The following is a 53,510-nucleotide window of genomic DNA, read 5'->3' as shown; positions in this document are numbered from 1 at the left end:
GCCGCCGGCGCCCCCTGGCCGTATCGTGTTCAAGCAGTCCGCGCCCCGGCGGATTTTCCAAAAATATAGAGCGGCTTTGAGTATCTCATGATCCCCGCCCGCGGCGAGTGCCTCTTCCTGCCCCTGGGCGGAACCGGCGAAATCGGCATGAACCTGACGCTGTACGGCCATGACGGCGCCTGGATCGCGGTGGACATGGGCATCACCTTCGGCGGCGACGATTTCCCGGACCATGCCGTGATGATGCCCGACCCGGCGTTCATCGCGGCCCGCCGCGAACGTCTCGCAGGCATCGTCCTGACCCACGGCCATGAAGACCACGTGGGTGCCCTGCCCTACCTCTGGAAACGGCTGCGCTGTCCGGTCTATGCGACTCCCTTCACTGCGGCGTTGGCGCGAACCAAGCTCGCGCGCGCCGGAATCGACGACGCGCCGCTCGTCGAAGTCTCCCCCGGAGAACGGTTCCGGATCGGACCGTTCGCGGTCGAATACATCGTCATGACGCATTCCATCCCGGAACCCAATACGCTGCTGATCGGCACACCCGTCGGCGCCGTCCTGCATACCGGCGACTGGAAACTGGACGACCGCCCCGTGGTGGGACGCGGCTACGACCACTCCCGGCTTTCCGCCCTTCGGCGCGAACCGTTGTTGGCAATGGTCTGCGATTCCACCAACGCCATGGTCCCCGGCCGCACCGGCTTCGAGGGCGACTTGTACGAACCGCTGCTGGCGTTGGGAGCGGAGGCGGCGGGACGCATCGTCGTGACGGCCTTCGCCAGCAACATCGCGCGCCTCGTCACCCTGGCGCGGGTCGCCCGGACCTTGGGCCGGCGCTTCGGCGTGGCAGGCCCGGCGATGGAACACATGGTGGCCGTCGCCCGCGCTACCGGCCACTGGCCGGACGATCTGCCCGAACTCGTGGAAGCCCGCCACATCGGGCATCTGCCCCGCAGCGAGGTCTTCGCTGCCTGCACCGGCAGCCAGGGCGAACCCCGGTCGGCATTGGCACGGCTCGCCCAGGACCTGCATCGCGACCTGTCGCTGGACGCCGGCGATACCGTCGTCTTCTCGTCACGGGTGATACCCGGCAACGAGCACGCGGTTGCACGGATTCATCAGCGCCTGCGTGAAACCGGTGTCCACCTGGTGACCGACGCCGACGCGAGGGTGCATGTATCCGGCCATCCCGCCCAAGAAGACCTGCGCCAGCTCTATGAGTGGGTCCAGCCGCCGGCCGTGATTCCGGTGCACGGGACGCCGAGGCATCTCGCCGCCAATGCGGAACTGGCCGCCGCCTGCCACGTTCCGCATGCCTGCGTCGTCCAGAACGGCGACATCTGCCGCTTGAGCCGGGCGGGCATACAGAAACTCGACGGGATCGAAACCGGGCGGCTCTTCGTCCAGCCCGACGGCCGGCTGGCTCCGGTGCCCAAGGACATCCTGCGGGAGATGCGCACAAAGGTGCACTGATCAGCCAGGTGCCGGACACAGGGGGCGGAGGCGCCGGCGATGAGGCTGGAAGGCTTTGCATGACCGCGGACCTGGTTGCGTTGGATCAGGAACGTCACGGACGCCGTCCCTGTCGTCAAGGACTGCGGCGTGTACCTCCCTGCCGCCGTATGCCAGGCGCCCTATGTTCCCGGGCTCGACCAGCGTTCCGACCGGAAGACTCTGGCGATCGCCGCGGCGCGGGCCTCCTGCAACTCCTCCGCGCCCGGGGAGCCGTGGGTCTGCTCGACACCGGCGCAGGCACTCAAAGCGGTGCGCAGCAGAGCAGCCTTGGGATATTCTCCGGCGGCATGTCCTCGGTAGGCGCGGTAGTCGCAGGCGCAGAGCATCAGCAGTTGGCCGAAGCGATCCGGACGGTCGAACGCCCCGACCCGCTCCAGCATTGCGGCGATGGGCCCCGCACGCACTTCCGTGACCCGGTGCACCCGCTCGCATTCGCTCAGTGCCAACAACGCGAGTTCACGGCACGCTTCAGGCACGCCGAAACGTTGGCACAGCGCATCGATGCGCGGGCGTCCCCGCTCGACGTGGCGGTAGTGAACCGGCAGGTGCTCGGGCGGTGAGTCCGACTTGCCGACGTGCATCACCAGCGCGGCGAACCGGACCGGCAGCGGCGCGTTGCAGCGGGCCGCTTCGTCCAGGACGCGCAGCAGGTGTTGGCCGATATCGACCTGGGGCGGATCGTCCGCTATCTGCGGGACGCCGAACAGGGCCGCCACCTCCGGCAACACCCGCCCCAACGCGCCACAGCCGGAAAGCGCGACCAACATGTTCGAAGGTCTTTGCCCCATCAGGCCACGGGCCAGCTCACGCCATGCTGCGGCTGAAAGTTCATCGTCAATCCGGCCGGCCGGCATCCGCTCGAACATGAGATCCAGCGTGGCGTCGTCCGGCGGCCCGTCCGAGCCCGCCGACAATGCCGCCAGCCGCAGGACGCCGAGTAGCGGATCGGTTTCCACGAGATCCGCGGGCAGGAAAGTATTTTCGGAAGCCATAGCGGGTGGGTGTGTATCGCCAATGGCGTCAGCGTGAAGCCAAGACCGGCGGGCGTCAACCGAAAAAGGCTCCGGTTCGGTAAACTCACTGCAACTTCGTGGACAATTCCACCACCGCCGGCTCAGAGGGGGACTCAAAGTGGATACAGATCTTGCAAATCCGGCTCGAACCGTCCCTTACGCGAAGACGGCCCTCGCAGTGCTTCTGGCCGTCCTGGACGGACTGACGCCGGTCTTCTCCGGCGTTCCGGCACGAAACGATCCCCCGGCGGGGCTTCCTCGAGTGCCGCCGGCTTTGTCACTCCCGGAGGTCGTCAAAGGCGCGGTTGGTCCCTTCCCCGCCCATTCCGACGGCTACGGCAATCCCGGCGCCAGCGGCCTGGGGTATATCGCATTGATCACTCTGCACACCGGCCAGACACGAAGAGAACTGGCCATAACCGGACAAACCGGGGAAGGTCTGGACGGAACCTTGGCTTTCGATCGCGCGGAAGCGAACGGGGCTTACCTGGGACAAATCAACCTCATCGTGGCCTCGTCCTTCGTCGGCGTCAATGGAGCCATCTGGGGATATGACGTTGCCAAGGCAGCGGAGATCGGCGAACGCAAACTGTTCGAGATTGGGGAGTCCAAGACGGGCGGCACCCCTGTCTACCCCGCCGATCCGCTTCTGGACGCGGCAGCGCGTCTCCTGGGCACCCGCGATGCCCCGCGTTTTCCTTTGCTCCCCGGTGCTCAGGTCATCGCCGCCCACAAGGAGATCACGGCACCGGGCCCGGCAACGGTCTGGTGCGGCGTCGCCATAGCCATCGCCGCGCATCGCGCTACCGACGCAAGCGCGATCATGGAGCTGTGCGGCAAACATCGAGGCCGATCCGGCCGAAACCCGCCAGGGGAACACTACTTTCGCCTGATACGCCGGAATCTCGCAAAGAGCGTGCTGCGCGTCGGAGCGAATCAGGGCGTGAGGTACCGGGAAATTTTCGTGGTGGTGAAACATGAGTTCGTCCCCCCGGGCTCCATCGGTCACGCCATGGCCACAGCTCCTTACATCGTTCTCGCGAACAACGCGGTTCCGCCTGGAGGCCCCGAAAAACTCCTGGAAATGGGCATTTACGATTGGGAGCGGACGGTTCAAGAGCGCCCGTGAACGGAGCGTCCAGAGGCCGGTTTTCACCGGCCGGCCGCCACCCTTGAAGCTCGGAAACCCGCTGGCGGCTCACCGGCGGCTTCCTTGCCGTACATTCACGACGTCAACCCTCATGTTCGAAGGGCATAGGCACCACGAGGACAGCGTCGGTCACCGCGGCGATCCCGGTCCCGGCGACGTGCAGAGGATGCCCCATGAACGCGGTGATGCCGAAGTTTCGGTCCGTACCGTCCGCTCTGGACACCACCGGCTTCGACAAGCCGGAATTTCCGATCGAGCCGGACCTTCTCCTGATCGCCATACGGGCGACATCATCCCGTAAATCTTTCCCTACACACTGAAGCCCGCCACGTTCGGACCAGACCAAAAACGGGCTACGGCGTGACACCCCCCCTGGTTCACGCCGGCGTGGCAATCTTGCCGGGATGGGCGGGAATTTCCAGAGTCCCGCAGTGGCTTCGTGCGACTGCGGGCTTCTTTTGGCGGTTCTGGATTCCTACTGCTGTGGCTGCGCTTGCTGCTGTTGCATCTGCTTTGCGCGTAACGCTCCGCCCAGCAACATCGCGGCTCCCCGTCGCTTCTCCGTCTGCTGGATATTTTCCTGGACGTCATCGTATGCCCGTGCCCGCTGACCATGGACCTGCGACCCCGTCAGCTGACGCTGATAAGTCTTTTCCGCCGAATATTGTTGACGGCTTTGCTGGTTCGCATTCCGGTTCTGTTGCGCAGACTCCTGCATGCCTTGGAGGTTCTGCTGTCGGGATTGCTGCATCTGCTCCGCGCTCTGCTGGCGTTCCTGTTGCGCCGCCCGTGAGGACTGCTGCACTGCACCCCCAAACCCCCGAGCGTGAACCACAATGCCAAACAGCACGCCGGCCAAACCCAAAATCGCGCCCGAATATCTGTGATTCATGATTCCTCCTGCGTCTGTGGATGGCATAGGAAATGGGCTTTTCACCATTGGCGACCGGCCCGCATGGATTCTATCAACAGGTGGCGCGGCCGGGAGCAGCTCCGGGTTCGTCGACCGCCAGACCCCGGAACGTCCGACGTTCTGGACCCGGGGACCTTCGCCCGTTCAAGAACTCGTTTTCCGTTTCGAGCAGGACAGAAGCTCGACGGCAACGCCGGGCCGACACCGGTCACCCGGAGATCACGACATTGGCCAACATGGAAATGGAAGGAGGATGTCGGCCAAAAAGCCCGGAACGCATCCGTCATGGACGGGCGGCCTCGGCACTTCAGCCCGGTGAAGTCATGGCGTCCCCAGGGGGATTCGAACCCCCGTCGCCGCCGTGAGAGGGCGGTGTCCTGGGCCTCTAGACGATGGGGACAGATCGAAAACCGGCAGTCCCGGAAGCTTCCGGATACCGCTCAACCGTCTTGGAAGAGGGGCACATGATACTACATGACTGCGCACATCTCCAGATGCCCTCACTTGACGGCCACTATGCCGACGAAGTTGTACCACTTGAAGAACACGTCGACGTAGCGGAAGCCGGCCGATTCGAGCATCTCGAGGTTCTCCGCCAGCTTGTACGGTACCAGGACGTTTTCCAGGGCTTCGCGCTTCTGGGCAATCTCCAGTTCGGTGTAGCCGTTGCGCTTCTTGAATTCGTAGTAGTACTTGATGAAGGAGCGATTGAAGAGGGAGCTCTCGCCGAGCACTTTCTCCACCAGAACCAGCGCGCCATTTTCCTCCAGCCCGTCGTGGATGGCCCTGACCAGCCTGTCGCGGTAGAGCGGGCGGACGAACTGCAAGGTCAGTATCATCAAGGCCAGCGAGGCGTTCTCCATGACGACCCCCTGATTCAGGTCGGCACGGGTCAGCTCGACGGCGTTGGCGAAGGCGTGCCCTGCCATCTTGGCGCGGCATTTCGCCAGCATTTCCTGGGAGTTGTCGACCCCCACCAGTGTCAGTCCACGCGGCCCGATAGCCTGGTCCAGGCCGATCAAGGTGGTGCCCGTGGAGCAGCCGAAATCGTAGATGCGGGTGTGCGGCATGGCGAAGTCGCCGGCCATTTCGGCGATCATGCGCTGCAGTTCGGCATAGAAGGGCACCGAGCGCTCCAACATGTCATCGAACACGGTCGCAACGCTCTCACCGAATCCGAAGTCGTCGAGGAATGACTGTGACTGTCTGTAAATTTCGTCTCTGGACATCGAGTTATGAATTTCGACGATGGATACGAGCGCCGCAAGGGGCGCTCGATTGAGCCGGTCTTGGAGCTGGGTTATGATTTCCGTACAACTTCCTATAACCAAACAACCAACAAATCCTCTGGAAATCTTCGCCTTCATCAAACGGCTGATCGGTGCGTTGCGTCCCGCCGCTGCGGCAGCGCCGGATCCCGTTTCCGCCGGTCCGCGGATTTATTCCCGCTCCGAACATTCGATCTCGCGCGCGCTGATCAGCGACAATGCGCTGAAGGTGCTCTATCGACTGCGTAAAGCGGGTTATCAGGCCTACCTGGTCGGCGGCTGCGTGCGGGACCTGCTGCTGGGGCGGGAACCGAAAGATTTCGACGTGGTCACCGATGCCCACCCCGAGGAAATCAAAGCCGTTTTCCGGAACTGCAGGTTGATCGGCCGCCGCTTCCGCCTCGCCCATGTACACTTCGGCGAGGAGATCATCGAGGTCGCCACCTTCCGCGCATTGACCCGCGAGCCGCACGACGAGCATGTTACCGAAGGCGGACGCATTCTGCGCGACAACGTCTACGGCACCATCGAGGAAGACGCCTTCCGGCGCGATTTCACGGTCAATGCGCTGTATTACAACATCAGCGACTTCTCGGTCATCGATTACGTGGGAGGAATGGACGACCACCGCAACGCGTCGCTGCGACTCATCGGTGATCCCGAACAGCGTTACCGGGAAGACCCGGTGCGGATGCTGCGGGCGATCCGGTTTGCGGTGAAGCTCGGCTTCACCTTGCATCCGAGCTGCGCCGAACCGATTCACCGCCTGGCCGACCTGCTGCGGGACATTCCGGCGGCCCGCCTCTACGACGAGATCGTCAAGTTGTTCCTGGCAGGTTACGCGGTACAGACCTTCGAACAGCTTCGCCATTTCCGGCTGTTCGGTTCGCTTTTCCCTGAAACGGAAAACTGCCTGGCCCGCGAAAATGGCGGGTTCCCGTTGATTTTCCTGGCCAAGGCGCTGGAACGCACCGACCAGCGCGTGCAGGAAGACAAAGCCGTCGCACCCTATTTCCTGTTCTCCGCCTTGCTGTGGGAGCCGGTCCGCAGCCGGGCCGAAGCCCGGATCGCCGAGGGCGAGAACCCCATCGTGGCTTATCAGGAGGCCGCATCGAAGGTCATCTCCCGCCAGATCCGACACACCGCCTTCCCGAAGACGATCGGGCTCCCGATGCGGGAAATCTGGCTGCTGCAGTCCCGTTTCGACAAGACGCAAGGGGGGCGTCCCTTCCGCCTCCTGAGCCATCCGCGTTTCCGTGCCGCCTATGATTTCCTCGTCCTGCGGGCGGAGACCGGCGAAGCCGAACCGGAGCTGGCGGAATGGTGGACTCGGTTCCAGTCTGCCGATGAAGCCGAGCAGAAGGCCATGACCCGCACCGGCCGCAGGTCCGGCGGAAAATCCAGGCCCCGGAAACGGCGCGGACGCCCTCCGGTAGCGGCGGCCTGATCCTTTCCCGGAATGAGCGGCGAAAGCAAGGCCTACATCGGTCTCGGCGGCAATCTCGGCAATGCGGCCGAAACCGTGCGGACAGCCCGGCGGGCCATCGGTGCCGTCCCCGGCGTGCGGGAACTCGCCTTTTCCAGCCTTTACCGCAGTGCTCCGATGGGGCCGAGCGGCCAGCCGGATTACGTCAATGCCGTCATGGCCGTCGCCACCTCCCTGGCACCGCAGGCGCTGCTCCACGCCCTGCAACGGATCGAGCGGATCCACGGCCGGGTACGGACCGGCGAACGCTGGGGGCCCCGGACACTCGACCTCGACCTGCTGCTCTACGACGATCTCGTACTCGACACGGAGACCCTGAGGCTGCCGCATCCTGGCATCGCCGAACGGGAATTTGTGCTGTATCCGCTGGCGGAAATCGCGCCCGACCTCGACATTCCCGACCGGGGCCCCTTGCGAGAACTGGTCCGGAACTGCCCCTTGCGGGGCCTTTCGGTCATCGCCCATGACTGATCCGGTGACTCTGCCCGACCTGCTCGCCATGAAGCGGCGCGGCGAAAAAATCGCCTGCCTCACTGCCTACGACGCATCGTCCGCAGCCTTGCAGGACGAAGCCGGCATCGAGGTCATCCTGGTGGGCGATTCGCTCGGCAACGTCATCCAGGGCCAGCCCACCACCTTGAGTGTCACGCTCGACCACATGGTGTACCACACCGCCTGCGTGCAGCGAGCCGCGCGCCGTGCACTGGTACTGGCCGACCTCCCTTTCCTGAGCTATTGCACTCCGGAACAGGCGGTCCGCAGCGCCGCCCGGCTGATCCGCGACGGCGGGGCGCAGGTGGTCAAGTTGGAAGGCGGGCGGGAACGGCTCGACGTGGTCCGGTTCCTGACGGAACAGAATGTCCCGGTATGCGGCCATCTGGGCCTGCAGCCGCAAGCCATCCACCGGCTGGGCCGTTACGCGCTGCAGGGTCGCGACGCCGAATCGGCATGCCGCATGGTCGAAGATGCCCGCCAGTTGGCCGAGGCCGGCGCAATGCTCCTGGTGCTCGAATGCATCCCCTGGGAGCTGGCGCAGGAAATCACCGGCGCGGTCGACATCCCCACCATTGGCATCGGCGCCGGGCGGCATTGCGACGGCCAGGTCTTGGTCTGGCAGGACATGCTGGGCATGAGCGCACGACTCCCGCGTTTCTGCAAAGACTTCCTCGCCGGCAATGCAGGGGTTCGTGAGGCCGTCTCGGCCTACGTGCGCGAGGTCAAGGCCGGCATCTTCCCGGGCGACAGGCACAGTTTCGGCCGCGACGGTCCATGAAAATCGTCTCCACCAAAACGGAGCTGGAAGCGGTCCTGGCGCCCTGGCGGGCGGCAGACGACAGCATCGCGTTCGTACCTACGATGGGCAACCTGCACGCCGGCCATCTGCATCTGGTCGACACGGCGAAGACCAAGGCCCGGCGGGTCGTGGTCAGCATCTTCGTCAACCCGACCCAGTTCGGACCCGACGAAGATCTGGCCGCCTATCCCCGCACGCCCGAACAGGACATCGAACGACTGCGCGCCCATCAGGCCGACCTGCTGTATCTGCCCGACGCCGCCGACGTCTACCCCGATGACGGCCAGCCGGCCACCTTTGTCGAAGTACCCGGCCTGTCGGAACAGCTCTGCGGAAAATTCCGGCCCGGCCATTTCCGCGGCGTCGCTACCGTGGTCTGCAAGCTGTTGAACCGGGTCCGGCCGGACCTCGCCTTGTTCGGCGAAAAGGACTTTCAGCAACTGACCGTCATCCGCAAGATGGTGCGCGACCTCGACATGGCCGTGACGATCATGGGTGTCCCGACGGTCCGCGAGCCCAGCGGCCTCGCCATGAGCTCCCGCAACGCCTATCTCAGCCCGGAGCAGAAGGAACGCGCCTCCCTCATCTTCCGCACCCTGAACCAGGCCGCCGAAGCCGTGCGCGCGGGAGAACGGGACTATGCCCGCATCGAGCAAGAAGCCAGCGCGACACTCGAAGCCGGTGGTTTTTCGGTCGATTATGTCAGCATCCGGCGACAGCAGGACCTCGCCGCGCCTTCGGCAGACGACAGCGCACTCGTGATCCTGGCCGCGGCGCATCTGGGCAGGGCACGATTGATCGACAACGTCCTGATTTCCCTCGACACAACCCGTTGACGAAATGGATTGTTTCCGATTCGCCACAGTCGCCGGATTGCTACGCTCCGGCCCATCCGGCATAATCCCACGCCCTGATCAGACCTGACAGGTACGCTCAATGCAAACCACGATGTTGAAAGCCAAGTTGCACCGAGCGCGTGTGACCCATTCGGAGCTCGAATACGAAGGCTCCTGCGCCATCGACGGCTCACTGCTCGACTGTGCCGGCATTCGCGAATACGAGCAAATCCAGATCTACAACGTCAACAACGGGGAACGCTTTACCACCTATGCCATCCGCGCCGCCGACGGATCCGGCACCATCTCAGTCAACGGCGCAGCCGCCCGCCTCGCCGCCGTGGGCGATATCGTCATCATCTGCGCCTACGTCGGTTTGAACCAGGCCGAACTGGCCGCCTACCGGCCGAACCTCGTCTACGTCGACGAAAACAACCAAATCACCCGGACCAGCCACGCCATCCCGGTTCAGGCGGCCTGAAGACCTAAAGCCGCGCTCGGCGGATCGCCTCCGCGACATCCGCCGCCTGCCGATTCTCCTTCACGTCGTGAACCCGGAACACCCGCACGCCGGCTGATACACCCAGCGCAGTCGTCGCCACCGTCGCCGGCACCAGCGCCGCCGGCTCGGTTTCGCCGCAGACCGCCCCCATGAAGCGCTTCCGGCTGGTGCCCAGCAGCACCGGATACCCCGTTGCGACGAAGCGGTCCAGGTGGGCCATCAGCTTCAGATTGTCGTCCCGCCGCTTGCCGAAGCCGATGCCCGGATCGAGCAGGATGGAGTCGTGCGGAACGCCGGCGCGCCCGGCTGCCTCCGCCCGCTCCAGCAGGAACGCCAGCACTTCGGCAACCACGTCTTCGTAATGCGGTCGCTCCTGCATGGTCAAAGGCGTACCCTGCATGTGCATCAGCACGACCGGCGCGCGCTCGGCCGCCGCCAGCGGCAGCATCGCGGAATCATCCCGCCCCGCGGACACGTCGTTGATCAGATCGGCACCGGCCCTCAGGGCCGCGCGGGCCACTTCCCCCTGTGTCGTATCGACGCTGATCGCCACCCGTCCGGGGAGCAGCCCCCGCAGGCGTTCGATGACCGGCACCACACGAGCCAGTTGGACCGCGGCCTCGACCGGCTCCGCTCCCGGCCGGGTCGACTCTCCCCCCACGTCGATCACGTCGGCGCCCTCTCCCGCCATGAACACGCCGCGGCGGACGGCCTGCTCGACATCGTCATACAGGCCGCCGTCGGAGAAACTGTCGGGGGTGACGTTGAGGATGCCCATGATCAGCGGGCGATCCTGGGCGAGCAAGGCGAGCAATCGGTTCATGGAACGGTCCGGGCGATTTCGGGCCTGCCATTCTATTCGATCGCGTCGGCTCCCGTCCCAGGGAATCCAAGGCCGCCAGCGGCAGAAGGCCGAGGTCTCAAGCGTCCGCCGTCCGCTTGTCGCGCTCGATCAGCGCGTAGGCCGAATGGTTGTGGATGGACTCGAAATTTTCCACCTCGACCGCATATGCCGCGATGCGCGGTTCGGTGTCCAGGCGGGCGGCCACGCCGCGTACCAGATCCTCCACGAAGCGGGGATGGTCATAGGCGTATTCGGTGACGTACTTTTCGTCGGGACGTTTCAGGAGGCCGTAAATCGGTGAGGAGGCCTCTGCCTCCACCCACTCGATCAGCTCTTCGATCCACACGAAATCACGCATGCGCACGGCGGTCTTGACATGAGAGCGCTGGTTGTGAGCGCCGCGTTCGGAAATCGCCTTGGAACAAGGGCACAGGCTGGTGACCGGCACGGTCACACCAAGCCATGTCGTCGTTGCGGCGACGGAAACTTCGCCGATCAAGGCGACCTCGTAATCCATGAGACTCCGGACACCTGTCACCGGCGCGCGTTTTTCCAGAAAATAGGGAAAACGCATTTCGATGCGACCCGCCTCGGCGTTCAGGCGCTGCATCATTTCCGCCAGCATCGCCTCGAAGGAGACGATGTCGATCTCGCAGTCGTGGCCATTGATGATCTCCACGAAGCGCGACATATGGGTTCCCTTGAAATGGTGCGGCAGACTCACTGCCATGTCGAAACGGGCGACGGTGTGCTGTTCGCCCAGACTTCGATCCCGGACCCTCACCGGATGGCGAATGCCCTTGATCCCGACCCTGTCGATGTCTATCCGGCGCAGGTCCGCTCGGCCTTGCACGTCGTCGATGGCCAGACCTTCTTCCTCCATGCCTCGTCCCCGATCGCTTCGAAATCCCGGAGGGCCCACGCCGTACGCCACCGGCTCTCATGCCGCCCGAATCGAGCGGAAACGCTCGGCATCTTCGCGTTCGAAAGCCACGCCGCCCACGGTGAAATGGTCCAGCGACAGGCTGTAGAAGCGATCGAAATAGGCCTTGACGTCGCGCTCGATGCGCCTGTCGTAGCAAGGCTCGATGGTCAGCGCCGAACCCGCCGGGCGATCGACTACGGCGCCCTCGCGAACCACGAGTCTTCCGCCTTTCCATACCCATGCCGCATCGGCGAACATCGCCCGCCTGTCCGCCTGGGGCCGGTAGACCGCGACATCGGCAATGGCTCCGGGACACAGGTGGCCACGGTCTTCCAAACCCAGAAGACGCGCCGCCGCCGCCCGCGTCATGACCGCAATGTCATGGAGGGAAAACTCCCGGCGCAGGTGGGGCAAAAGCGTCAAGGCCAGCGCCTCCTGATCGAGCCGGGCCATGACCGATGCACGATAGTCGGCGTCCATCAGCAAGCGGATCAGTTCCGGATAGGCGGTGAAAGGCGCGCCGTTGGGATGATCGGTGGTGAAAAACAGGCGCCAGGGGTCTTCCGCCAGCAGGAAAATCTCGAGACCGACGGCCCACTGCAGGGTGTTGACGAAACTCCGCTCCCGGTAACGGTAAGGCACCACCCCACCGGCGCCGTCACACTCGGCCTCCCACACCGCCCATTTGCCGGGGCTGGCGTCGCCGTGGCGGTCGTACTGCGCGATCACGTCGCCGGAAACGGTCACCGTCTGCCCGAACAGCACCTGACCCACATCCATGGTGATGTTGGGGTGGCGGTGGAAGGCCTCCATCAGACGCGCCGCGCCCGACGAAAAACCCTTGGCGCCCTCCTTGCCGTAACCGTAGAACTGGACGTGCGCCAGATGCATGGGCAGGCCCTGCGCAGCCTCCATGGTGGCGACGGCGGTTTCCACGTTGCCCGGCACACCCAGATTGTTGCAGTGGACGTGCACGGGATGCGGGATGCCCAGCTCGCACACGGCCCGCTGCAGCGTTTGCAGGATCTGGCGGGAGCTGACACCGTAGTACGGCACCACATCGTCCAGATCGAACTGGCGCACGTTCCATTTGAAGGCCGCGGCCCCGCCGGCGTTGATCACCTTGAGTCCCAGGCAGCGGGTAGCGCGCAGCGTCCATGCCACGTAGTCGTTGACCTGCGCCTGGCCGGCCTTGCCGCGCAGCAATCCCAGCAGAAAATCGTCGCTGCCCAGGATGGCCAGGCCCGCCGTATCGACGATGGGGATGTCGGCCATCTGCAGATGGGCGTCCAGGGCGTTGGCCGGCAGCACCGCCGGCTCGACCACGGTGGTATACCCCATCCGGGCGTAACGGTGGCCGATGTCGGCGCTCGACCATTCGGCCGTACGGCCAAGTCCGGCGGGAGCCAACGGGGACCGCAAAGCAGGCCCCGAAGGGGCGAATCCCATGGATGGCGTGAGCCCCGGAGGATTTAGCCACCGCGCCATCGAGTTCCGATGCTGCTCCGGCAGAAGCACCCTCGCCGTGTTCACGTTGCCGCCGGCGATATGGCTGTGGATGTCGATCGCTCCGGCCATGAGGATATGGCCCGAAAGGTCGTGCACCTCGTCGATGGCGGCATCGGGCCCTGGATCGGCGGCGACGCGCCCATCCCGGAAATACAGATCACGGATCTCCCCCGCCCAACCCTGCACCGGGTCGTAGACGGACGCGCCTGCAAGTTTGGTCAGCACGCTGCAACCCTCCCGCTATAGGACCAGGTCCAGGGTCAACAGCAGACGGCGCGGCTGTTCGGACGTTGGCCTGGGAGAGCGGTGCACGACGCCGGGATAGTCCCTCCCCGCCCAGGTGGCGCCCTTCATCAGGGCGACGGCATGGGCAGGCATGGCGCGCACGCCGCCGAGAATCAGCCCGGAATCCTCGTCGGCCAGACCTTTCGAACCGGCCAGCCCCAGCTTGCTGCGGTCGACCTCGTCGTCCGCCAGCCACTCGGTCCCCAACCCGCCGTAGGTACACACCAGCCGGCAGGGTACGAAATCGACATGGAAGCGCGGGCACATGGCCTGGTTCAGCGTGCGCAGACGCAGCCCAACCGAGCCGGTTTCGAACAGGTCGCAGAAGGCGGCGGTCAGCCGGGCGACGTCCCGCCACCATGGATCATGGCCCTCCAGCTCCCGGTATTCGGGCAGCAGCGAGGAAAAATCGAAATGCTCGACGGACAGCGTCTGCGACGATTCGATTGCGTCCCCGCGCTTCAGCAGTTCACCCACGAAGCGCCGGATCGCGGGCTCGGGCTCGCGCCGGATCAGGCAGAGATTGACGTCATCCTGATAGATGCATGCCAGATCGGCGAACTCGTCGGAGATGACGGCGGTCCGGACCGCTGGAGTCTCACGCGGGGGGGCGGCGTTCATGGCATACCGGTGTGCAGGCATGTGTTCTTGGAAGGGTCAATAGGTGATCCGTAGCCCCAACTCCACCCCGCGCCCCGCCTCCGGCGCGAAATAGCGCAGATAGGAGGTGGAGTTTCGGAGGTTGTCGTTGAGCAGGTTGTTGCCTTGAGCGAAGACCAGCACTTCGGCGTCCTTGAATGCCTTGACCTCGTATTGCACACCTAGGTTGAGCAGCACGTAGCCGTTGGTCATGGCGTCGTTCTGGCCGGCATAGATCTGCTTCTCGCCGCGAGTCAGCCGCAGATTGCCGCTCCAGTGCTCGTCGTAGGCATAGTCGAGCTGGAAGCCGTAGCGCAGCGGCGGCATGCGCGGCACGTTGCCGCCGTTGACGAACTGGCCGCGGGTGAAGTCGCTGAACAGGGTCAGATCGATCACGCCGTAATGGTTCTCCATCAGCGGAAATCTGACGTTGCCTTCGTAGCCCAGGAAATACGCGCCGGCCTGAGTGGTCTGCACCACCGGGAAACAGGCGCCCGGACTGGTGCACACTTTCTCGAACTGTTCGGTATCTTCGTTGAACACCTCATCCGTGATCTGCTGGTAGATGTAGTCGTTCACGAAATTCTGGAACACGTTGAGCTCGGCGCTGACTCCCCGCCCTTTGTAGCGGTAGCCCCAGTCGAAGTTGTAGGAAGTTTCCTCGGTGAGATTGGGATTGCCCAGCTCGTAGCTGTGGGTGGCGTCGTGTATCCCGTGCGTAAACAGCTCCTGCACCTGGGGCGCCCGCTGCGACCGGGTGACGGCAAAACTGACGGAATTTTCGTCGTCGAACTTCCATTGGGCCGAGCCGGAGGCACTGATCGGCGCGTAACTGCGGTTGGGACCGCCCTGCGGATCGACGGAGTCCGATTCCCCGCGCAGCCCTAGTTCGTAGAAACCCGCACCCAGCTCGAAGGATTCGACGGCGAACACGCCGTAGCTGCCGAGTTGGGACTTGGGCACCAGCGCGTCGGGCGAACCGATCTCGATCGCCTCGAAATCCGCCGAGCTCATCTGCACCCCAACGACGCCCTTCAAGATGCCGATCGGCTGGTGGACCACTTCGAGACGGCCTTCGTTGGTCGTCTTGTTGAACCGAGCGGCCGCCACGCTGTCATCCAGCTCGGTGTGGGTGTAATTGACGTGGCCGAAGCGCATGCGCACGGCCTCGACGAAATCCACCGGCGCATTCAGCTCGCTCTTGAAGTCGTAGCGCGACTCCTTCAGGTTGATGCGGGTATTGCCTCCGCCGGGAGATCCGTCGGGTGGAATGCCGTAGTTGTTGCCGAGATAGTTGATCGACACCCCGGCGAAGCCCGGCTCGCCCACCAGGGAAAACCCGGCGGAACCGCCCTTGGCCCGATTTTCGGTGTTGGGGATGACGCCGTAGGAATTCTGGATCGGGCTGCCTTGCAAAGCCAGATCGGTCTGGCGCGCCTGAGTCTCGGCGATCGCCGGACCGCCAATGTGCAGATTGTTACCATCGCGGTAAAACCCGTCCAGATGATAGGACACCAGATCCTGGCCGCCCTCCACCTTGAGATTGGTCGTGGTTTGGCCCGAGACCGAGTTGAACCGCTGTTCCCCGGTCACCGTCATCGGCTTGTCCGGCACCAGCGAGGGAATGCGGTTGTCGAGGACGTTGACGATGCCGCCGATGGCCCCGCTGCCGTACAGCAGGGTCGCCGGCCCGCGCAGTACTTCCACGCGGTCGGCCAGCACCGGCTCCACCGCATTGGCATGGTCCGGGCTGATCTGGGAGACGTCGCCGGTGCCTATGCTGTTGGTCATTACCTGGACACGCGGCCCCGTCTGCCCCCGGATCACCGGTATGCCTACGCCGGGACCGAAGGATTCGCTGGTCACGCCGGCTTCCTGCTTGAGGGTTTCACCGATCGTGCCCCCGATTTTCCGGCGCAATTCGCTGCCCGTCAGCACGGTCACCGGCCGCGCCATTTCGGAGACCTTTTCTTCCAACGGACTGCTGATGACGACCGGTTCGAGCTGCACGGGAGCCGGCTCCGCACCGGAGGCGGGCCGATCCTTCCCGCCAGGGTCCTGCTTGCCCTCCGGCTCGGAAACCTCGGCGGCATGGAGCGGCACGGCCAACACGATGAAGCACGAAGACAGGGAAAATCGTTTGAGCATGACGCCTCTTGAATCCGTACCGATGTTATATCGTCACTTGTCTCGCGCCGGCCGCTCCGCAATCTTCCGACAAGCACTCGCGGCCAACCCCAAGAGCCATTCCGGCGGCGGGCGAAATTATATATGTTATAAAGTAACAACTACAAGCCAGCCCGGGGACACGGGCCAGGACGGAGCGGCTGACCGCGACTGCGGTCAGCAAGGAATCGAGGAAGAACTCAAACGGAACCTTCTCGCGCGGCACAAGCCGTGCAGATGCCGTGTATTTCCAGCGCCTTGTAGCGAACGCGAAAGCCGGCCGACGCGATCTCTGCGGCCACCGCGGCCATGACGGATGAGGCGGCACGCTCTTCGACCGTGTGGCAGCGGTCGCAGATCAGCAGCAGGAGTTCGTGCTGGCGCCCTACGTCACTGCAGCCGATGAAGGCATTGAGGCTTTCGACACGGTGGATGAAGCCCTGCTCCAGCAGGAAATCCAGCGCCCGGTATACGGTTGCGGGCTTGGCCGACGGATCGAACGGCTTGAGCAGTTCGAGCAGGTCGTAAGCCTTGACCGCCTCGTGATTTTCCCAGATCAGCGCGAGCACCTGGCGCCGCAACGGGGTGAAGCGAACGCCGCGCTCGCTGCAGAGTTTTTCGGCACGGCTCAGGGCGCGATCTATGCACCCCTGATGGTCGTGGCCGCCGGACGGCGCGAGCGCAACCGCCTCGGCGCCCGGGGTCCCTCCAAGACTCACTGCGGACGACCGGGACGCTCCGACTGGCGCAGCGGTGCCGGCTGCTGGCCTGCGCCCTGGCGTGAACGCGGGGAGCCGAGGCTGGTATCCACCAGCTTGGCGATCATGTCGTCCCAGGAAGCGTACTGCCTGAACTCCGGGTCCCCCATGGCGATCCTGGCATTGATCTCGGTCCGTGCCAGTTCGATGACCTCCTCCGGCGTCATGCCGTCCACCGCCTTGGCGAAGGCGTCCGGCCCCTCCTGGGACTTGATCTTGTCCAGCAGACCGAAAGCCGTATCGAAAATTACCCGATCGTTGGTCGACAGATAACGCTTGACCTTCATCGCCGACTTGTATGCGGCGGCCTTGGACACCCCGTTGATTTCCGTGGTTCTCGACATGAATGCCGGGAGGAAATAGATGACCGCGAGCACCGCCATCACGACGGCGAGAACGCGCATGGCCTTGCTCGACAATCCGCTGTCTTTCTGTTCTAAAGACTGGCTCATATGATTTCTCCATGGATCGTTCCCCATGGGGGAACAGGATGCCCGACGCTGGCACGAATCCCGTCATCCCAGCAAGCTTACCGACGCATTATATAATTTCGGACCCGCCCGAATCACACGTCAAACGCCCAATGCCCAGGAATTTCCCCATCCTTGCGCTCGCGATGGCATTGCTCACTGGCTGCAGCCACGACATCGGGCTGATGCGGCAGGACGAAACCCTGACGGGATATGAATCGGCGATCCGCTGGGGCCAGTGGGAAAAGGCCGCGAGCTACCAGATCCCCAGGCCCCGTCCCGGGCAGAGACTCGACCGCCTGAAGGGCTACAAGGTCACGGGTTACCAGGTGCGCTACAGGCACAGCGAGGAGCCCTCCGCCCTACTGTTCCAGACGGTCGAAATCCGCTACCTGCGCCCGGACGAACTCACCGAGCGCAGCATGGTCGAGGAGGAGACGTGGCGCTATGACGAGGACAAAGAGCGTTGGATGCTGGAAACCGATCTGCCTCACCTCCGGTGAGGAAGACCTGAGCGAACGAAGGGGAACGGGCCAACGGGATCGATCCCGCTCCCTGCTAAGAAGCCCCACCCTCACCCGCAACCGGCAGAGAAGGCGCAGCCAGGCGGTAAAGCACGGGGATCAAGAGTAGCGTCATCATCGTCGCGCTGAACAAACCCCAGACGATCACCGTGGCCACCGGCCTCTGCACGTCCGAACCGAGCCCGGTGGCGAGCGAGGCCGGGACCAGGCCCAGGATGGCCACCAGCGCCGTGATCAGGATGGGGCGGAAGCGGCGGGTGGCCGCGTCGATGATGGCCTGCTCCAGCGGCACACCTGCCAACCGGTGGCTGGTGATGGTGCGCAGCAGTAGCACACCGTCCATGATGGAGACACCGAACACCGCGGCAAACCCCACCCCCGCCGACACATTGACGTTCATCCCGCGCACATACAACGCCAGGACCCCACCGACGAAGGCAAAGGGTATCGCCGTCAGCAAAATCAGCGCCACCCGTTGCGTCCGGAACGTGACCAGGAGCAGAAGATAGATGACGCCGATCGTGACGGGGACCAGGAGTGCAAAATGCTGCTTCGCCCGCTGGAGGTTGTCGTACATGCCCAGCCAGGCCACATGGTAACCGGCAGGCATACGGATTTCCTGCTCGAACCGCGCTTGGGCATCGGCGACGAATCCGCCCTGGTCGCGTCCGACGATATCACTGCGGACCGTCAGACGGCGGCGTCCGTCGGCCCGGGCGATCATGGTCTGTCCGTCGACGATCCCGATGCGTGCCACTTGTGCGAGCGGGATGGGAATATTGGAAGCGTTATAGACCGGCAGCCGTCCCAATGCCTGGGGTGAGAGCAGATGCTCCGGGGAAAACCGGGTAACGATGTCGAAACGCCGCTCGCCCTCATACAGGGTACCGATCGGTGAACCGCCGATGGCGGTATCGATCAGCCGGGTCACATCCTCGATCCGGACGTTGTAGCGGGCACACAAGGAGCGGTCCGGCTCGATCAGCAGCTGTGGCTGGGGACCCTCCTGCTCGATGTTCACGTCGGTGGCGCCAGGCACCCGTTTGAGCAGCGCTTCGGCCTTTCGGGCCAGATCCAGCAGGACCTCCGAGTCGGGACCGGAGAATTCGATCGCCAGGTTGGCCGAGGTGCCGTTGGTGTCCTCGGTAACGCTGTCGATGATCGGCTGGGTGAAGTTGAAGCGGGTGGTCGGAAACTCCTCCCGGAAACGGGCCCCGAGCGCAGCCAACAGTTCATGCTTGTTTCCGAACCGCGTCCAGGTCTCGCGCGGCTTCGGGCCCAGCATCATTTCGATCCGGCTGGGCGGGTAAGGGTCGGTGCCGCTGTCATTACGGCCGGTCTGCGCCACGGCGAACTGAATATCGGGAAATTCCAGGGCGATCTCCCGCAGACGGCGGCCGAAACGGGCGGTCTGCTGCAAGGAGGTGCCTTCCGGAAAGTTGGCGCGCACCCAGATGACCCCTTCGTCCATGTACGGCAGAAACTCCATCCCCAGCCGCGGCACCACCGTCACCAGGATCGATGCCAAGAGCCCTCCCGCAGTCGCCACGACAGACTTGCGGTGCTGGATGAGTGCGGTCAACAACGACCGGTACCGTCCGGTCAACCAGTGCAGCACCGGATTGTGCCACTCACGAAAGCCTCGCTTGAAAAAAAAGGTCGCCAGAACCGGCACGACGAACAGTGCGGAAAGCAGAGCCCCGCCCAATGCGAACACGATGGTCAAGGCCATCGGACGGAACAGCAAGCCTTCGATGTGAGTCAGCGTCAGCAGCGGCAGGAATGCCCCCAGGATCATCAGGAGCGAGAAGAATACCGGCCGCTCGACCTCCAGGGCCGCCTCCAGAACCGTCGGCATCACGCTTCCCAGTGCCCCGCCCCGTTCCCGCTCATCCAGCCGCCGGGCGATGTTCTCCGCCATGACCACGGCGCCGTCGACGATGATGCCGAAGTCGATGGCGCCGATCGAAAGCAGCCCGATCGGGATGCCCGCGAGGTACATCAATACCAGGGCGAACAGCAGGGCGAAGGGAATGGTCAACGCCACCAGCGCCGCCAGCGACGGCCGGCCGAGAAAAGCCAGCAGGATCAGGATGACGAGGCCGATACCCGTCATCACGCTGTGGCCGACGGTATGCAGCGTGCTTTCGACGAGAGTGCTGCGATCGTAGTAAGGCTCGATCCGGACGCCGGGAGGCAGCCCTTCGGTGTTGAGTTCGGTGATCGCCGCCTGCACCGCAGCCAACACGTCGGACGGATTCTCTCCCTTGCGCAGCAGCACGATGCCTTCGACTGCCTCGTCCTTGAAGTCCTTGCTGAATATGCCGGCCGGCACTTTGGAATCGAGCTGCACGTCGGCGACGTCACGGATGTAGATCGGAGTGCCGCCCAGGGATTTGACGAAGATCGTACCGATTTCTTCCGCGTTCTGGAGCGATCCGCGGCCACGGATCACGAACGACATGCTGCCCCGCGAGAGCACGCTGCCACCGGCGCTGGCGTTGTTGGTCTGAATGGCATCTGCCACGTCGTTGACCGACAGACCGTAGCGCTGAAGCTGCGCCGGATGCAGCAGCACCGCGAATTGTTTTTCATAGCCTCCAAAATTGGAGACCTCCGCGACGCCGGGCACCCGGAGCAGGCGGGGGATGACCACCCAGTCGTTGAGCGTGCGCAGTTCCATCAAGTCCTGGCGTCCATCCGACACCAGCTCGTAGCGCAGCACTTCGCCATAAGCCGTGGCAAGCGGCCCCAGTTCGGCCAGGGCGCCCGCCGGTAATTCGAGGCCAGTCAACTTCTCCTGCACCCGCTGGCGCGCCCAATAGCTTTCCGTCCCCTCCTCGAATATGAGCTGGACTAGCGACAACCCGAAGATCGTACGCGAGCGGATGGTTTCCACCTTGGGCACGTTGCGCATGGCGATCTCGACCGGCAGTGTCACCTGGCGCTCGACTTCCTCGGGTGCGCGGCCGGGATAGGTCGTGATCACCTGGACCATCTGTGCCGAAATGTCCGGATAGGCGTCGATCTTCATCCGCGTGAACAGCCATCCGCCGAGCAGCATCAGGACACCGGCCAGGATCAAGACCAACCAGCGGAACTGCAGGGCGGCTCGAATGGATTTGGCGATCATCAGGGATCGTCTCCATCATCCGCCGGCGCCGTCCTGGCCTTGAGCAGTGCCTGCACCACCAAGGGCTTGAGCAGAATCGCACCATACCCGATGATGCGTTCCCCGCCCGCCAGTCCCGCGAGGATTTCGACCCGCTCCCCGGTCCGTTCCCCGACCTGAACGGGTGTGACGCGCCACGCTCCCCTGCCGGCCTCCGTCAATACGAAGTCGGTATCTCCGATATGCAAGACGCCATCCGAGGGCACCAGTACCGCGTCGCGCAGATCGGTACCCAGACCGATTTCGGCATACATGCCGGGCTTGAGCTGACCTTTGCTGTCGTCGAGCTCGAAAAACACCCGCAAGGTCCGGCGCTCCGGCGACAATGCCGGCGCCAGACTTCTCACCGTTCCCCGGAAGGACTGGCCGGGCAAGCCGAAAAAATGCGCTTCGCAGGCCTGACCCGGCTTCACCAGACTGATCCGGACTTCAGGGACATCCGCCATCACCATCGCCGAATCGGTGTCGGCGTGTTGCAGCAACGCCGGGTCCACACCCGCTTGGAGCAACTGGCGCTCCAGATCGGCATGGCTGTGGGTCGCCTGGGTGAGCGCACTCTCGGCCTCGAAGACCGCTTTTTGACCTTCCAGTTGAATCTGCAGCAAGGCCGCTTCCGCCTGGGTCAGATCCCGCACCGCTTCGGTGCCGGTGGCGACCAGTTTGCGCAAGCGCTCCACCACCCGCTCCTGCGACTGTAATTGCGCCGCCGTCAGTTCGCGGGTCTTCTTCAGGCGTTTGGCTTCGAAATCCATTTGGGTGCCCGCTTTTTCCCAGTCGGCGTAAATGCCCGACAACTCCACGCTGCTGAATTGCCAGCGGTCCTCCAGCGCTTCCTTACCGGGACGAAGCCGCGCCATCACCGCGCCGGTCACCGTCAACAAGGGGGTGCCGATACGTTCCTTGCGCACCGTGGGGAGGTCGAATTTCCGTTCCAGCAGGCTGCCGGGCTCGACGGACACGAGCCAAGGGCCGACGACGGTCGCCGTTCCCGAATTCGGGGGCCGCTCCACCGTGAACTCCGGCGCCGACGCGGGCCAGAAACGCCAGATCCCCATCACCAATGTCACCGCACCGGCCGCCAGGACAGCCAGGCGAAGCGCGACCGGAAGGGCACGAAACCGGGAAATCATCGAAGCACCTGCTTTCCGATAGCGGCATTGAGGGCATAGAGTGAATGCCAGTAGCTGGACCGGCTGGCGATATGCAGCCGGAAGGTTTCGCGGTAGGCGCGCTGGGCATCCAGCACGTCGATCAGCGGCTTGCCGCCCAGTTCATAGGCGGCGCGAATCTTGTCACGCACGTTGCGGGCGGCATCGAGCTGTCCGGGATCGTCGATCATCAGGGCATCCCGCGCCGCCTCGAAGTTCTTGACCGCTTCGAGGATTTCGGCCCGCAGGCTCACCAGCTGAGCGGTGAGATTATGTTCGGCCTGGCTCTTCAAGGACTTGGCTTTGGCAATGTTGCCCTGGTTGCGGTCGAAAACCGGCAGGTGCATCTGCAGGATGACGTTCCACGAATCGGCATTCGCCTGGTTCATCTCATGTTGGAACTGATTGGTGTAACCGAAGGCGGGTTTGACCTCCGGATAGGCGCGGCGCTCCTCCAGTTCCACGTTCGCGGCCGCCATCGCGATCTGGCGCTGCAGCGCGATCAGATCGGGCCGGTTTTCCTCCGCCAGGGCGAAAGCGGCATCGGCCGCCAACGGCGCCGCCGGCGCAGCGACATCCAGCTCCCCCTTCACTTTCAGCGGGACGTCGTCTGAATAGCCGAGGAAGGTCCGCAGCCGCGCGATGGCTGTCGCCAAAGCGGTTTCTCGGCTACGAACCTCGCGGCGGCTTCCGAAAATGAACACCTTGACGCGGTCCAGCTCGATGGTGCCAGCCCCCCCGAGCTCCACACGGTTCGCCGTGACCTGTTCCAACTGCGACAGATTGTCGAGGTCCACCCGCGCCAGGTCGAGCAGGGCCTGGGCCTCCAGCACATCGTAAAAGGCGGCGATGGTACCGGCGATGCGCCGGCGGAGCAGATCGGAGAACTGGGCCGTGGTCACGTCCACGCCTTTCTGGGCGGTGACGATCGCCGCGGCGCGTTTGCCGAAAAGGAACCAGTCGATCGGAAAACTTACCAGCGCGTCGGTCTGGGTCGGCCCACCCTGCCGGGTTTCGCGCCAGGGCTGCGCCCACGGGATCATCAGCACATCCGCGGTCAGCTCCGGATTGGGCAGCAGACCGGCCGTGACCAGATCAGCCTCTGCCTGCCGTACGCTTTCCAGGCCCGCCTTGATTTGCGGATCGGCCTCCAGCGCCCGGCCGATCGCCTGATTCAGGGTCAACTCCCGCACCGCGTCCGCGATGCCGATGTCGCCGGACGGCACGGGAGCGGGCGGAGCCGCCGATGCCGTTCCGGGCTGGACGGCATCCTGCATGAAGACGGGGAGACCCGGGGGCCTGTATCCCGGTGCGGCACAACCGCCAAGAAGCCACACGGCGCAAAGCAGACAACGCCCGAGCCCACTCGGGCCGGTACCTCTCTCGTCCGCCTGGAAGACGCCCCTCTCCACTCGTATACCCGCCAGTGTTTTCGTTTGATGTGTCGATGCCCGCCGGACAGACCGTGCCGCCCACGGCGTTCCGGTAGGCACGCGCAGACGGCCCAGGCACTCCGCGAAAAGCGCGTGTAGGATAGCGAAGCAATGCTTAAGATTGGTTCAAGAAACCCTGAATTCTTCTTCAGGATCGGCTTCGGCCGGCGAGGCGGTAGACTATCGCCCCCCGAGGCTTCAACAGAGAACCCCCACGGCAGACGATGAGAATCCTCCTGGTCGAAGACGACCGGAAAGCAGCCGGACTTCTGACACGCGGACTCGGCGAGGAGGGTTTCCGCGTCGACACCGCCCACTCCGCGGAAGACACCGAGCAGAAGAACCTCCACACCGGGTACGGGCTGATCATCCTCGACTGGAACCTGCCCGGCAAAGACGGGCTGACTTTCTGTGAGGAACTTCGGAAGCGGGAGATACGCACGCCGGTTTTGATGCTCACCGCCCGCGATGCGCTGACGGACAGGGTGAGGGGACTCGACACCGGCGCCGACGATTACCTCACCAAGCCCTTCGCCTTCGAGGAACTGCTCGCGCGCGTTCGTGCCCTACTGCGGCGGGCGGAACAAGCCCGTCCGGCGATGCTGTCGGTCGCCGACCTCGTCCTCGACCCGCGCAGTCGACGCGTCACGCGGAGCGGACGCCCGCTCTCCCTCACCCCCAAGGAATACGCCATCCTGGAACTCCTGTTGCGACGGGCCGGCGAAGTCGTATCCCGCACCCAGTTGGCCGAGGAGATATGGAGAACCGGTCTCATCGCTCTGGACAATCTGATCGATGTTCACATCAGCAATCTACGCCGTAAGGTGGATCCGCCCGGCGTTCCGCCTCTCATTCGAACGGTGAGAGGCTGCGGCTTCAGCCTGGCGGCGGCTGGCAGCGAATCGCCGTGATCCTCGGTTTACGGGCACGTCTGATCCTCGTCCACCTGGCCGTCGTCGTCATCGTGCTGGCCTGCTCCGCCGCCGGCGCCTACTGGATGCTGCGCCAGGCGGTCCACAGTCGGCTCGACGCCGCGCTGCTGGCCCTTGCGGAAACCGAACGGGCGATGCTGCTGGAAGGCGGAGAACAGTCGATCAAGATCCATGAAACCGCCCCCGGCCCCGCGCCTCCCTCCTTCATCCGTCTCGACCGGCTGGTGCAGATTGTCGACGGCGACGGCCGCGTTCTGGCACGTAGCGCAAACCTCGGCACCGCTCGGCTTCCCTCGCCGCCCGGCCTGCTGTCGCGCCTGAGCCGGGGGGAAACGGTCTTCGACACCCTCCCGGCGTTCGGCGAGGAACCGGTTCGAATGGTATCCATTCCGGTACGGAAGGACGGTTCGCGACTGGCGATCCAGGTTGCCGGATCACTGGATGACGCAAGAAACGTCATGAAATCGGCCGGCCTGTTGTTCATCGTCCTGACCTCCGGTTTGCTGGTGGCGGTAGGCATTGCCGGCACATCGCTGACTCGCAGGGCATTCCACGCGATCGACGAGGTCGTCCGTCAAGCCCGCCGGATCGGTGAGGCCAACCTCGGCGAACGTCTCCCTCATCCGGGCAGCCGCGACGAAATCGGCAGACTGGTCGACACGCTGAACGAGATGCTCGGTCGTCTGGAGCGGAGCTTCGAGGTCCAGCGCCGCTTCACGGCTGACGCCTCCCACGAACTTCGCTCGCCTTTGTCCCGACTGCGCGCGGAACTCGAAATCACCCTCCGTCGTCCCCGGCGCCCGGACGAATATGAACGGACCCTGCACTCCTGCCTCGAGGAAGTGGAACGGCTGACCCAACTGGTGGAAGCACTGCTCGAATTGGCACGGCTCGACGCACAGCAGGAAGCCGTTCCCGGCGAGAACGTTTGTCTGAACACGGTTCTGGCCGAAGTCGTGCGTCGCCAGCAACCGCTGGCGCAGGAACGCTCGATCGGGATCGTCGTCGAAACCTCGCAACCCGTGACCGCGTGGGTGTCCGGCGCTTCGATCGGCGTCGCTTTCTCCAACGTCCTGGAAAACGCCTTGAAGTTCTCGCCGCCCGGCGGAACCGTCCACATCGGACTGGCTGCCGACGCTCGGGAGGCGGTAGTGAGCATTTGCGACAACGGACCGGGAATCGAGCCCGGCGAAAAAGACCGGCTGTTCGAGCGTTTTTTCCGGGGTTCGGTCGCCCGCGCCGGTGCTATGCCCGGAACCGGCCTGGGCCTCGCGCTGTCACAGGCCCTCGTCCGGCATTGCGGGGGAACCATCGAAGTCACGAATATCCCGGAAGGCGGCGCCCGGTTCACGATACGCCTGCCATTGGGACCCTGAACAGACCCGCCCGCATCACTACGACGGGAAACACACCGTCCCGCCCGCTCGACGTCGTCGTCCGAAAAGGAACGGTGGATCTTGGGAATCCGAGCGGGAGCCGGGCGGATTATACGCTCGGCACCGCGGCGCCGTTCACGAAGCGGTCTCGCCAGGGTAGACCAGCCGGCCCCCTACCAGGGTCGCCGTCACCCGCCCCGTCAGGGCCCGCTCCCAGAACGGCGTGTTGCGGCCGGCGCTGACCCAGCCGCCCTCCGCCGGCACCCACACGGCCGCGGGATCGAATACACAAACGTCTGCCGGTGCGCCCGGAGCCAGCCGGCCGGACTCCAGGCCGAGGATCGCCGCTGGCCCCACGGTAAGGCGGGCAATGGCGGCCGACAGCGGCAGCCTTCCCTCCGCCACCAGCGCATACATGAGCGGCAGGAGGGTCTGCAACGAAGACAGACCGGGCTCGGTCTCGGGGAAGACGTCGAGCTTGGCGTCCGGCTCGTGGGGTTGATGATCCGAGCAGACCGCCGAAATCCGGCCGTCCGCCACGGCCGCGAGCAGTGCGTCGCGGTCGGCCGTTGTACGAAACGGAGGACGGCTGTGACAGAGCGCATCGAAACCGTCGACGCTCGACTCGGTGAGATGCAGATGATGCACCGCCACGTCCGCGCTGACGTGCACACCGCGCGCCCTGGCCTCGGCGACCATTTCCACCGCGCGGCCGCTGCTGAGCTGGCCGAAATGCGCCCGCACCCCCGTCTGCTCGATCAGCGGGAGTGCCTGGGCGACCGCGACGGTCTCCGCCGTCTCGGGAATACCCGGTAGCCCGAGACGGCTGCCCACCGCTCCTTCATGCACGCAGCCCTGGCTGCACAGCCACGGTTCCTCGGGACGAAACACCACGACGAGACCGAAGCTCGCCGCATATTCCAGCGCCCGCCGCAGCACCAGCAGGTTGGCGAGCGGCCGGTCGGCATTGCTCAGGGCCAGGCAGCCAGCGCGCTTGAGCGCATGCATTTCGCTCAGGTCCTTTCCGTTCAGGCTGCGGGTCAGGGCACCGATCGGCAGCACCCGCACCTTGCCCGCCTGTTCCGCCCGCTCCGTGACCAGCTTGACCACGGCGGGCGTATCGATCACGGGGGTGGTATCGGGCGGGCAGCACAGGGTCGTGATGCCGCCGGCCACCGCCGCCGCCCCCTCGGACACGATGGTACCCTTGTGTTCCTGTCCGGGCTCGCGGAGACGGGCGCACAGATCGATGAAACCGGGACACACGATCCTGCCGCCGGCATCGATGCGGTGGTCAGCCTCGAAGCCGTCCGGACGGCTGCCGACGCCGACGATGACGCCGTCCGCCACGCATACCACCCCTGTCCCGTCGAAACCGCTCGCCGGATCGACGATCCGCCCGCCCTCGATGAGGACGCGTGGGCCGCTCATACCGGCACCTCCAAGTCCGGACCGGCATGCATGGCCATGGACATGACCGCCATGCGGACCGCGATACCGTGGGTGACCTGCTGCAGGATCACGGATCTCGGACCGTCCGCGATGGCCGAATCGATCTCGATGCCGCGGTTGATCGGCCCCGGATGCATGACGATGACGTCCGGCCTGGCCTTCTCCAGGCGCTTCTCGGTCAGGCCGAAGCGCTGGAAATATTCGTGTTCGGACGGTATGAACGCGCTCCCCATGCGCTCGAGCTGCAGACGCAGCATGATCACCACATCGACGTCGCGCAGTCCCTCGTTGAGATCGTGGTAAGGCACCACGCCCAAGGCTTCGACATGGGCTGGCAAGAGGGTCTTAGGCGCCACCACCCGCACCTCATCCACCCCCAGGGTATTGAGTGCCCAGATTTCGGAACGCGCCACCCGGGAATGCAGGATGTCGCCGACGATGGCCACCTTGAGGCCGGCGAATCCGCCCTTGGCCCGGCGGATGGTGAACACGTCCAGCATGGCCTGGGTCGGGTGGGCATGGCGGCCGTCTCCGGCGTTGAGCACGCTGATGTGCGGTGCGACGTGGCGGGCGATGAAATGGGCGGCCCCGCTCTGAGCGTGACGCACCACGAACATGTCGACGTGCATCGCCTCCAGGTTGCGGATGGTATCGAGCAGACTTTCTCCCTTGGAGGTCGCAGAGGTCGCGATGTTGATGTTGAGCACGTCGGCGGACAAACGTTTGGCGGCGAGTTCGAAGGTCGTCCGGGTGCGGGTACTGTTCTCGAAAAACAGATTGACCACGGTCTTGCCGCGCAGCAGGGGCACCTTCTTGACGTTCTGAGCCGTCACGCCGGCGAAGGACTCGGCGGTGTCCATGATCCGGGTCAGCAATTCCCGGCTCAGACCCTCGATCGTCAGGAAATGGCGCAGACGCCCGGAAGCAGTGAGCTGGATGTCGGCAGCGGCCGTCACGCTCATCGCCCCCCCGCACGCATCGTCAGTTGCAGAGGCTCGGGGCCGGTGAGCTTGATGCGCCGCCCCGGCTCCAGCTCCACCCGTCCGCCGATGCAATCGGCCTGGATGGGAATCTGCCGGCCGTTACGGTCGATCAGCACGCCGAGCACAATCTCCGCGGGCCGGCCGTAATCGAAGATCTCGTTCAGTGCGGCGCGCACGGTACGGCCGGTGTACAGCACGTCGTCGATCAGCACGATGTTGCGGCCGTCGACCCGGAACGGCAGCTTGCTCGCCCGCACGTCCGGATTCATGCCCGATTGCGGGTAATCGTCCCGGTAGAACGAGATGTCCAGATACCCTAGCGGCTCGGACAATCCCAAACGCCGATGCAGGACTTCGGCGATCCAGGCCCCGCCGGTATGGACACCGATCATGGCCGGATCGTCGAGCCGGCGCCTGGCGAGTTCCTCACGCAGGGAATTCTCCAGGCGCGCCAGCAGCGTTTCGACGTCGAAATCCGCTTGGTTCATGTATTACCTCGGTGATGCCTTGTCGATCGAAAACCAGGTTTGCAGGATCAATTGCGCCGCCATTTCGTCTTTCACCTGCTCGAACTCGACCGACTTGCGGCGGCGACGCTGGTAGAAGTGGGTGCGCGATTCGGCCGTGGTGAGTGTCTCGTCCACCGTATACACCGGCAGCCGGTAACGGCCTTCGAGCTGCCGGCAGAAGCGTAAGGTCGGCGCCGTGATCGGATTTTCGCTGCCGTCCTGCTGGTGGGAAAGGCCGACGACCAATCCCGCGGGCAGCCACTGGTCGATGAGTTCGGAAATGGCGGCCCACAACCGCGCGGACGGCTGGGCCCGCAGGGTCCGGAGCGGCGCTGCGGTGCCGGTGACGGATTGACCCACTGCGACCCCGATGTTCCGCTCGCCGAAATCGAAACCGAGATAAGTGGCGCCACGCGAATCGGCCGGCACCTCAGCCATGCCCGGCCTGACTGGTCAAGAGCGAGATGTCGACGCCCACCAGATCGGCCGCAGCTTTCCAGCGCCGTCCGGGCGGGTGCTCGAAGATCACGGCGTTGTCCGAGGGCGCGTTGAGCCAGGAATTGTCGATGATCTCGCGCTCGAGCTGGCCCTGCCCCCAACCGGCGTAGCCCAGTGCCAGCAACATGCGCCTCGGCCCTTCACCCCGCCCGACCGCTTCCAAAATGTCTCTGGACGTCGTCAATGCCAGACGTTCGGACACCACCAAGGTGGAGGCCCATACCGTGGCCGGTTCATGCAGAATGAAGCCGCGCTCCGGATGCACGGGGCCGCCGAAAAACACCGGCAGATCGCCCAGTTCGGCGACTTTCAGATCGATCTCCATCTGCCGCATGATATCGCTCAGCTTCAGCTCGGACGGACGGTTGATGATGATGCCCAGAGCGCCGTCCGCATTGTGCTGGCAAACCAGGGTCACGGTCTTCGCGAAATGCGGATCGGTCAGACCAGGCATGGCGATCAGGAAATGGTTGGCGAGAAATTCTGCTTCCGAGTTCATCGTCGTTAGTATCGGCGCTCCGTGAGCGGCGTCGCAAGCGGCAAACTACGGCGCGGTCTCCAAACGCTTGCCGTTCAGGAACTTCCAGGTGCGGGTGATCACCAGCATATCGGCTTCCTCCCGCAGTTCCACCGGAAACGGGGCAAACGGTGCCGCCAGATGGACGATCCTCACCGCTGCCTCGTCCAATGCCGGCTCCCCGGAAGAACGCCGCACCTGCACCTTGTATACGCTGCCGTCGGGCCGGAGCGCCACGCTCAGCAGCAGACTGCCCGTCAGATCCTTGCGGCGAGCCTCCTCCGGGTAATTCAGATTGCCGATGCGCTCGACCTTGTCCTGCCAGGCCCGCTCGTAAGCCGCCGCCTTGTATTTGTGGGCATTGACCGAGTTGATGTAGACCATCCGCGGGTGCGGAGCCTCCTGCTGCTGCCGTACGTAAGCCGCACCGAATTCGGCGATCTGCCGGCTCAGGGATTCGGCAGAGATGGGGACGGCCGGAGAGACTTCAAGCTCCGGCTCGACCACCGGCGCGGCCTTGACCGAGTGTTCGGCCCGGTTGCCTCGCAGCTTGGGCGGACGCTCCGTCACCGGGCGCGACGCCCCGTTTTGCGCCGGTTCTGTCATCTTTTTGGCCCCCCGGCCCGGCACCGGCTCGACAGTCTCCGGTCGGTCGTCACCGCGCTGGTTTTCCGCCGCCCGATGTTCCGCCCGCTTCGGCGCCTCGGGAGCGGGAAGCCGCAGGACCGCCACGTCGAACACCCGGGGCAGGTCTTTCGTGGTCACAGTGGACCGGACGTTCAGACCGAGGATCACCGCGGCGTGTACCGCGAGCGCGATCAGCAGCGCGAGCAGCAGACGGCTTTGGTCGCGCGACTCAAGCGACATCACGGGCCCGGTCCTCCCCGGACACGACCGACTCGATGTGGTCCATGAGCATGGCGCTGATGTTCAGGCCGAACAGCGTGTCCAGCTCCTGGATGCAGGTCGGGCTGGTGACGTTGACCTCGGTGAGGTAATCGCCGATGACATCGAGACCGGTAAATACCAGGCCGCGCTGGCGCAGGGTGGGCCCGACCTGCGACACGATCCAGCGGTCCCGCTCGGTCAGTTCCCTTCCTTCCGCCCGACCGCCAGCCGCCAGATTGCCCCGGCTTTCGCCGTGGGCGGGGATGCGCGCCAGGGCATAGGGGACCGCTTCGCCGTTGACGACGAGTATCCGCTTGTCGCCATCCCGGATTTCCGGAAGGTAACGCTGCGCCATGACAAAACGGCGGTTATGCTGGGTCATGGTTTCGAGGATGACGCTCAGGTTGTGATCGCCCTCGGCGACCCGGAAGATCGAGGCGCCGCCCATGCCGTCGAGCGGCTTCAGGACGATCTCGCCATGCTCGCGTAGAAATTCACGGAGGCGACCTGCCTCGCGGGCGACCAGCGTCGGCGCGCAGCACTGGGGGAACCAGGCAGTGAACAGCTTCTCGTTGGCATCCCGCAGCGAACGCGGCCGGTTGACCACATACACGCCCCGGTTCTCGGCGCATTCGAGCAGATAGGTGGCATAAATGTATTCCTGGTCGAAGGGCGGATCCTTCCGCATCAGAATGACGTCGAGCGTGTCCAGCGCGATGTCCCGCTCGTCCAGAAACTCGAACCAGCGGACGTAATCGCGTTCGACCTGAAGGTGCCTGACCCGTGCATGGGCACGACCGTCACGCAGGTAAAGATCGTTCAACTCCATGTAGAAGAGCTCCCAACCCCGCGCCTGAGCTTCCAACAGCATCGCGAAACTGCTGTCCTTCCCGATCTTGATCTTGCCGATCGGGTCCATCACTATCCCGAGTTTCAAAGTCATCGCCTTCCCGAAAGAACCGTTCCTGCAGTTGACTAAACGCCGTCAAACCCTTATAAAGCACGTTTTTCCACCCTGCAAGCCGACATTGAGGTAAGCCATGTCCAAGGTATGTCAGGTTACGGGGAAGCGACGTATTGTAGGCCATAACGTTTCCCACGCTAACAACAAGACGAAAAGACTGTTCAACCCCAACCTGCACGAACGCCGTTTCTGGGTCGAGAGTGAGAACCGCTGGGTCCGCCTCAAAGTGTCGAACCATGGCCTGCGGGTCATCGACAAGTGTGGAATCGATGCCGTCCTGGCCGACATCCGCAAACGCGGCGAACGGGTTTGAGCACAGGAGTATGAGCCATGCGTGACAAGATCAAGTTGGTATCCAGCGCCGGCACCGGTCATTTCTATACGACCACCAAGAACAAGCGCACCATGCCGGAGAAAATGGAAATCAAGAAATTCGATCCGGTCGTGCGCAAGCACGTCCTGTACAAAGAAGCCAAGATCAAATAAAACGGTCCACCCCCACCATCGGCGCGCTCAGCCCGGACTGCTGCGCGCCTCCCAGCCGTCCAGGCCGTCCGCATGGCCCCGGACGGTCCGCCAGCGATGCAAGCATCGCCGGAATCGACTAGCATACACAGCCATACCGTACTTCGCGCGGGCGGCATCCCTGTATGATCATCGGCGTTCTCAACCAGAAAGGTGGCGTCGGCAAGACCACCTTGTCGGTCAATATCGCGGCCGCTCTGGCGTTGTCGGGCAAGCGAACCCTGCTCATCGATGCCGACCCGCAGGGCAGCGCCCTGGACTGGCAAGCGAGCCGGCGGGGCGACACCCTGTTTCCCGTCGTCGGCATGGCGAAACCGACCTTGCACAAGGACGTGCCGGAACTCGCTTCCGGCTATGACCACGTCATCATCGACGGACCTCCCCGGGTCAATGAGCTCGCCCGGTCCGCCATCATGGCCTGCGATCTCGTCCTCATCCCGGTTCAGCCCTCTCCTTACGACGTCTGGGCTGCCAACGAGATTGTCAAGTTGATACAGGAGGTTAAGATATACAACGATCATCTCGAAGGGAAATTCATCGTCAACCGGAAGATCGTGAATACCGCGATCGGCCGCGACGTGGCCGAAGCGCTCAAAGATCACCCTTTCCCGGTTGCGGAAACAAATGTCAATCAAAGGGTTGTCTATGCCGAAAGCGCCGCCTCCGGCCTCTCCGTCCTCGAGTTCGACCACAAGGGCGCGGCAGCCAGGGAAATCAAAGCGCTCGTTCGTGAACTCGTTGAGGAGTAAGCCCATGGCCAAGAAAGTCGTACCCATTACGTCCAAACCGCGCGGGCCGGTCCTAAGCCTGGTATCAGCGGCAGAGGAAAGGACCGCGCCCTCTCCCTCCCCTTCGACCAACACCATCGACGATCTTGGCAAATCCGGCCTCGTCGCCAAAGCTGTCTACGGGTCGGTTTACTGCCTTTCCTTCAGCGTGGTCCTCGGCGCCCTGGTCTTGGGCAAGCTCATCCCGGGACGGCGGGTGATCGCCAAAGGACTTCAGGATGGTGCCGCCGCGGCGCGCCAGTCGCTCACCTGGCTCGAAACGCCGCGGAGCAGTCCCGCTCCCGGCTTCGGCCCGAGTACGCTCAAAGCCTGACGTCTCCCATCCCGACGACCTCACGGACCGCCCCTCCCTAGCGGCCCACCTTCGTCGATATTGTCATCGTACCGCCGGCATCCCATATTTTCGGTATTCCCGTGCCGCTGCTCCATCGGGCTTTTTGCTAGACTTTGGACCCTCTTGCTATGCGGTTTAGAAAGATAATCGATAGAGGTAATTCCATGCGCATGAAATCCATCGGCGCGCTGTTGCTACTGACCGCCAGCGGCCTGTCCCTCTGCCCCCCGGTGTGGGCGGATTTGCCCGCCAGCGTCAACGGTCTGCCACTGCCCAGCCTCGCGCCCGTCTTGAAGAAGGCCATGCCCGCGGTGGTCAACATCTCGACGAAGACCCAGATCGAAATCGCCGAGAATCCCCTGATGCAAGACCCCTTCTTCCGGCATTTCTTCGGTATTCCGAATCAGCCGCGGCGCCGTGAGAGCTCCAGCCTCGGCTCCGGGGTGATCGTCGACGCCCGCCGAGGCTACATCCTCACCAACAACCATGTGATCGACAAGGCGGACGAGATAAGCGTGACCTTGAGAGACGGACGCCAGTTGAGCGCAAAACTGGTCGGCGCCGATCCGGAGTCGGATTTGGCCGTCATCAAGGTCGAACCCAAGAATCTGACGGAACTGCCCATCGGTGATTCGAGTCAGCTCGAAGTCGGCGACTTCGTGGTAGCCATCGGCAATCCCTTTGGCCTGGGGCAGACAGTGACCTCCGGCATCGTCAGTGCCCTGGGGCGATCCGGACTCGGCATTGAGGGGTACGAGGATTTCATCCAGACCGACGCCTCGATCAACCCCGGCAACTCGGGAGGCGCCTTGATCAATCTCCGTGGCGAGCTGGTCGGCGTGAATACGGCCATCATCGCTCCCACCGGCGGAAACGTGGGCATCGGTTTCGCCATCCCGTCCAACATGGCCGCCAGCATCATGACCCAACTGGTCGAAAAGGGCGAAATCCGCCGCGGCCAGATCGGCATCACCATCCAAGACCTGACGCCGGATCTCGCTCAGGCCTTTGGCCTGAAGCAGAGCCAGGGCGCGGTGATCACCGGCGTCCAAAAGGATTCCCCGGCCGCATCTTCGGGCCTGGAAGCCGGCGACGTCGTCGTCAGCGTCAATGACCGCCCGGTCAAAAACAGCGCGGACGTCCGCAACACCATCGGCCTCCTGCCCATAGGCGAAGAAGTCCGGGTCGAAGTGATGCACAAGGGGGAGAGAGTGGTACGCGAGGTGGTGATCCGCGCCCCCAAACTGGTCCAGGAAGAGGGCAATAAAATCCATCCCAGACTGTCCGGTGTCATACTTAAGAACAACGAGGAGGGCGGTGTCCAGGTGGAAAAAATCCACACGAGTTCTTACGCCTTCCAGGCCGGCCTGCGCCCCGGCGACGTGATCGTGATGGCGAACCGCGAGGAAATCGAAACGCTCGATGACCTGAAGCGCGCCACCAAGGGCCGCTCGGAGCTGCTCCTCAGCGTCCAGCGGGGCAGCGGCTCGTTCTTCTTGATGCTGAAGTAGAACGGACCGACGGACTGTGCGGCAGACGCCTCACGCTCATCTGCCGCACGACCGGGCCGAAAGCCTCGTCAAACGTGGCTCAACCATTCGGCATGGTCCGAACGACGCCCATGCACATAGTCGAAATAAAGTGCCTGCAGCTTCTCTGTCACTGGCCCGCGGCCCCCTGTGCCGATCACGCGCCCGTCTACCTCTCGGATCGGCGTGACTTCGGCGGCGGTCCCGGTGAAAAACGCTTCATCGGCTATGTAAACCTCGTCGCGGGTGATGCGTTTTTCCACGACTTCCAGGCCGTTTTCCCTCGCCAGCGTCATCACGGTGTCTCGCGTAATGCCCTCGAGCGCCGACGTTAGATCCGGCGTATAGAGCCTGCCATGGCGGACGATGAAGATATTTTCACCGCTGCCTTCGGCAACGTAGCCTTCCTGGTCGAGCAACAACGCTTCATCACAACCGGCTTCGATCGCTTCCTGCACGGCCAGGATGGAATTGAGATAGTTTCCATTGGCCTTGGCCTTGCTCATGACGCTGTTGACGTGATTCCTAGTATAAGAGGAGGTTCTCACCCGGATGCCGCGAGCCATGTTTTCAGCCCCGAGATAACTGCCCCATTGCCAGGCGGCGACCATCACATGGACCGCCAGTCCGTGAGCATGCAGGCCCATGCCCTCGGCCCCGAGGAAACACATCGGCCTAATGTAGGCACTTTCCAGATTGTTGCGCGCCACCGCCTCCAGTTGGACGCGGTCGAGAGTATCCTTGTCGAACGGAATCGACATTTTCATAATGTGGGCCGAGCGGAACAGCCGGTCCGTGTGGTCACGGAGCCGGAAGACCGACGGGCCGCGCGCGGTACGGTAGGCGCGCAGGCCTTCGAACACGCCACAGCCGTAGTGCAGCGTGTGGGTCAAAACGTGAACCTTGGCATCGCGCCAGGGGAGCCACGTCCCATCGAGCCAGATCTGTCCGTCCCGATCGTCCATCGTCATGAAATGATCTCCTGCAATCAGAGGGGAATTGCTGTCGGCTGCTGTTCGCTCAAAACACCGGCGCCTCAATGATCTGTTTCCAGACTGCCTCCACAGCCGTGCGGTGCTCAGGAAACTCCGATGATGCTGCCAACGCAGGCATCTCTTGCAAAGCAAGACGGTGCACCCTGCCGCGATAGTCGCAATAGGCGCATCGAAGGCGGTCTGCCTGGCCGAGCTCCAGAAAATTTATGGCGCGAAGGCTGTCCAATAGGCGGACCGTATCGGTCCAGCGGGTGATCTCACAATGCTTCGCTGCGCTGATGAGGACGCCGAATTGTACAATAAACTCGATATCGGCAATACCACCAATGCCCTGCTTCAAATCGAACACTCCGGGCCGTCTGTCCGCCAGATGTTCACGCATCTTTTCGCGCATGGTCCGAACATCGAGCCTCACCTGCCGGCTGTCCCTCTCCCGGCAAAGCACGTTCCGCCGGATCGCATCGAACCGTACACCCACCTTCGGATCACCCGCCACGAACCGCGCCCTCACCAGCGCTTGCCGCTCCCATGTCCAGGCCTGATGCAGCTGGTAGTTTTCGTAGGCATCGGCTTTGCTGACGAGGAGACCCGAGCTTCCGCTGGGCCGCAGGCGAAGATCGACTTCGTACAATGCGCCGCCTGGCATGTCGGCCGTCAGCAGACTGACCATCCGCTGAACCACGCGGGCATAAAACTCGGCGGCGCTGATCGGACGCGGCCCATCGGTGACGGCGTCGCTGGCCACCCCATCGTAGAGGAAGACCAGATCGAGGTCGGACCCATAGCCCAGCTCTATGCCGCCGAGCTTTCCGTAGGCGATGATCCCGAATCCTGGAAAATCAACCGAGGTTTCCGCCTCCACCGGAGGGATGCCGTGACGCGCAGCCGCGAATTTCCAGGCCAGCCGCAGCACCCGTTCGATCACGACCTCGGCCAGATCCGTCAGGTAATCACTGACGACCATGACCGGGATGACGTTCATGATGTCGGCCGCCGCGATCCGCAGCTGGTGTGCCGCCTTAAATTGCCTAAGCCGCAACATCAGCTGCTCGTCGTCATCGGGAGCCAGACTGCTGAAGAGAATGTCCGCCTCCCGCCCCAAGGACTCACGGGTCAAGGGGCTGTACAGGGTCCTCGGGTCCAGTAACTCATCGAGCAGAATCGGAGCGCCGGCTATGAGCCTTACGATCCAGGGACTTGCCGCCGCCAGCCGGACCAGCTGCGACAGCGCGGACGGGTTTTCCGCCAGCAGCGAAAAATAGACCCCCCTGCCGGCGATCGATTCGAACAACTGGAGGATTCTACCCAACACGCCGACAGGATCGGACACACGGAACGCGGCGAGCTCCGCCAGCAACTTTCCGATGACTCTCTGAAGCTCCGCCCTGGCACCGGCACCGAGCCGCCGAACAGGCGCCGAGGCCCGGAACTTGACCAAAGCGCCGGTCATGGCTTCGGCGGCTCCGTCAAACCCCGCCAGCGCTTGGGATAGCTCCGCCTCGCCGCCGTCCAGCAGCGGCTCCCCCCTTGCGGGCTGCGGAGGTTCGGCGATCACCTCCGTGAAAATCTCGTGGACGCGGCGCCGGACCTCGTCAAGACGGTGCAGGAAACCCTCCCACGATTCGAACCCCATCGAAAACGCCAATAGCCCGCGCCGTTCCTCCGATACTGGGAGCTCGTGGGTCTGCTTGTCCTCGTATTGCTGGAGCCGGTTCTCGACTTTGCGCAAAAACCGATAGGCAGCGCAGAGAAATGAAGCCGTCCCGTGTTCGAGCAGACGCAAACGCCCCAACCTCTCCAGGACGACGAGGATGCGCCGGTCCTGCAGCTCCACGTTCCGGCCGCCCCGAATCAGTTGAAACGCCTGACCGATGAACTCGATTTCCCGAATGCCACCCGCACCCAGTTTGATGTTGTCCCCCCTGTCCTTCCGCCTGAGTTCGGCCATGATCCTGGCCTTGAGCGACCTCAGTTCCCCGAAAACCCGGTAATCGAGGTAGCGACGGTACACGAAAGGGTGAAAGAACCGTTCAAACTCCCTGCCGTCTCCGGCATCTCCGCCCACGGCACGCACCTTGACCATCGCATAGCGTTCCCAGTCGCGCGCTTGGGCTTGGTAATAGCGTTCACAGGAATCGAAGCTGACCACGAGCGGGCCGCTCTCACCGAAAGGTCTCAGCCGCACGTCCACGCGAAAAACGAAGCCGTCTTCCGTCACCGCATCCAGCACATGCACCAGTGACTGCGCGAGCCGCGTATAAAATTCCGCATATGTCGCACCGTTGCGGCCGGGAAACTCGCCGTCTTCGACGTAGGCGAACACCAGATCGATGTCGGAGGAAAAGTTCAGCTCGTATCCCCCCAGCTTTCCCATGCCCAAAACGACCAGACTCTGCGCCGAGCCGTCTTTGCGGCGCGGAACACCCCACCGCCGGCAGGCGTCGTCGAACAGCCAGTCGAGGGCCGTCCGGATAGCCGACTCGGCCGTCTCGGATATTCTCGTCAATACGCTATCGATATCGAGAAGGCCGCAAATGTCTTGCCAGGCGATGATCGCCATCTCCCGATTACGCCATTGGCGCAATACCCGCATCAGGCCATTCCGATCGGCCACCTCCGCCACACGCTGCTGCAAATCCGCTGAGGGATTCCTTTCCGATGTGTGCCCTTCGAACAACGAGGCAAGCAGGGGGATGACATGAGCGTCGCGCTTCACGACCCCCAGAAAGAAACGGCTGCACCTACAGACGGTGTCCAGAGACTGACGGAAAGACTCAGAATAGTCCTGAAACGGGTATCCCCACTGCGCGAAGATCCGTTCACACTCGTGGAACGCAGAAAACGAACCCGGCGTATCAGGGGGAGAGGCCACTAAGCTTTCGACGAAACAGGATGGTCTGCGAGAAATTCCGGCATGGCGCTGTGCCGGTAAGAAAACGACGGGGCCGCCGGATGCCCCGAAAGGGGAGTATGCCGGGACGCTCCGCTCCCGGCGGGGTGCGCTCAGGTTCGATCCACGAGTTCCACGTACGCCATCGGACTTGCGTCGCCCGCCCGAAAACCGCATTTGAGAATCCGCGTATAACCACCGGGGCGCGTCTTGAAACGGGGCCCGAGATCGTTGAAGAGCTTCGTCACAGCTTCCCGGTTGCGAAGCCGAGCGAATGCCAGCCGCCGACCGGCCACGCTATCCTCTTTCGACAAGGTGATCAGGGGCTCGACGTAACGCCTGATCTCTTTGGCCTTCGGCAGCGTCGTCTTGATGATCTCATGTTCCACGAGCGCAGCCGCCAAATTGCGATACAAGGCAGCGCGATGACTGCTCGTCAAGTTCAATTTTCTACCTGCTTTACGATGACGCATGATTCTTTACCCCTAAAAAGGCTATTGGTTCAGCTTCTTAAGGCCTTCCGGCGGCCAATTCTCCAAACGCATGCCGAGCGACAACCCTTTGGTCGCCAAAACGTCCTTGATCTCGGTAAGAGATTTTTTCCCCAAATTGGGAGTCTTGAGCAAGTCTGCCTCGCTGCGCTGGATAAGATCCCCGATATAGAAAATGTTCTCGGCCTTCAGGCAATTCGCCGAACGCACCGTGAGTTCGAGATCGTCTACAGGATGGAGCAGCAACGGATCGAACTGGGGCCCATCCTCACCGAAAAGCGGCAGATCCTCGCCCTTGAGGTCGACCAGGATAGCAAGGTGCTGGTTCAGAATGTTGGCGGCGTGTTTGACCGCCTCTTCCGGCTGCACGGTCCCGTTGGTCTGCAACTCGATAACCAGCCGGTCCAGGTCGGTACGCTGCTCGACGCGCGCGCTCTCGACGACGTAGGACACCTTTTTGATCGGGCTGAAACTCGCATCCAAATGCAAGGTGCCGATGGCCGAATCACCCTCGATGGCACGGTTGGCGACGGGCTGATAGCCTCTTCCCTTCTGGACGTGGAGGGTCATGCGCAGCCGGCCGTTCCCGTTGATGTGGGCGATCAGCAATTCCGGATTGAGCACTTCGACGTCATGGGAAGCCTCAATGTCGCCTGCCAGAACCGGACCGGGGCCGTGCTTATCGATATTGAGATAAACGTCATGTGGCCCGTTCAAACGGATGGCGAGATTCTTGAGATTCAGAAGCACGTCGATGACATCCTCCTGAACCCCCTCGATGGTCGAATATTCGTGCAGCACGCCGTCGATGACGACGTCCGTGACCGCCGCACCGGGAATGGCAGAAAGAAGCACGCGTCTCAAGGCGTTGCCCAGGGTGTGTCCGAACCCCCGCTCTAGCGGTTCGATGACCACACGTGCGGAATGGCTTCCGTGGGGAACCACCTCCACCGTACGCGGCTTGATCAGCTCGGCAAGCGAGTTGTGCATAATTACGTATACCCCGTCACGCGCTATTTCGAATACAGCTCAACGACCAGTTGCTCGTTGATGTCCGAGCCCAGCTCACTCCTTTCCGGCGCCGATTTGAAAATGCCTTTCATCGACTTGACGTCGACGTCCACCCAAGACGGAAAGCCGTACTGCTCGGTGACCTGCAGCGCATCCTTGACGCGGCCTTGAGATTTCGCCTTATCCCGAATCTCGATGACGTCCCCGCTTTGCACCTGGTATGAAGGTATGTTGAGCGTCCGCCCGTTCAGATTGATTGCTTTGTGCGATACGAGTTGGCGCGCCTCGGCGCGTGTCGAGGCGAACCCCATGCGATAGACCACGTTGTCGAGACGCGATTCCAGCAGTGCCAGCAGGTTTTCGCCCGTGGAGCCTTTCCGCCGGGAAGCCTCGGCATAATAATTGCGGAACTGCCGCTCCATGATGCCGTAAATCCGCCGCAGCTTCTGCTTCTCCCGAAGCTGGGCCGCGTAATCACTCAGCCGCGGCCGCTTCTGGCCGTGCTGCCCGGGCGGCTGATCCAGCTTACATTTCGATTCCAGGGACTTGCCCCTCGACTTGAGAAACAGGTCAGTCCCCTCGCGGCGGCTCAACTTGCATTTCGGGCCCAGATATCTAGCCATAACAAACCTCCCGTCAAACGCGCCGCTTCTTTGGGGGACGACACCCGTTATGGGGCAGCGGCGTAGTATCCACTACGTTAACAATCTTAAAGCCCAAAGCGTTCAGAGAACGCACGGCAGACTCCCTTCCAGGGCCTGGACCGGTAACGTGGACGTCCAGATTCTTGATTCCGTACTCCTTCGCCACCGCACCCGCCTTCTCGGCGGCCACTTGAGCGGCGAACGGTGTACTCTTGCGCGACCCGCGAAAGCCCGAAGCACCGGCGCTGGCCCACGAAAGCGCGTTACCCTTTCTATCGGTGATGGTGATTATGGTGTTGTTGAAAGACGCGCTGATATGCGCGATCCCGTCCGAGATATCTCTTTTGACTCTTTTTACGGGGCGACCTGTCGTGGCCATTGTTCTACCGTACCTCTATTTCTTGATCGGACGACGCGGTCCCTTTCGGGTGCGGGCGTTGGTGCGGGTGCGTTGCCCGCGCACGGGCAAACCGCGCCTGTGCCTCATGCCGCGGTAGGAACCGAGATCCATAAGCCGCTTGATGTTCATGGCAACCTCGCGTCGAAGATCGCCCTCGACGACGAACTTCGCGACCTCGCCACGCAGCCGCTCAACCTGTTCATCGCTCAGCTCCCTGACTTTTTTGTCCGTCTCGATCCCAGCATTCTTGCAGATCAGACCGGCGCGCGTACGACCGATGCCGTAGATCGCGGTCAATGAAATAAGTACATGCTTGTGATCTGGGATGTTGACTCCAGCAATACGTGCCATTTACACGAACTCCAACTCTAAGCCGCTGAGCGAAAGCTGACCATTATACACAGCCGCCACCGTTCCCGCAACGGCGAAACCATCAACCCTGCCGCTGCTTGTGGCGGGCATCCTTACAAATGATCCGGACGATACCATTCCTCTTCAGGACCTTACAGTTCCGGCAGATGCGCTTAACTGATGCTCTAACTTTCATGATGTTTCTCCGGCGACCTCAAGAAAATCACCTGATGTTAATATTGGTTTTCTTCAACAATCCTTCGTACTGCTGCGAGATCACATAGGTCTGTATCTGCGCCATGAAATCCATGACAACGACGACGATGATCAACAACGAAGTACCGCCGAAGTAGAATGGCACGTTCCAATATACGATCAAAAACTCCGGCAACAAGCATACCGCGGTGATATAGATGCCCCCGATCAGCGTCAGCCGCGTCATGACGGTGTCCACATACCGGGCGGTCTGCTGACCTGGCCTGATTCCAGGGATAAATGCACCGGATTTCTTCAGATTCTCTGCAGTCTCATTGGAATTAAAAACCAACGCAGCGTAAAAAAAGCAGAAAAACATGATTGCCGCCGCATAGCAGAGCACGTAAAGCGGCTGTCCGGGCGACAGCGTGCTCGCTATGTCCTGCAACCATATCAGCCTTTCCGAATTACCGAACCAACCGGCCAGGGTTGCCGGGAACAGGATGATCGACGACGCGAAAATCGGCGGGATAACCCCGGACATGTTCAGCTTCAGGGGCAGGAAGCTCTTCTGGGCCGCATACATACGTCGCCCTTCCTGACGCTTGGCGTAGTTGATCGTAATCCGCCGCTGCCCCTTTTCGACGAATACCACGAGCCATGTCACAGCAACCGCGATGGCGGCGATGCCGATGATACTAAACGCGCTCAATTCGCCCGTGCGTGCCAGCTCGAGAGTTCCGCCGACGGCCGAAGGCAAACCGGCCACGATGCCGGCGAAGATGATGATGGATATGCCATTCCCCAACCCTCTTTCGGTCACCTGCTCGCCGAGCCACATTAGAAACATGGTACCGGTGACGAGCGAAATGGCAGTGAGGGCAACGAACTGAAATCCAGGGGACACGACGATGGGCGCCCCGCCTGCGCTCTGATTTTGCAGCGCCATCGCCACGCCCGTGGCCTGGAAAGACGCCAACACCACCGTCGCGTAACGGGTGTATTGGTTGATCTTCTTTCGCCCCGATTCGCCTTCCTTTTTCAACTGTTCGAGCTTCGGAACGACGATCGTCATCAACTGTAAAATGATCGATGCCGAAATGTAGGGCATGATCCCGAGCGCGAAAATGCTCAGCCGTTTCAGCGCGCCGCCGGAAAACATGTTCACCATGTCGAGGATCGAGCTGCCCTGTTGATTGAACATGGCAGCCAAAGCCTTCGGGTCCACCCCGGGGATCGGGATATGCGCGCCGATCCTGAACACGATCAGCGCTCCAACGACGAACAGCAGACGCTGGCGAAGCTCGGTGAACCGGCCGCCGCGGTCGGCCATCAGGGGATTGATAGCGTTCATCAGCTTTCCACTTTGCCGCCCGCGGCTTCGATCGCGGCGCGGGCGCCCCGTGTCACACCCACACCACGGACGGTCACCACCCCGCCCACACTCCCCGTGGCGATGATCTTGACCCTCTTCGCCTCAGTCGGAACGAGCCCCGCCTCTTTCAACTCCGCGAGCCCGATGACGCCTCCCCCGACTTTCGAGATCTGCGTCAGCGTGACCTCGGCGACGAAGCGCTTCTTCGCGCTTCGGAAGCCCACCTTCGGCAACCGGCGTTGCAGCGGCATCTGACCGCCTTCGAAACCGACTTTATGGAACCCGCCTGCGCGGGCCTTCTGCCCTTTGTGTCCCCGACCGCAGGTCTTGCCTAGAGTCGAGCCGATGCCTCGCCCTACCCGCTTTTTTTCCGGACGGCTGCCGTCCCGCGCGCCGATAGTGTTCAAAAACATGTCAGATTTCCTCGACCTTGAGCAGGTAGGAGACTTTGGAGATCATGCCCAAAATTTCCGGCGTGCCCCGAACTTCGACAGTGTGATGAGGTTTACGCAATCCAAGTCCACGAAGACACGCTTTGTGTGTCTCGAGTCGTCCGTTGGCGCTGCGTACCTGGGTTACTCGCAAAGTTTTAACCGTCATCGTCATCACCCCAACAATTCCTCGACGGTCATCCCGCGCTTGGCGGCGACGGATTTGGGGTCTCGCAATGCAGTCAAGCCTTTGATGGTCGCACGGACGACGTTGATCGGGTTGTTGGTGCCGATACACTTCGCGAGGACGTTATGCACACCGACGACTTCGAACACGGCGCGCATGGCCCCCCCGGCAATGATGCCGGTACCCTCCGAAGCCGGTTGCATGTGCACCTTGGCCGCGCCTGCCGCTGCGGTCACCGGATGATGCAACGTCTGACCATTGAGCGCGACCTTGCGCATGTTCTTGCGCGCCTGCTCCATCGATTTCTGGATCGCCACCGGCACCTCGCGTGCCTTGCTGAGACCGAAGCCTACCCGCCCGTTGCCGTCCCCGACGACGGTCAGTGCGGTGAATCCGAACTGACGTCCGCCTTTGACCACCTTGGAGACACGCCGGACGGCGACCAGCTTTTCCTGCAGCCCCTCACCCGCGCCTGCCTGAATATTCACGTTTGCCATTAATATTCCCCGCTAGAACTGAAGGCCGGCTTCACGCGCTGCTTCGGCCAGCGCCTTGACCCGTCCGTGATACTTGAATCCGGACCGGTCGAAAGCGACGCTGGAGATGCCAACCGCAAGCGCTTTTTCGGCGATGCGACGACCCACTGCGATGGCGGCGTCTTTGTTTCCAGTCACCGGCAGCGTTTCCCGGATGGCGGACTCGAGCGTCGAGGCGGCAGCGAGGACCGTTCCGCCATCAGGGCTGATGACCTGCGCATAGATGTGCCGGGGAGTCCGATGGATGGTCAGTCGGTTCGCCCCCATGGCGCGAATGACGTGCCGTGTTTTTGCTGCCCTTTTGAGGCGGGCTTGTTTTTTATCCATTGCTTTTGCCTTACTTCTTCTTCGCTTCCTTGCGGATGATGACCTCGTCCGCATAGCGGACGCCCTTGCCCTTATAGGGTTCCGGAGCCCGGAACGCACGAATGTCGGCGGCTACCTGACCGACCACCTGCCGGTCGGCGCCCTTGACCACGATGTCGGTCTGCGAAGGCGTCTCGACCACAACGCCCGCAGGCACCTTGAATTCCACCGGATGCGAGAATCCCAGACTGAGGCTCAATACGTCTCCCTTGGCTTGCGCGCGATACCCCACGCCGACCAGAGAGAGCTTCCGCTCGAAGCCGTTGCTGACACCCACGATCATGTTGGCCAGGTTCGCCCGTGTCGTCCCGGCGAGGGCATTTTGCCGCTGATCGTTTTTGTTGTAACGGATGGATAGAGTGCCCCCCTCCAGATCGACTCCGAGCTCCGCGGGAACGGTGCGTGACAACAGCCCGTTCTTGCCTTTCGCGGTCACGATACCGTCGGCGATGGTTACTTCCACACCCTTCGGAATGGAGATTGGATTATTCGCTACACGAGACATATCGGCCAGCCTATACAAACATCATTCAACGATACAAAGGACTTCGCCGCCTTCACCGAGCGATCTGGCCCTACGGTCCGACATCACGCCCTTGGACGTCGACACTATGGCGATGCCAAACCCGCCCATGACTTTCGGCAGCTCGTCGCGCCCCCTATAGCGCCGACATCCCGGTTTGCTGACCCGCTGGATCTTGTCGATGACCGGCGCCCCATTGTGGTACTTAAGCTCGACGCGGATGTTGTGCTTACCCTGTTCCGCCACGTCGGAGAAACCGGCGATATAGCCCTCCTCCTTCAAAACCTGGCAAACGGCCCGCTTGAGTTTGGACGCCGGCACGATGATCTCCGCCTTGCCGGCGGCCTGGCCATTGCGTATCCGCGTAAGGAGATCGCTCAAAGGATCTGACATGCTCATGACTGTTAACTCCGATACTTCGGCCGTGGCCTTACCAGCTCGCCTTGACCACACCCGGCACTTCGCCGCGCATGACGCACTCGCGCAACTTGTTCCGCCCCAATCCGAACTTGCGGTAGAAGCCATGCGGCCGCCCGGTCAGCTGGCAGCGGTTGCGCTGCCGCGTCGCGGCACTGTCGCGTGGCAGCTTCTGCAAAGCGACGATCGCCGCTTCCCGCTGCTCATCGGGAGTTTCCACGCCTTTGATGAGGGACTTCAGCTCCGCCCTCTTCTTTTCGTAGCGGCCGTTCAGTTTCTGGCGCTTCACTTCGCGCGCGATCATTGATTTTTTTGCCATGCCCCGCCCCTTGTCAGGTCCGGAAAGGAAATTTGAACGCTTCGAGCAACGCTTTGGCTTCGGCGTCGGTCTTGGCTGTCGACGTGATGGTGATATCCATGCCCCGGATGGCATCGATCTTGTCATAATCGATTTCCGGGAAAATAATTTGCTCCCTCACCCCCATGGAATAATTGCCCCGGCCGTCAAACGCCTTTGGGTTCAATCCCCGGAAATCCCTTATACGGGGAATCGCGACACTGATGAGCCGATCCAGAAATTCATACATCCGCGCGCGCCGCAGAGTCACTTTGCAGCCTACCGGCATGCCCTCGCGGATCTTGAAACCTGCGATCGATTTCCTGGCGTGAGTGACGATCGGCTTCTGACCTCCAATCGCTTGCATGTTCTCGACCGCATTCTGCAGGATCTTCTTGTCCGCCACCGCCTCGCCCACCCCCATGTTGAGGGTGATCTTCACCAGACGCGGGACTTCCATGACGGACTTGTAACCAAATCGCGCCATTAATTCCGGTACGACTTTCTCTTTGTAATGGTTTTCTAACCTAGCCATGACACATCCGCTTCTCAAGCGTCAATCAGTTCGTTGGTGGACCGGTAGAAACGGACTTTCCTGCCATCAGCCAGCAGCCGAAACCCTACGCGGTCCCCCTTGTTGATGGCGGCGTTGAACAGAGCCACGTTCGAACTGTGAATCGGCATGGCCTTCTCGACGATGCCGCCCGTCACTCCTCTCATTGGGTTCGGGCGCTGATGTTTACGGACGAGATTGACACCCTCAACCACCAACTTGTCTCCGCTCAGCACCGAAAGTACCAAGCCTTTCTTTCCTTTGTCTTTCCCGGCGATGACGATGACCTGATCGCCTTTCTTGATCCTACGCATGAGGCAACACCTTCTTACTTGGGTACGTCAAAGCACTTCCGGTGCCAGAGAGATAATCTTCATGAACTTCTCCGAACGAAGTTCACGCGTAACCGGCCCGAAAATGCGGGTGCCAATGGGCTGATGCTGGTTGTTCAGAATGACTGCCGCGTTGTTGTCAAACCGGATCAGAGAACCGTCGGCGCGCCGGACACCCTTGCGAGTGCGAACGACCACGGCGTTATAGACTTCACCCTTTTTGACGCGTCCCCGGGGAATCGCGTCCTTTACACTGACCTTGATGATGTCGCCGACATTCGCGTACCGCCGCTTGGACCCACCAAGGACCTTAATACACATGACTTGCCGCGCGCCGCTGTTGTCCGCGACATCCAGACAGGTCTGCATCTGTATCATCGTTCAAATCTCCAAATATTCGCTCAAGGCCCTGGTGGACGACTTCATACCGCCCGCTCTACGATCGCACCGAGAATCCAGGCCTTTTTCTTCGAAATGGGCCTGGACGCATGCAGTGTCACCAGATCGCCGATGCTGCACTCGTTATTTTCATCGTGCGCCAGTACTTTCGTCGTGCGCCGGATATACTTGCCATATAACGGATGGGAAACCTGTCGCTCGATGGCAACCACGATGGTCCGATCCATTTTGTTCGACACCACGCGCCCCGTGACGCTCCGCACGCGCCCTTCGCTCGCCGTCATACCTTTCCGCCTTTTTCTGCCAGAACCATATTCACTCGCGCGATGTCGCGCCGCACCGCCCTGATCCGATGGAAGTGGCTCAACTGTCCGGTTGCCTTCTGCATCCTCAGGCTGAACGCCTCCCGGTGCAGGTCCATCAACGTCGACTTGAGTTCTTCAACCTGTTTCGCTCTCAATTCGCTGGCCTTCATCACATCACCGTACGCAGGGAAAAGGTGGTCTGGACCGGCAATTTCGCCGCTGCCAACCGGAACGCCTCACGAGCCAGTTCTTCGCTGACACCTTCGAGTTCGTACAGCATGGTACCGGGCTTGATTTCTGCCACCCAGAACTCCACGCTGCCTTTACCGCTACCCATGCGGACTTCCAGCGGCTTCTTGCTGACGGGCTTGTCCGGGAATACGCGAATCCAGATTTTCCCACCGCGCTTCACGTGGCGAGAAATGGTCCGACGGGCCGCCTCGATTTGGCGGGCGGTTATTCTACCGCGAGTCGTCGCCTTGAGGCCATACTCACCGAACGATACCTTGCTTCCGGCGATGGCCACGCCGGTATTGCGCCCCTTGTGCTGTTTTCTATATTTCGTTCTTTTTGGCTGCAACATGGCACGACCCCATCAAGCTTCGACCGCACTGCGGGTTTTCGGCTCCGTGTGCACGGGCTCGAACACCTCGCCTTTGAAAATCCACACCTTAACGCCGATGACCCCATACGTCGTTACCGCTTCGGCGAAACCGTAATCGATGTCCGCGCGAAAGGTGTGAAGCGGCACCCGACCCTCGCGATACCATTCCGTCCGCGCGATCTCGGCGCCGTTGAGCCTGCCGGCGACACTGATCTTGATACCCTCGGCCCCTACACGCAGCGTGTTCTGCACCGCGCGCTTCATGGCACGCCGGAACATGATGCGCTTCTCAAGCTGCTGCGCCACGCCTTCTGCTACGAGCTGCGCATCCAGCTCGGGCTTGCGGATCTCTTCGACGCTGACCTGCACGGGAACACCCATGAAGCGCGACACATCCCGGCGCAGCGCGTCGATGTCCTCACCCCGCTTGCCGATGACTATTCCGGGCCTCGCCGTATGGATCGTGATTTGGGCATTGTTCGCCAACCGATTGATCTGGATCCGGCTGACCGACGCATGCTTGAGTTTCTGCTTCAGAAACTCGCGAACCTTGAGGTCGTTGTTGAGAAATACGGGATACGACTTGCTGTCCGCGAACCAGCGCGACGACCAATCTTTGATATATCCCAGACGAATTCCAGTAGGATTGACTTTCTGCCCCATGACGGAAATGCCTTTACTAAATACTAGTTATCCGACACCAGCACGGTGATGTGCGAAGTGCGCTTGAGTATCCGGTTTGCGCGCCCCTTCGCCCGGGGGCTCATCCGCTTGAGAACAGGGCCCTCATCAACGAACACGGTCTTGACGCGCAGCTCATCCACATCGGCTCCTTCGTTGTGTTCCGCATTGGCGATGGCTGCCTGCAAGACTTTCTTCACCAAACCGGCAGCCTTTTTATTGCTGAACGTCAAAAGGTCCAACGCGGCGGCAACGTTGAGTCCCCGAATCTGGTCGGCGACCAGCCGGCACTTTTGAGGAGAAATGCGCGCTGTTCTATGCCTCGATAATGCTTCCATCGACTTACACGCCTCACTTGCTCTTCTTGTCGGCCTGATGACCTTTGTAAGTCCGCGTCGGCGCGAACTCCCCCAATTTGTGGCCGACCATGTTATCGCTGACCAGGACGGGAACGTGCTGCTTCCCGTTGTGCACAGCGATGGTTTTCCCGATCATCTCAGGCAATACCATGGATCGGCGCGACCATGTTTTGATGGGCTTTTTGGCGCCGGTCGCGTTCGCCTCGTCGATCTTCTTCATCAAATGATGGTCGACAAACGGACCTTTCTTGATAGAACGTGGCACGGTCTATTCCTCTTACTCGTTATCGCGTCTTGCGTCTGCGGATGATCAGACCATCGGTTCGTTTATTGTTCCGGGTCTTGTAGCCCTTGGTGGGTATGCCCCAGGGCGAGACGGGATGCCTGCCCCCGGATGTCCGTCCCTCACCGCCTCCATGAGGATGATCCACGGGGTTCATGGCGACACCCCGGACTGTCGGGCGAACCCCCCGCCAGCGCGATGCGCCCGCCTTCCCCAGCGAAACCAGGTTATGTTCGTTATTGGAGACCTCGCCGATCGTCGCTTTGCAATCGGCCAGCACCTTGCGCATCTCACCGGAACGCATGCGCAGGGTGGCATATTCGCCTTCCTTCGCGACCAACTGGATGGACGTGCCGGCACTGCGCGCGTACTGGGCCCCCTTCCCAGGCTTGCCCTCGACGCAATGCACGACGGTGCCGACGGGAATGTTGCGCAGGGGCAGACTGTTACCGACCTTGATCGCGGCGAACTCACCGGCGACGATTTCGCTGCCGGCGCTCAGACCCGCCGGCGCGACGATATAGCGACGCTCCCCATCACGATACAGCACGAGAGCGATGTATGCGGTACGGTTGGGATCGTACTCGATACGCTCAACCCGCGCCGGTATGTCGAGCTTGTCCCGCTTGAAGTCCACGATACGATAGAACTGCTTGTGTCCACCGCCTTTGTGCCGGGTTGTCACACGGCCCTGATTATTGCGGCCCGAAGAACGCGTCTGCTTCTCGAGCAGTTTCGCATACGGTTCGCCCTTGTACAGTTCCTCGCTGCGCACCCGCGTGACAAAGCGTGCGCCCGCAGAAGTGGGTTTTTGTTTAATCAGAGCCATGGTCTTGTCTTTACTCAAGCAATCGAATATCGGATTAATTTACCGCCAGCTCAATGTCAAAGCCCGGCTTCAGCTTCACGTAAGCTTTCTTCCAGTCCGAACGCTGCCCCATGAACCGCCCGAACCGCTTGGATTTGCCCTTGACGTTGAGTATACGCACGGAGTCGACCTTCACACCGAACATGAGTTCAACCGCGCTTTTGATTTGCAGCTTGCTGGCAGCCGGCTTCACCCGGAACACAAACTGGCGGTTTTTTTCCGCGCCAGCGGTCGATTTTTCCGAGACCACGGGAGCGATCAGGGTACGCATCAACTCGATCTGGTTCATGACAGCCTCACCTCCAGCTTACGAATCGCCGAGCTGGTGGCGATAACGCGCTCGGCGTGCACCAGGTCGACCGGACTCAATGTATCGGCGGTATTGATACTCACGTTCGGCAGATTGCGCGATGACAGGGCCAGATTCAGATCGAGCTGTTCAGCCAGAATGACGGTATACCCCTCGCCGAAGCTCTTCAGCTTCGCTGCCAGCTCACGGGTCTTGGGAGACGTCGGAACGATACCATCCGAGACGACGAGGCGCCCCTGGCGCAGCAACTCTGAAAATATGGACCGGACAGCTGCCCGGTACATCTTTTTGTTCAACTTCTGCCGGTAGTTCCGGTTGGATGCCGCGAACGTCACACCGCCGGTGCGCCATAGCGGGCTACGCGTGGTTCCTGCCCGCGCGTGACCGGATCCCTTCTGTTTCCAGGGCTTCTTACCACCGCCCGACACGTCCGACCGACTCTTCTGGGCTTTCGTTCCCGAACGCGCTGCGGCGAGATAACCGACGACGAGCTGGTGCACCAGGGATTCGTTGAATCCCTGACCGAATACCTTATCGGAAACCTCCAGGTCGCCAGCGGCACCGTTTTCGATTTTTGGAATACTGAGGCTCATGACCAACCACCTATTTCTTCGCAGCCGGGCGGACGATCACGTCCGCCCCCTTGGCACCGGGCACCGCTCCCTTCACGAGGAGCAGGGACCGCTCGGCATCGATGCCGACGATCCGCAAATTGGGAACCGTGATGTTTTTGTCCCCCATGTGGCCGGCCATTCTCTTACCCTTGAACACGCGGCCGGGCGTCTGGTTTTGACCGATGGATCCCGGCGCCCTGTGGGACAGCGAGTTGCCATGGGTCGCGTCCTGCGTCCGGAAGTTATGCCGCTTCACGACACCGGCGAAGCCTTTGCCGATGCTCCGCGCACGGGCATCGACGAACTGACCTTCCGCAAACACCCCGACACCGAGCTCGGTACCGACCGTATAGTCCTGATCGGAATCCTCCAGGCGGAACTCCCACAGCCCTCGCCCCGCTTCTACGCCGGCCTTCGAGTAGTGCCCCGCGTCCGCTTTCGTGAGACGCGAGCGCTTCTTGCTGCCCGTGGTTACCTGAATGGCGCGATAGCCGTCTGACTCCAGGGTCTTCACCTGAACTACCCGGTTGGGCTCGACATGGATCACCGTCACCGGAACGGCGGCACCGGCGTCCGTAAAAATATGGGTCATTCCGCACTTGCGGCCGACTAAACCTATGGCCATCTCTCTTCCCCGAGTCGTGTGCTCTAATACCTTTCAATCAGTTCAGCTTGATCTGAACGTCGACACCCGCAGCCAGATCCAGGCGCATGAGCGCATCCACGGTCTTGTCCGTTGGCTCGATGATGTCCATCAGACGCTTGTGGGTGCGAAGCTCGTATTGATCACGGGCATCCTTGTTCACGTGCGGCGACACCAGCACGGTGAACCGTTCCTTCTTGGTCGGCAGCGGGATCGGCCCCAGCACCTGCGCGCCGGTACGTTTTGCGGTTTCGACGATTTCCGACGCCGACTGGTCGATGAGCCGGTGATCGAATGCCTTCAAACGGATACGAATTCTCTGCTTAGCCATGAGCTCACTCGATGATCTTGGAGACAACGCCTGCGCCGACGGTACGACCGCCCTCGCGCACGGCAAACCGCAAGCCTTCGTCCATTGCAATCGGCGCGATCAGCTTCACTTCGATCTTGACGTTGTCACCCGGCATGACCATCTCGACCCCTTCCGGCAGCGTCACCGCGCCGGTGACATCGGTGGTCCGAAAGTAGAACTGCGGCCGGTAGCCGTTGAAGAACGGCGTGTGACGCCCTCCTTCTTCCTTGGACAGAACGTAGATCTCGGCTTCGAAGTGCGTGTGCGGGGTGATGCTGCCGGGCTTGGCCAGCACCTGCCCGCGCTCGACGTCTTCCCGCTTGGTGCCGCGCAACAGCACGCCGATGTTGTCGCCGGCCTGTCCCTGATCCAGCAGCTTCCGGAACATTTCCACGCCGGTGCAGGTGGTCTTGGCCGTCGGACGGATGCCGACGATCTCGATTTCCTCTCCCACCTTGATGATGCCGCGCTCGACCCGCCCGGTGACCACGGTGCCGCGCCCGGATATCGAGAACACGTCTTCGATCGGCATGAGGAACGGCCGGTCGATCGCCCGCTCGGGCTCGGGAATGTAGTCGTCCAGCGCCTGCACCAGCGCTTCCACCGCCGGCACGCCGATTTCGCTGCCATCGCCTTCCAGCGCCTTCAGCGCCGAGCCCTTGATGATCGGGATGTCGTCCCCCGGGAAATCGTACTTGGAGAGCAGTTCACGCACCTCCATCTCCACCAGTTCGAGCAGCTCGGGATCGTCCACCATGTCGGCCTTGTTCAGGAACACGACGATGTAGGGCACACCCACCTGCCGCGCCAGCAGGATGTGTTCCCGGGTCTGCGGCATCGGGCCGTCGGCTGCGGACACGACCAGGATGGCACCGTCCATCTGGGCCGCTCCGGTGATCATGTTCTTGACGTA

The 53,510-nt window shown here is 62.4% G+C and carries 67 protein-coding genes and 1 tRNA gene; 16 read left to right on the top strand and 52 right to left on the bottom strand.

Translation table 11 applies throughout. The features are described from left to right. Window positions 1-87: 87 nt before the first annotated feature. A complete protein-coding gene (locus tag H156_RS0102465; RefSeq protein WP_017365402.1) occupies window positions 88-1,473 on the top strand; it encodes a ribonuclease J in 1,386 nt (461 codons plus the stop codon). 161 nt (window positions 1,474-1,634) lie between these two features. Here the strand turns inward: H156_RS0102465 and H156_RS0102460 are convergent, their stop codons facing one another. Then, complete coding sequence (locus tag H156_RS0102460; protein WP_017365403.1) at window positions 1,635-2,507, bottom strand: hypothetical protein; 873 nt, start codon at window positions 2,505-2,507, stop codon at window positions 1,635-1,637. Window positions 2,508-2,706: 199 nt separating this feature from the next. Between H156_RS0102460 and H156_RS0102455 the strand changes: the two genes are divergently transcribed. Both H156_RS0102455 and H156_RS17435 read left to right on the top strand, forming a co-directional pair. After that, on the top strand, window positions 2,707-3,657 hold the full coding sequence (locus H156_RS0102455) for a histidine decarboxylase, pyruvoyl type (protein ID WP_017365404.1): 951 nt from the start codon (window positions 2,707-2,709) through the stop codon (window positions 3,655-3,657). A gap of 194 nt (window positions 3,658-3,851) precedes the next feature. Next, window positions 3,852-3,998 (top strand): hypothetical protein, encoded by a 147-nt coding sequence (locus H156_RS17435; protein WP_187148233.1) that lies wholly within the window; start codon window positions 3,852-3,854, stop codon window positions 3,996-3,998. A gap of 155 nt (window positions 3,999-4,153) precedes the next feature. Here H156_RS17435 and H156_RS0102445 read toward each other — a convergent pair whose 3' ends face one another. The 3 genes from H156_RS0102445 to cmoA all read right to left on the bottom strand — a co-directional run bounded on the left by H156_RS0102445 (window position 4,154) and on the right by cmoA (window position 5,820). After that, complete coding sequence (locus tag H156_RS0102445) at window positions 4,154-4,570, bottom strand: hypothetical protein (RefSeq protein ID WP_017365406.1); 417 nt, start codon at window positions 4,568-4,570, stop codon at window positions 4,154-4,156. 345 nt (window positions 4,571-4,915) lie between these two features. Then, window positions 4,916-4,991, bottom strand: a tRNA-Glu gene (locus H156_RS0102440). 100 nt (window positions 4,992-5,091) lie between these two features. After that, window positions 5,092-5,820 carry a carboxy-S-adenosyl-L-methionine synthase CmoA gene (cmoA, locus tag H156_RS0102435; protein WP_017365407.1) on the bottom strand — a complete coding sequence of 243 codons (729 nt, stop codon included), beginning with the start codon at window positions 5,818-5,820 and terminating at the stop codon, window positions 5,092-5,094. Window positions 5,821-5,893: 73 nt separating this feature from the next. Between cmoA and pcnB the strand changes: the two genes are divergently transcribed. From pcnB to panD, 5 genes are all read left to right on the top strand, one after another. Next, window positions 5,894-7,306, top strand: coding sequence for a polynucleotide adenylyltransferase PcnB (pcnB, locus tag H156_RS0102430; RefSeq protein ID WP_017365408.1), 1,413 nt, complete (start codon window positions 5,894-5,896; stop codon window positions 7,304-7,306). A 12-nt stretch (window positions 7,307-7,318) separates the two neighbouring features. Next, window positions 7,319-7,816 (top strand): 2-amino-4-hydroxy-6-hydroxymethyldihydropteridine diphosphokinase, encoded by a 498-nt coding sequence (gene folK, locus H156_RS0102425; protein WP_017365409.1) that lies wholly within the window; start codon window positions 7,319-7,321, stop codon window positions 7,814-7,816. Next, window positions 7,809-8,618, top strand: a complete 810-nt coding sequence (panB, locus tag H156_RS0102420) for a 3-methyl-2-oxobutanoate hydroxymethyltransferase (protein ID WP_017365410.1) — start codon at window positions 7,809-7,811, stop codon at window positions 8,616-8,618. The genes folK and panB overlap by 8 nt, the downstream gene beginning before the upstream one ends. Then, entirely contained in the window at window positions 8,615-9,475 is an 861-nt protein-coding gene (gene panC / locus H156_RS0102415; protein WP_010961543.1) for a pantoate--beta-alanine ligase, read from the top strand. Before panB ends, panC begins: the two co-directional genes overlap by 4 nt. Window positions 9,476-9,575: 100 nt before the next feature. Next, window positions 9,576-9,956, top strand: a complete 381-nt coding sequence (panD, locus tag H156_RS0102410) for an aspartate 1-decarboxylase (RefSeq protein WP_010961544.1) — start codon at window positions 9,576-9,578, stop codon at window positions 9,954-9,956. Window positions 9,957-9,960: 4 nt separating this feature from the next. Here the strand turns inward: panD and folP are convergent, their stop codons facing one another. From folP to H156_RS17425, 7 genes are all read right to left on the bottom strand, one after another. Next, complete coding sequence (folP, locus tag H156_RS0102405) at window positions 9,961-10,800, bottom strand: dihydropteroate synthase (RefSeq protein WP_026045957.1); 840 nt, start codon at window positions 10,798-10,800, stop codon at window positions 9,961-9,963. A 97-nt stretch (window positions 10,801-10,897) separates the two neighbouring features. Further along, window positions 10,898-11,704, bottom strand: a complete 807-nt coding sequence (gene folE2 / locus H156_RS0102400) for a GTP cyclohydrolase FolE2 (protein ID WP_017365411.1) — start codon at window positions 11,702-11,704, stop codon at window positions 10,898-10,900. 57 nt (window positions 11,705-11,761) lie between these two features. Continuing rightward, window positions 11,762-13,480: a formylmethanofuran dehydrogenase subunit A gene (locus H156_RS0102395; RefSeq protein ID WP_017365412.1), complete on the bottom strand. Its 1,719-nt coding sequence runs from the start codon at window positions 13,478-13,480 to the stop codon at window positions 11,762-11,764. A 15-nt stretch (window positions 13,481-13,495) separates the two neighbouring features. Beyond that, complete coding sequence (locus tag H156_RS0102390) at window positions 13,496-14,161, bottom strand: DUF1826 domain-containing protein (protein ID WP_238536863.1); 666 nt, start codon at window positions 14,159-14,161, stop codon at window positions 13,496-13,498. 36 nt (window positions 14,162-14,197) lie between these two features. Then, window positions 14,198-16,327, bottom strand: coding sequence for a TonB-dependent receptor (locus H156_RS0102385; RefSeq protein ID WP_017365414.1), 2,130 nt, complete (start codon window positions 16,325-16,327; stop codon window positions 14,198-14,200). 218 nt (window positions 16,328-16,545) lie between these two features. Beyond that, window positions 16,546-17,064: a transcriptional repressor gene (locus H156_RS17430; RefSeq protein WP_026597568.1), complete on the bottom strand. Its 519-nt coding sequence runs from the start codon at window positions 17,062-17,064 to the stop codon at window positions 16,546-16,548. Beyond that, complete coding sequence (locus tag H156_RS17425; protein WP_017365416.1) at window positions 17,061-17,555, bottom strand: hypothetical protein; 495 nt, start codon at window positions 17,553-17,555, stop codon at window positions 17,061-17,063. Before H156_RS17425 ends, H156_RS17430 begins: the two co-directional genes overlap by 4 nt. Before the next feature lie 131 nt (window positions 17,556-17,686). On the opposite strand from H156_RS17425, the gene H156_RS0102370 reads away from it, so the two are divergent. Then, on the top strand, window positions 17,687-18,076 hold the full coding sequence (locus H156_RS0102370) for a hypothetical protein (protein WP_017365417.1): 390 nt from the start codon (window positions 17,687-17,689) through the stop codon (window positions 18,074-18,076). Window positions 18,077-18,131: 55 nt separating this feature from the next. Here H156_RS0102370 and H156_RS0102365 read toward each other — a convergent pair whose 3' ends face one another. From H156_RS0102365 to H156_RS0102355, 3 genes are read right to left on the bottom strand one after another with little or no spacing between them, the layout of a single operon-like run. Beyond that, window positions 18,132-21,230, bottom strand: coding sequence for an efflux RND transporter permease subunit (locus H156_RS0102365; protein WP_017365418.1), 3,099 nt, complete (start codon window positions 21,228-21,230; stop codon window positions 18,132-18,134). Further along, window positions 21,230-22,399, bottom strand: coding sequence for an efflux RND transporter periplasmic adaptor subunit (locus H156_RS0102360; RefSeq protein ID WP_010961553.1), 1,170 nt, complete (start codon window positions 22,397-22,399; stop codon window positions 21,230-21,232). Before H156_RS0102360 ends, H156_RS0102365 begins: the two co-directional genes overlap by 1 nt. Next, a complete protein-coding gene (locus H156_RS0102355) occupies window positions 22,396-23,694 on the bottom strand; it encodes a TolC family protein (protein ID WP_017365419.1) in 1,299 nt (432 codons plus the stop codon). The genes H156_RS0102360 and H156_RS0102355 overlap by 4 nt, the downstream gene beginning before the upstream one ends. 380 nt (window positions 23,695-24,074) lie before the next feature. Between H156_RS0102355 and H156_RS0102350 the strand changes: the two genes are divergently transcribed. Both H156_RS0102350 and H156_RS0102345 read left to right on the top strand, forming a co-directional pair. Continuing rightward, window positions 24,075-24,761, top strand: coding sequence for a response regulator (locus tag H156_RS0102350; RefSeq protein ID WP_017365420.1), 687 nt, complete (start codon window positions 24,075-24,077; stop codon window positions 24,759-24,761). After that, window positions 24,758-26,158, top strand: coding sequence for a sensor histidine kinase (locus H156_RS0102345; RefSeq protein ID WP_017365421.1), 1,401 nt, complete (start codon window positions 24,758-24,760; stop codon window positions 26,156-26,158). Before H156_RS0102350 ends, H156_RS0102345 begins: the two co-directional genes overlap by 4 nt. A 135-nt stretch (window positions 26,159-26,293) precedes the next feature. On the opposite strand, the gene H156_RS0102340 is transcribed toward H156_RS0102345, so the two are convergent. From H156_RS0102340 to gshB, 7 genes are read right to left on the bottom strand one after another with little or no spacing between them, the layout of a single operon-like run. After that, window positions 26,294-27,589 (bottom strand): dihydroorotase, encoded by a 1,296-nt coding sequence (locus H156_RS0102340; RefSeq protein WP_017365422.1) that lies wholly within the window; start codon window positions 27,587-27,589, stop codon window positions 26,294-26,296. Continuing rightward, complete coding sequence (locus H156_RS0102335) at window positions 27,586-28,572, bottom strand: aspartate carbamoyltransferase catalytic subunit (RefSeq protein WP_010961561.1); 987 nt, start codon at window positions 28,570-28,572, stop codon at window positions 27,586-27,588. The genes H156_RS0102340 and H156_RS0102335 overlap by 4 nt, the downstream gene beginning before the upstream one ends. Further along, window positions 28,569-29,081, bottom strand: coding sequence for a bifunctional pyr operon transcriptional regulator/uracil phosphoribosyltransferase PyrR (pyrR, locus tag H156_RS0102330; protein ID WP_010961562.1), 513 nt, complete (start codon window positions 29,079-29,081; stop codon window positions 28,569-28,571). Before pyrR ends, H156_RS0102335 begins: the two co-directional genes overlap by 4 nt. A gap of 3 nt (window positions 29,082-29,084) precedes the next feature. Next, window positions 29,085-29,540, bottom strand: a complete 456-nt coding sequence (ruvX, locus tag H156_RS0102325) for a Holliday junction resolvase RuvX (protein WP_010961563.1) — start codon at window positions 29,538-29,540, stop codon at window positions 29,085-29,087. After that, window positions 29,533-30,099 carry a YqgE/AlgH family protein gene (locus tag H156_RS0102320; RefSeq protein WP_010961564.1) on the bottom strand — a complete coding sequence of 189 codons (567 nt, stop codon included), beginning with the start codon at window positions 30,097-30,099 and terminating at the stop codon, window positions 29,533-29,535. The genes ruvX and H156_RS0102320 overlap by 8 nt, the downstream gene beginning before the upstream one ends. Before the next feature lie 45 nt (window positions 30,100-30,144). After that, window positions 30,145-30,984, bottom strand: coding sequence for an energy transducer TonB (locus tag H156_RS0102315; RefSeq protein ID WP_017365423.1), 840 nt, complete (start codon window positions 30,982-30,984; stop codon window positions 30,145-30,147). After that, on the bottom strand, window positions 30,974-31,948 hold the full coding sequence (gshB, locus tag H156_RS0102310) for a glutathione synthase (RefSeq protein ID WP_017365424.1): 975 nt from the start codon (window positions 31,946-31,948) through the stop codon (window positions 30,974-30,976). The genes H156_RS0102315 and gshB overlap by 11 nt, the downstream gene beginning before the upstream one ends. Window positions 31,949-32,045: 97 nt before the next feature. Between gshB and rpmB the strand changes: the two genes are divergently transcribed. The 5 genes from rpmB to H156_RS0102285 all read left to right on the top strand — a co-directional run bounded on the left by rpmB (window position 32,046) and on the right by H156_RS0102285 (window position 35,127). Further along, window positions 32,046-32,282 (top strand): 50S ribosomal protein L28, encoded by a 237-nt coding sequence (gene rpmB / locus H156_RS0102305; RefSeq protein ID WP_010961567.1) that lies wholly within the window; start codon window positions 32,046-32,048, stop codon window positions 32,280-32,282. Between the two features lie 17 nt (window positions 32,283-32,299). Next, entirely contained in the window at window positions 32,300-32,455 is a 156-nt protein-coding gene (gene rpmG, locus H156_RS0102300) for a 50S ribosomal protein L33 (RefSeq protein ID WP_010961568.1), read from the top strand. Window positions 32,456-32,619: 164 nt separating this feature from the next. Beyond that, window positions 32,620-33,243 carry a ParA family partition ATPase gene (gene parA, locus H156_RS0102295; protein WP_017365425.1) on the top strand — a complete coding sequence of 208 codons (624 nt, stop codon included), beginning with the start codon at window positions 32,620-32,622 and terminating at the stop codon, window positions 33,241-33,243. Between the two features lie 4 nt (window positions 33,244-33,247). Beyond that, on the top strand, window positions 33,248-33,595 hold the full coding sequence (locus H156_RS0102290) for a hypothetical protein (RefSeq protein ID WP_010961570.1): 348 nt from the start codon (window positions 33,248-33,250) through the stop codon (window positions 33,593-33,595). A 185-nt stretch (window positions 33,596-33,780) separates the two neighbouring features. Beyond that, entirely contained in the window at window positions 33,781-35,127 is a 1,347-nt protein-coding gene (locus H156_RS0102285) for a DegQ family serine endoprotease (RefSeq protein WP_026045959.1), read from the top strand. A 68-nt stretch (window positions 35,128-35,195) separates the two neighbouring features. Here the strand turns inward: H156_RS0102285 and H156_RS0102280 are convergent, their stop codons facing one another. The 31 genes from H156_RS0102280 to tuf all read right to left on the bottom strand — a co-directional run. Continuing rightward, window positions 35,196-36,116: a branched-chain amino acid transaminase gene (locus tag H156_RS0102280; protein WP_017365426.1), complete on the bottom strand. Its 921-nt coding sequence runs from the start codon at window positions 36,114-36,116 to the stop codon at window positions 35,196-35,198. A 49-nt stretch (window positions 36,117-36,165) separates the two neighbouring features. Beyond that, a complete protein-coding gene (gene glnE, locus H156_RS0102275) occupies window positions 36,166-39,012 on the bottom strand; it encodes a bifunctional [glutamate--ammonia ligase]-adenylyl-L-tyrosine phosphorylase/[glutamate--ammonia-ligase] adenylyltransferase (RefSeq protein WP_026045960.1) in 2,847 nt (948 codons plus the stop codon). Between the two features lie 131 nt (window positions 39,013-39,143). Next, window positions 39,144-39,503: a 50S ribosomal protein L17 gene (gene rplQ / locus H156_RS0102270; RefSeq protein WP_017365428.1), complete on the bottom strand. Its 360-nt coding sequence runs from the start codon at window positions 39,501-39,503 to the stop codon at window positions 39,144-39,146. A gap of 21 nt (window positions 39,504-39,524) precedes the next feature. After that, window positions 39,525-40,511, bottom strand: a complete 987-nt coding sequence (locus H156_RS0102265; RefSeq protein ID WP_017365429.1) for a DNA-directed RNA polymerase subunit alpha — start codon at window positions 40,509-40,511, stop codon at window positions 39,525-39,527. Window positions 40,512-40,534: 23 nt separating this feature from the next. Then, window positions 40,535-41,155, bottom strand: a complete 621-nt coding sequence (gene rpsD, locus H156_RS0102260) for a 30S ribosomal protein S4 (RefSeq protein WP_017365430.1) — start codon at window positions 41,153-41,155, stop codon at window positions 40,535-40,537. Between the two features lie 13 nt (window positions 41,156-41,168). Further along, window positions 41,169-41,555 carry a 30S ribosomal protein S11 gene (rpsK, locus tag H156_RS0102255; protein WP_010961577.1) on the bottom strand — a complete coding sequence of 129 codons (387 nt, stop codon included), beginning with the start codon at window positions 41,553-41,555 and terminating at the stop codon, window positions 41,169-41,171. Window positions 41,556-41,570: 15 nt separating this feature from the next. Continuing rightward, window positions 41,571-41,927, bottom strand: coding sequence for a 30S ribosomal protein S13 (gene rpsM, locus H156_RS0102250; protein WP_010961578.1), 357 nt, complete (start codon window positions 41,925-41,927; stop codon window positions 41,571-41,573). A gap of 82 nt (window positions 41,928-42,009) precedes the next feature. Further along, window positions 42,010-42,123 (bottom strand): 50S ribosomal protein L36, encoded by a 114-nt coding sequence (rpmJ, locus tag H156_RS16605; protein WP_010961579.1) that lies wholly within the window; start codon window positions 42,121-42,123, stop codon window positions 42,010-42,012. Between the two features lie 27 nt (window positions 42,124-42,150). Beyond that, window positions 42,151-43,476 carry a preprotein translocase subunit SecY gene (gene secY, locus H156_RS0102240; protein WP_017365432.1) on the bottom strand — a complete coding sequence of 442 codons (1,326 nt, stop codon included), beginning with the start codon at window positions 43,474-43,476 and terminating at the stop codon, window positions 42,151-42,153. Beyond that, the gene (rplO, locus tag H156_RS0102235) at window positions 43,476-43,910 is read right to left on the bottom strand and encodes a 50S ribosomal protein L15 (protein WP_010961581.1); all 435 of its coding nucleotides are present in this window, start codon (window positions 43,908-43,910) and stop codon (window positions 43,476-43,478) included. Before rplO ends, secY begins: the two co-directional genes overlap by 1 nt. Before the next feature lies 1 nt (window position 43,911). Then, the gene (gene rpmD, locus H156_RS15680; protein WP_010961582.1) at window positions 43,912-44,097 is read right to left on the bottom strand and encodes a 50S ribosomal protein L30; all 186 of its coding nucleotides are present in this window, start codon (window positions 44,095-44,097) and stop codon (window positions 43,912-43,914) included. A 5-nt stretch (window positions 44,098-44,102) separates the two neighbouring features. Beyond that, complete coding sequence (rpsE, locus tag H156_RS0102230; protein ID WP_010961583.1) at window positions 44,103-44,612, bottom strand: 30S ribosomal protein S5; 510 nt, start codon at window positions 44,610-44,612, stop codon at window positions 44,103-44,105. A gap of 12 nt (window positions 44,613-44,624) precedes the next feature. Next, entirely contained in the window at window positions 44,625-44,978 is a 354-nt protein-coding gene (rplR, locus tag H156_RS0102225) for a 50S ribosomal protein L18 (protein WP_017365434.1), read from the bottom strand. 10 nt (window positions 44,979-44,988) lie between these two features. Continuing rightward, window positions 44,989-45,522, bottom strand: coding sequence for a 50S ribosomal protein L6 (gene rplF, locus H156_RS0102220; RefSeq protein WP_010961585.1), 534 nt, complete (start codon window positions 45,520-45,522; stop codon window positions 44,989-44,991). 21 nt (window positions 45,523-45,543) lie between these two features. Next, the gene (rpsH, locus tag H156_RS0102215) at window positions 45,544-45,939 is read right to left on the bottom strand and encodes a 30S ribosomal protein S8 (protein WP_017365435.1); all 396 of its coding nucleotides are present in this window, start codon (window positions 45,937-45,939) and stop codon (window positions 45,544-45,546) included. A 31-nt stretch (window positions 45,940-45,970) separates the two neighbouring features. Next, a complete protein-coding gene (rpsN, locus tag H156_RS0102210; RefSeq protein ID WP_010961587.1) occupies window positions 45,971-46,276 on the bottom strand; it encodes a 30S ribosomal protein S14 in 306 nt (101 codons plus the stop codon). A gap of 13 nt (window positions 46,277-46,289) precedes the next feature. Further along, window positions 46,290-46,829, bottom strand: coding sequence for a 50S ribosomal protein L5 (gene rplE / locus H156_RS0102205; RefSeq protein ID WP_010961588.1), 540 nt, complete (start codon window positions 46,827-46,829; stop codon window positions 46,290-46,292). A gap of 14 nt (window positions 46,830-46,843) precedes the next feature. After that, on the bottom strand, window positions 46,844-47,161 hold the full coding sequence (rplX, locus tag H156_RS0102200) for a 50S ribosomal protein L24 (protein WP_010961589.1): 318 nt from the start codon (window positions 47,159-47,161) through the stop codon (window positions 46,844-46,846). Between the two features lie 27 nt (window positions 47,162-47,188). Further along, window positions 47,189-47,557, bottom strand: a complete 369-nt coding sequence (gene rplN, locus H156_RS0102195; RefSeq protein WP_010961590.1) for a 50S ribosomal protein L14 — start codon at window positions 47,555-47,557, stop codon at window positions 47,189-47,191. A gap of 44 nt (window positions 47,558-47,601) precedes the next feature. Continuing rightward, window positions 47,602-47,862 (bottom strand): 30S ribosomal protein S17, encoded by a 261-nt coding sequence (gene rpsQ, locus H156_RS0102190; protein ID WP_017365436.1) that lies wholly within the window; start codon window positions 47,860-47,862, stop codon window positions 47,602-47,604. Continuing rightward, window positions 47,859-48,053, bottom strand: coding sequence for a 50S ribosomal protein L29 (gene rpmC / locus H156_RS0102185; RefSeq protein ID WP_017365437.1), 195 nt, complete (start codon window positions 48,051-48,053; stop codon window positions 47,859-47,861). The genes rpsQ and rpmC overlap by 4 nt, the downstream gene beginning before the upstream one ends. After that, the gene (gene rplP, locus H156_RS0102180) at window positions 48,053-48,466 is read right to left on the bottom strand and encodes a 50S ribosomal protein L16 (protein ID WP_010961593.1); all 414 of its coding nucleotides are present in this window, start codon (window positions 48,464-48,466) and stop codon (window positions 48,053-48,055) included. The genes rpmC and rplP overlap by 1 nt, the downstream gene beginning before the upstream one ends. Before the next feature lie 12 nt (window positions 48,467-48,478). Next, window positions 48,479-49,150 (bottom strand): 30S ribosomal protein S3, encoded by a 672-nt coding sequence (rpsC, locus tag H156_RS0102175; RefSeq protein WP_010961594.1) that lies wholly within the window; start codon window positions 49,148-49,150, stop codon window positions 48,479-48,481. Between the two features lie 23 nt (window positions 49,151-49,173). Then, entirely contained in the window at window positions 49,174-49,506 is a 333-nt protein-coding gene (rplV, locus tag H156_RS0102170; protein WP_010961595.1) for a 50S ribosomal protein L22, read from the bottom strand. A 13-nt stretch (window positions 49,507-49,519) separates the two neighbouring features. Then, complete coding sequence (gene rpsS, locus H156_RS0102165) at window positions 49,520-49,792, bottom strand: 30S ribosomal protein S19 (protein WP_010961596.1); 273 nt, start codon at window positions 49,790-49,792, stop codon at window positions 49,520-49,522. 19 nt (window positions 49,793-49,811) lie between these two features. Further along, window positions 49,812-50,639, bottom strand: a complete 828-nt coding sequence (rplB, locus tag H156_RS0102160; protein WP_017365438.1) for a 50S ribosomal protein L2 — start codon at window positions 50,637-50,639, stop codon at window positions 49,812-49,814. Window positions 50,640-50,673: 34 nt separating this feature from the next. Continuing rightward, the gene (gene rplW / locus H156_RS0102155; protein ID WP_010961598.1) at window positions 50,674-50,967 is read right to left on the bottom strand and encodes a 50S ribosomal protein L23; all 294 of its coding nucleotides are present in this window, start codon (window positions 50,965-50,967) and stop codon (window positions 50,674-50,676) included. Continuing rightward, entirely contained in the window at window positions 50,964-51,581 is a 618-nt protein-coding gene (gene rplD / locus H156_RS0102150; protein ID WP_010961599.1) for a 50S ribosomal protein L4, read from the bottom strand. The genes rplW and rplD overlap by 4 nt, the downstream gene beginning before the upstream one ends. 10 nt (window positions 51,582-51,591) lie before the next feature. Continuing rightward, window positions 51,592-52,227: a 50S ribosomal protein L3 gene (gene rplC / locus H156_RS0102145; RefSeq protein ID WP_017365439.1), complete on the bottom strand. Its 636-nt coding sequence runs from the start codon at window positions 52,225-52,227 to the stop codon at window positions 51,592-51,594. A 37-nt stretch (window positions 52,228-52,264) separates the two neighbouring features. Then, on the bottom strand, window positions 52,265-52,576 hold the full coding sequence (gene rpsJ / locus H156_RS0102140; RefSeq protein WP_010961601.1) for a 30S ribosomal protein S10: 312 nt from the start codon (window positions 52,574-52,576) through the stop codon (window positions 52,265-52,267). Between the two features lie 4 nt (window positions 52,577-52,580). Then, the coding region (tuf, locus tag H156_RS0102135; protein ID WP_026597567.1) for an elongation factor Tu at window positions 52,581-53,510 on the bottom strand (930 nt) is incomplete at its 5' end.

The organism is Methylococcus capsulatus str. Texas = ATCC 19069, from assembly GCF_000424685.1.
In the GTDB taxonomy this organism is placed as follows: domain Bacteria; phylum Pseudomonadota; class Gammaproteobacteria; order Methylococcales; family Methylococcaceae; genus Methylococcus; species Methylococcus capsulatus.
This window is presented reverse-complemented; position numbering and strand designations above follow the sequence as displayed.

What these genes read in the sequence shown, in the direction of transcription:
- H156_RS0102360 (WP_010961553.1), bottom strand. Translation starts at nt 22,399, where the DNA reads ATGATTTCCCGGTTTCGTGCCCTTCCGGTCGCGCTTCGCCTGGCTGTC.
- H156_RS0102320 (WP_010961564.1), bottom strand. Translation starts at nt 30,099, where the DNA reads ATGAACTCGGAAGCAGAATTTCTCGCCAACCATTTCCTGATCGCCATG.
- parA (WP_017365425.1), top strand. Translation starts at nt 32,620, where the DNA reads ATGATCATCGGCGTTCTCAACCAGAAAGGTGGCGTCGGCAAGACCACC.
- rpsM (WP_010961578.1), bottom strand. Translation starts at nt 41,927, where the DNA reads ATGGCACGTATTGCTGGAGTCAACATCCCAGATCACAAGCATGTACTT.
- H156_RS0102385 (WP_017365414.1), bottom strand. Translation starts at nt 16,327, where the DNA reads ATGCTCAAACGATTTTCCCTGTCTTCGTGCTTCATCGTGTTGGCCGTG.
- H156_RS0102390 (WP_238536863.1), bottom strand. Translation starts at nt 14,161, where the DNA reads ATGAACGCCGCCCCCCCGCGTGAGACTCCAGCGGTCCGGACCGCCGTC.
- rpmC (WP_017365437.1), bottom strand. Translation starts at nt 48,053, where the DNA reads ATGAAGGCCAGCGAATTGAGAGCGAAACAGGTTGAAGAACTCAAGTCG.
- rpsJ (WP_010961601.1), bottom strand. Translation starts at nt 52,576, where the DNA reads ATGGCTAAGCAGAGAATTCGTATCCGTTTGAAGGCATTCGATCACCGG.
- pcnB (WP_017365408.1), top strand. Translation starts at nt 5,894, where the DNA reads ATGATTTCCGTACAACTTCCTATAACCAAACAACCAACAAATCCTCTG.
- H156_RS0102285 (WP_026045959.1), top strand. Translation starts at nt 33,781, where the DNA reads ATGCGCATGAAATCCATCGGCGCGCTGTTGCTACTGACCGCCAGCGGC.
- rplW (WP_010961598.1), bottom strand. Translation starts at nt 50,967, where the DNA reads ATGAACCAGATCGAGTTGATGCGTACCCTGATCGCTCCCGTGGTCTCG.
- H156_RS0102335 (WP_010961561.1), bottom strand. Translation starts at nt 28,572, where the DNA reads ATGAGCGTGACGGCCGCTGCCGACATCCAGCTCACTGCTTCCGGGCGT.
- H156_RS17425 (WP_017365416.1), bottom strand. Translation starts at nt 17,555, where the DNA reads ATGAGCCAGTCTTTAGAACAGAAAGACAGCGGATTGTCGAGCAAGGCC.
- rpsQ (WP_017365436.1), bottom strand. Translation starts at nt 47,862, where the DNA reads ATGACGGCGAGCGAAGGGCGCGTGCGGAGCGTCACGGGGCGCGTGGTG.
- H156_RS0102370 (WP_017365417.1), top strand. Translation starts at nt 17,687, where the DNA reads ATGCCCAGGAATTTCCCCATCCTTGCGCTCGCGATGGCATTGCTCACT.
- rplN (WP_010961590.1), bottom strand. Translation starts at nt 47,557, where the DNA reads ATGATACAGATGCAGACCTGTCTGGATGTCGCGGACAACAGCGGCGCG.
- rpmJ (WP_010961579.1), bottom strand. Translation starts at nt 42,123, where the DNA reads ATGAAAGTTAGAGCATCAGTTAAGCGCATCTGCCGGAACTGTAAGGTC.
- H156_RS0102290 (WP_010961570.1), top strand. Translation starts at nt 33,248, where the DNA reads ATGGCCAAGAAAGTCGTACCCATTACGTCCAAACCGCGCGGGCCGGTC.
- rplB (WP_017365438.1), bottom strand. Translation starts at nt 50,639, where the DNA reads ATGGCTCTGATTAAACAAAAACCCACTTCTGCGGGCGCACGCTTTGTC.
- rplP (WP_010961593.1), bottom strand. Translation starts at nt 48,466, where the DNA reads ATGTTGCAGCCAAAAAGAACGAAATATAGAAAACAGCACAAGGGGCGC.
- pyrR (WP_010961562.1), bottom strand. Translation starts at nt 29,081, where the DNA reads ATGAACCAAGCGGATTTCGACGTCGAAACGCTGCTGGCGCGCCTGGAG.
- H156_RS0102355 (WP_017365419.1), bottom strand. Translation starts at nt 23,694, where the DNA reads ATGCAGGATGCCGTCCAGCCCGGAACGGCATCGGCGGCTCCGCCCGCT.
- rplR (WP_017365434.1), bottom strand. Translation starts at nt 44,978, where the DNA reads ATGGATAAAAAACAAGCCCGCCTCAAAAGGGCAGCAAAAACACGGCAC.
- rpmG (WP_010961568.1), top strand. Translation starts at nt 32,300, where the DNA reads ATGCGTGACAAGATCAAGTTGGTATCCAGCGCCGGCACCGGTCATTTC.
- H156_RS0102445 (WP_017365406.1), bottom strand. Translation starts at nt 4,570, where the DNA reads ATGAATCACAGATATTCGGGCGCGATTTTGGGTTTGGCCGGCGTGCTG.
- rplO (WP_010961581.1), bottom strand. Translation starts at nt 43,910, where the DNA reads ATGTTTTTGAACACTATCGGCGCGCGGGACGGCAGCCGTCCGGAAAAA.
- gshB (WP_017365424.1), bottom strand. Translation starts at nt 31,948, where the DNA reads ATGACTTTGAAACTCGGGATAGTGATGGACCCGATCGGCAAGATCAAG.
- H156_RS0102340 (WP_017365422.1), bottom strand. Translation starts at nt 27,589, where the DNA reads ATGAGCGGCCCACGCGTCCTCATCGAGGGCGGGCGGATCGTCGATCCG.
- rplD (WP_010961599.1), bottom strand. Translation starts at nt 51,581, where the DNA reads ATGAGCCTCAGTATTCCAAAAATCGAAAACGGTGCCGCTGGCGACCTG.
- rpsH (WP_017365435.1), bottom strand. Translation starts at nt 45,939, where the DNA reads ATGAGCATGTCAGATCCTTTGAGCGATCTCCTTACGCGGATACGCAAT.
- rpmB (WP_010961567.1), top strand. Translation starts at nt 32,046, where the DNA reads ATGTCCAAGGTATGTCAGGTTACGGGGAAGCGACGTATTGTAGGCCAT.
- rplQ (WP_017365428.1), bottom strand. Translation starts at nt 39,503, where the DNA reads ATGCGTCATCGTAAAGCAGGTAGAAAATTGAACTTGACGAGCAGTCAT.
- rpsK (WP_010961577.1), bottom strand. Translation starts at nt 41,555, where the DNA reads ATGGCCACGACAGGTCGCCCCGTAAAAAGAGTCAAAAGAGATATCTCG.
- rpsC (WP_010961594.1), bottom strand. Translation starts at nt 49,150, where the DNA reads ATGGGGCAGAAAGTCAATCCTACTGGAATTCGTCTGGGATATATCAAA.
- cmoA (WP_017365407.1), bottom strand. Translation starts at nt 5,820, where the DNA reads ATGTCCAGAGACGAAATTTACAGACAGTCACAGTCATTCCTCGACGAC.
- H156_RS17435 (WP_187148233.1), top strand. Translation starts at nt 3,852, where the DNA reads ATGAACGCGGTGATGCCGAAGTTTCGGTCCGTACCGTCCGCTCTGGAC.
- H156_RS0102265 (WP_017365429.1), bottom strand. Translation starts at nt 40,511, where the DNA reads ATGCACAACTCGCTTGCCGAGCTGATCAAGCCGCGTACGGTGGAGGTG.
- panC (WP_010961543.1), top strand. Translation starts at nt 8,615, where the DNA reads ATGAAAATCGTCTCCACCAAAACGGAGCTGGAAGCGGTCCTGGCGCCC.
- rpmD (WP_010961582.1), bottom strand. Translation starts at nt 44,097, where the DNA reads ATGACGGTTAAAACTTTGCGAGTAACCCAGGTACGCAGCGCCAACGGA.
- rpsD (WP_017365430.1), bottom strand. Translation starts at nt 41,155, where the DNA reads ATGGCTAGATATCTGGGCCCGAAATGCAAGTTGAGCCGCCGCGAGGGG.
- folK (WP_017365409.1), top strand. Translation starts at nt 7,319, where the DNA reads ATGAGCGGCGAAAGCAAGGCCTACATCGGTCTCGGCGGCAATCTCGGC.
- rpsN (WP_010961587.1), bottom strand. Translation starts at nt 46,276, where the DNA reads ATGGCAAAAAAATCAATGATCGCGCGCGAAGTGAAGCGCCAGAAACTG.
- panD (WP_010961544.1), top strand. Translation starts at nt 9,576, where the DNA reads ATGCAAACCACGATGTTGAAAGCCAAGTTGCACCGAGCGCGTGTGACC.
- folP (WP_026045957.1), bottom strand. Translation starts at nt 10,800, where the DNA reads ATGAACCGATTGCTCGCCTTGCTCGCCCAGGATCGCCCGCTGATCATG.
- H156_RS0102460 (WP_017365403.1), bottom strand. Translation starts at nt 2,507, where the DNA reads ATGGCTTCCGAAAATACTTTCCTGCCCGCGGATCTCGTGGAAACCGAT.
- rplX (WP_010961589.1), bottom strand. Translation starts at nt 47,161, where the DNA reads ATGCGTAGGATCAAGAAAGGCGATCAGGTCATCGTCATCGCCGGGAAA.
- ruvX (WP_010961563.1), bottom strand. Translation starts at nt 29,540, where the DNA reads ATGGCTGAGGTGCCGGCCGATTCGCGTGGCGCCACTTATCTCGGTTTC.
- H156_RS0102315 (WP_017365423.1), bottom strand. Translation starts at nt 30,984, where the DNA reads ATGTCGCTTGAGTCGCGCGACCAAAGCCGTCTGCTGCTCGCGCTGCTG.
- folE2 (WP_017365411.1), bottom strand. Translation starts at nt 11,704, where the DNA reads ATGGAGGAAGAAGGTCTGGCCATCGACGACGTGCAAGGCCGAGCGGAC.
- rplV (WP_010961595.1), bottom strand. Translation starts at nt 49,506, where the DNA reads ATGGAAGCATTATCGAGGCATAGAACAGCGCGCATTTCTCCTCAAAAG.
- rplF (WP_010961585.1), bottom strand. Translation starts at nt 45,522, where the DNA reads ATGTCTCGTGTAGCGAATAATCCAATCTCCATTCCGAAGGGTGTGGAA.
- H156_RS0102465 (WP_017365402.1), top strand. Translation starts at nt 88, where the DNA reads ATGATCCCCGCCCGCGGCGAGTGCCTCTTCCTGCCCCTGGGCGGAACC.
- secY (WP_017365432.1), bottom strand. Translation starts at nt 43,476, where the DNA reads ATGAACGCTATCAATCCCCTGATGGCCGACCGCGGCGGCCGGTTCACC.
- H156_RS0102350 (WP_017365420.1), top strand. Translation starts at nt 24,075, where the DNA reads ATGAGAATCCTCCTGGTCGAAGACGACCGGAAAGCAGCCGGACTTCTG.
- H156_RS0102280 (WP_017365426.1), bottom strand. Translation starts at nt 36,116, where the DNA reads ATGACGATGGACGATCGGGACGGACAGATCTGGCTCGATGGGACGTGG.
- rplC (WP_017365439.1), bottom strand. Translation starts at nt 52,227, where the DNA reads ATGGCCATAGGTTTAGTCGGCCGCAAGTGCGGAATGACCCATATTTTT.
- rpsE (WP_010961583.1), bottom strand. Translation starts at nt 44,612, where the DNA reads ATGGCAAACGTGAATATTCAGGCAGGCGCGGGTGAGGGGCTGCAGGAA.
- H156_RS0102365 (WP_017365418.1), bottom strand. Translation starts at nt 21,230, where the DNA reads ATGATCGCCAAATCCATTCGAGCCGCCCTGCAGTTCCGCTGGTTGGTC.
- panB (WP_017365410.1), top strand. Translation starts at nt 7,809, where the DNA reads ATGACTGATCCGGTGACTCTGCCCGACCTGCTCGCCATGAAGCGGCGC.
- rplE (WP_010961588.1), bottom strand. Translation starts at nt 46,829, where the DNA reads ATGGCTAGGTTAGAAAACCATTACAAAGAGAAAGTCGTACCGGAATTA.